This window comes from Enterobacter sp. N5-15 (genome assembly GCF_057221635.1).
In genome coordinates this window covers 171870-229540 of record NZ_CM170150.1, presented here as the reverse complement: position 1 = coordinate 229540, position 57671 = coordinate 171870, and the positions used below count along the sequence as shown (strand labels likewise).

General features: G+C 55.9%; 49 protein-coding genes and 1 tRNA gene (2 of these 50 cut by a window edge). 25 read left to right on the top strand and 25 right to left on the bottom strand.

The window, feature by feature from the left end:
• From dppB to AC2TE5_RS01005, 11 genes are all read right to left on the bottom strand, one after another.
• A protein-coding gene (gene dppB, locus AC2TE5_RS01055) for a dipeptide ABC transporter permease DppB (RefSeq protein ID WP_213330622.1) crosses the window boundary here: on the bottom strand, nt 1-719 show its 5' portion. 301 nt of this gene lie to the left of the window's left edge; only the first 719 of its 1020 coding nucleotides appear in the window; the start codon lies at nt 717-719; its stop codon lies beyond the left edge, outside the window.
• 161 nt (nt 720-880) lie between these two features.
• Entirely contained in the window at nt 881-2488 is a 1608-nt protein-coding gene (gene dppA, locus AC2TE5_RS01050; protein ID WP_213330620.1) for a dipeptide ABC transporter periplasmic-binding protein DppA, read from the bottom strand.
• A 620-nt stretch (nt 2489-3108) separates the two neighbouring features.
• Nucleotides 3109-3185: transfer RNA gene (locus AC2TE5_RS01045), tRNA-Pro, on the bottom strand.
• Between the two features lie 91 nt (nt 3186-3276).
• On the bottom strand, nt 3277-4971 hold the full coding sequence (eptB, locus tag AC2TE5_RS01040) for a kdo(2)-lipid A phosphoethanolamine 7''-transferase (RefSeq protein ID WP_213330618.1): 1695 nt from the start codon (nt 4969-4971) through the stop codon (nt 3277-3279).
• A gap of 254 nt (nt 4972-5225) precedes the next feature.
• Nucleotides 5226-5753: a long polar fimbrial protein LpfE gene (gene lpfE, locus AC2TE5_RS01035; protein ID WP_484612516.1), complete on the bottom strand. Its 528-nt coding sequence runs from the start codon at nt 5751-5753 to the stop codon at nt 5226-5228.
• A 4-nt stretch (nt 5754-5757) separates the two neighbouring features.
• Nucleotides 5758-6828 carry a long polar fimbrial protein LpfD gene (lpfD, locus tag AC2TE5_RS01030; RefSeq protein WP_484613381.1) on the bottom strand — a complete coding sequence of 357 codons (1071 nt, stop codon included), beginning with the start codon at nt 6826-6828 and terminating at the stop codon, nt 5758-5760.
• 17 nt (nt 6829-6845) lie between these two features.
• Nucleotides 6846-9374, bottom strand: coding sequence for an outer membrane usher protein LpfC (gene lpfC / locus AC2TE5_RS01025; RefSeq protein WP_484612515.1), 2529 nt, complete (start codon nt 9372-9374; stop codon nt 6846-6848).
• Nucleotides 9375-9396: 22 nt separating this feature from the next.
• Nucleotides 9397-10095, bottom strand: a complete 699-nt coding sequence (gene lpfB / locus AC2TE5_RS01020; protein ID WP_484612514.1) for a long polar fimbrial biogenesis chaperone LpfB — start codon at nt 10093-10095, stop codon at nt 9397-9399.
• A gap of 85 nt (nt 10096-10180) precedes the next feature.
• Nucleotides 10181-10705 (bottom strand): long polar fimbrial major subunit LpfA, encoded by a 525-nt coding sequence (lpfA, locus tag AC2TE5_RS01015; RefSeq protein ID WP_484612513.1) that lies wholly within the window; start codon nt 10703-10705, stop codon nt 10181-10183.
• 356 nt (nt 10706-11061) lie between these two features.
• Nucleotides 11062-12264 (bottom strand): L-lactate MFS transporter, encoded by a 1203-nt coding sequence (locus AC2TE5_RS01010; protein WP_484612512.1) that lies wholly within the window; start codon nt 12262-12264, stop codon nt 11062-11064.
• Between the two features lie 238 nt (nt 12265-12502).
• Nucleotides 12503-13201 carry an autotransporter domain-containing protein gene (locus AC2TE5_RS01005; RefSeq protein WP_213330605.1) on the bottom strand — a complete coding sequence of 233 codons (699 nt, stop codon included), beginning with the start codon at nt 13199-13201 and terminating at the stop codon, nt 12503-12505.
• Between the two features lie 152 nt (nt 13202-13353).
• On the opposite strand from AC2TE5_RS01005, the gene tag reads away from it, so the two are divergent.
• Entirely contained in the window at nt 13354-13935 is a 582-nt protein-coding gene (tag, locus tag AC2TE5_RS01000; protein WP_213330603.1) for a DNA-3-methyladenine glycosylase I, read from the top strand.
• Nucleotides 13913-14359 (top strand): N-acetyltransferase, encoded by a 447-nt coding sequence (locus AC2TE5_RS00995; RefSeq protein ID WP_484612511.1) that lies wholly within the window; start codon nt 13913-13915, stop codon nt 14357-14359. Before tag ends, AC2TE5_RS00995 begins: the two co-directional genes overlap by 23 nt.
• Here AC2TE5_RS00995 and AC2TE5_RS00990 read toward each other — a convergent pair.
• Nucleotides 14322-16601 carry a molybdopterin guanine dinucleotide-containing S/N-oxide reductase gene (locus tag AC2TE5_RS00990; RefSeq protein WP_484613380.1) on the bottom strand — a complete coding sequence of 760 codons (2280 nt, stop codon included), beginning with the start codon at nt 16599-16601 and terminating at the stop codon, nt 14322-14324. The two genes, AC2TE5_RS00995 and AC2TE5_RS00990, sit on opposite strands and share 38 nt — an antisense overlap.
• A gap of 212 nt (nt 16602-16813) precedes the next feature.
• Here AC2TE5_RS00990 and AC2TE5_RS00985 point away from each other — a divergent pair, with 212 nt between their 5' ends.
• From AC2TE5_RS00985 to ghrB, 6 genes are all read left to right on the top strand, one after another.
• Entirely contained in the window at nt 16814-17476 is a 663-nt protein-coding gene (locus AC2TE5_RS00985) for an OmpA family lipoprotein (protein ID WP_024909080.1), read from the top strand.
• 146 nt (nt 17477-17622) lie between these two features.
• A complete protein-coding gene (locus AC2TE5_RS00980) occupies nt 17623-18639 on the top strand; it encodes a LacI family DNA-binding transcriptional regulator (protein WP_194401703.1) in 1017 nt (338 codons plus the stop codon).
• Nucleotides 18640-18742: 103 nt separating this feature from the next.
• Nucleotides 18743-19492: a sugar phosphate isomerase/epimerase family protein gene (locus AC2TE5_RS00975; protein ID WP_038417725.1), complete on the top strand. Its 750-nt coding sequence runs from the start codon at nt 18743-18745 to the stop codon at nt 19490-19492.
• Nucleotides 19493-19495: 3 nt separating this feature from the next.
• Nucleotides 19496-20434 (top strand): sugar kinase, encoded by a 939-nt coding sequence (locus tag AC2TE5_RS00970; RefSeq protein WP_484612510.1) that lies wholly within the window; start codon nt 19496-19498, stop codon nt 20432-20434.
• 117 nt (nt 20435-20551) lie between these two features.
• Nucleotides 20552-21832: an MFS transporter gene (locus AC2TE5_RS00965; RefSeq protein WP_023334085.1), complete on the top strand. Its 1281-nt coding sequence runs from the start codon at nt 20552-20554 to the stop codon at nt 21830-21832.
• A 26-nt stretch (nt 21833-21858) separates the two neighbouring features.
• A complete protein-coding gene (ghrB, locus tag AC2TE5_RS00960; protein WP_484612509.1) occupies nt 21859-22833 on the top strand; it encodes a glyoxylate/hydroxypyruvate reductase GhrB in 975 nt (324 codons plus the stop codon).
• 58 nt (nt 22834-22891) lie between these two features.
• Here the strand turns inward: ghrB and cspE are convergent, their stop codons facing one another.
• The gene (gene cspE / locus AC2TE5_RS00955; protein WP_003860775.1) at nt 22892-23104 is read right to left on the bottom strand and encodes a transcription antiterminator/RNA stability regulator CspE; all 213 of its coding nucleotides are present in this window, start codon (nt 23102-23104) and stop codon (nt 22892-22894) included.
• 247 nt (nt 23105-23351) lie between these two features.
• Entirely contained in the window at nt 23352-24062 is a 711-nt protein-coding gene (locus AC2TE5_RS00950; protein WP_023334083.1) for a DUF3053 domain-containing protein, read from the bottom strand.
• 331 nt (nt 24063-24393) lie between these two features.
• Here AC2TE5_RS00950 and AC2TE5_RS00945 point away from each other — a divergent pair, with 331 nt between their 5' ends.
• A complete protein-coding gene (locus AC2TE5_RS00945; RefSeq protein ID WP_008502755.1) occupies nt 24394-24681 on the top strand; it encodes an HTH-type transcriptional regulator in 288 nt (95 codons plus the stop codon).
• A gap of 39 nt (nt 24682-24720) precedes the next feature.
• Here the strand turns inward: AC2TE5_RS00945 and AC2TE5_RS00940 are convergent, their stop codons facing one another.
• Entirely contained in the window at nt 24721-26340 is a 1620-nt protein-coding gene (locus tag AC2TE5_RS00940; protein ID WP_484612508.1) for an ABC-F family ATP-binding cassette domain-containing protein, read from the bottom strand.
• A gap of 718 nt (nt 26341-27058) precedes the next feature.
• Between AC2TE5_RS00940 and AC2TE5_RS00935 the strand changes: the two genes are divergently transcribed.
• Complete coding sequence (locus tag AC2TE5_RS00935) at nt 27059-27496, top strand: hypothetical protein (protein ID WP_484612507.1); 438 nt, start codon at nt 27059-27061, stop codon at nt 27494-27496.
• Between the two features lie 93 nt (nt 27497-27589).
• Here AC2TE5_RS00935 and glyS read toward each other — a convergent pair whose 3' ends face one another.
• From glyS to AC2TE5_RS00920, 3 genes are all read right to left on the bottom strand, one after another.
• Entirely contained in the window at nt 27590-29659 is a 2070-nt protein-coding gene (glyS, locus tag AC2TE5_RS00930; RefSeq protein WP_159515280.1) for a glycine--tRNA ligase subunit beta, read from the bottom strand.
• A gap of 9 nt (nt 29660-29668) precedes the next feature.
• Nucleotides 29669-30580, bottom strand: a complete 912-nt coding sequence (gene glyQ, locus AC2TE5_RS00925) for a glycine--tRNA ligase subunit alpha (RefSeq protein WP_003860141.1) — start codon at nt 30578-30580, stop codon at nt 29669-29671.
• Nucleotides 30581-30740: 160 nt separating this feature from the next.
• Nucleotides 30741-31046 (bottom strand): YsaB family lipoprotein, encoded by a 306-nt coding sequence (locus AC2TE5_RS00920; RefSeq protein ID WP_484612506.1) that lies wholly within the window; start codon nt 31044-31046, stop codon nt 30741-30743.
• 183 nt (nt 31047-31229) lie between these two features.
• Here AC2TE5_RS00920 and AC2TE5_RS00915 point away from each other — a divergent pair, with 183 nt between their 5' ends.
• A complete protein-coding gene (locus AC2TE5_RS00915) occupies nt 31230-32225 on the top strand; it encodes an acyltransferase (RefSeq protein WP_252033322.1) in 996 nt (331 codons plus the stop codon).
• Here AC2TE5_RS00915 and AC2TE5_RS00910 read toward each other — a convergent pair.
• The 4 genes from AC2TE5_RS00910 to xylA form a co-directional block, all read right to left on the bottom strand.
• On the bottom strand, nt 32218-33138 hold the full coding sequence (locus AC2TE5_RS00910; protein WP_484612505.1) for a GlxA family transcriptional regulator: 921 nt from the start codon (nt 33136-33138) through the stop codon (nt 32218-32220). The genes AC2TE5_RS00915 and AC2TE5_RS00910 overlap by 8 nt on opposite strands.
• Nucleotides 33138-33677, bottom strand: coding sequence for an isochorismatase family protein (locus AC2TE5_RS00905; protein WP_484612504.1), 540 nt, complete (start codon nt 33675-33677; stop codon nt 33138-33140). Before AC2TE5_RS00905 ends, AC2TE5_RS00910 begins: the two co-directional genes overlap by 1 nt.
• 103 nt (nt 33678-33780) lie before the next feature.
• A complete protein-coding gene (gene xylB, locus AC2TE5_RS00900) occupies nt 33781-35235 on the bottom strand; it encodes a xylulokinase (protein WP_484612503.1) in 1455 nt (484 codons plus the stop codon).
• A gap of 60 nt (nt 35236-35295) precedes the next feature.
• Entirely contained in the window at nt 35296-36618 is a 1323-nt protein-coding gene (xylA, locus tag AC2TE5_RS00895) for a xylose isomerase (RefSeq protein WP_484613379.1), read from the bottom strand.
• Nucleotides 36619-36989: 371 nt separating this feature from the next.
• Here xylA and xylF point away from each other — a divergent pair, with 371 nt between their 5' ends.
• The 4 genes from xylF to xylR all read left to right on the top strand — a co-directional run bounded on the left by xylF (nt 36990) and on the right by xylR (nt 41967).
• Nucleotides 36990-37982: a D-xylose ABC transporter substrate-binding protein gene (xylF, locus tag AC2TE5_RS00890; protein ID WP_484612502.1), complete on the top strand. Its 993-nt coding sequence runs from the start codon at nt 36990-36992 to the stop codon at nt 37980-37982.
• Between the two features lie 72 nt (nt 37983-38054).
• On the top strand, nt 38055-39596 hold the full coding sequence (locus AC2TE5_RS00885; protein ID WP_121425982.1) for a xylose ABC transporter ATP-binding protein: 1542 nt from the start codon (nt 38055-38057) through the stop codon (nt 39594-39596).
• Nucleotides 39574-40755 carry a xylose ABC transporter permease XylH gene (xylH, locus tag AC2TE5_RS00880; protein WP_213330579.1) on the top strand — a complete coding sequence of 394 codons (1182 nt, stop codon included), beginning with the start codon at nt 39574-39576 and terminating at the stop codon, nt 40753-40755. The genes AC2TE5_RS00885 and xylH overlap by 23 nt, the downstream gene beginning before the upstream one ends.
• Nucleotides 40756-40788: 33 nt before the next feature.
• Nucleotides 40789-41967, top strand: coding sequence for a D-xylose utilization transcriptional activator XylR (gene xylR / locus AC2TE5_RS00875; protein WP_484612501.1), 1179 nt, complete (start codon nt 40789-40791; stop codon nt 41965-41967).
• A 39-nt stretch (nt 41968-42006) separates the two neighbouring features.
• On the opposite strand, the gene AC2TE5_RS00870 is transcribed toward xylR, so the two are convergent.
• Nucleotides 42007-42831, bottom strand: a complete 825-nt coding sequence (locus tag AC2TE5_RS00870; RefSeq protein ID WP_032643761.1) for a protein bax — start codon at nt 42829-42831, stop codon at nt 42007-42009.
• Between the two features lie 314 nt (nt 42832-43145).
• Between AC2TE5_RS00870 and AC2TE5_RS00865 the strand changes: the two genes are divergently transcribed.
• From AC2TE5_RS00865 to AC2TE5_RS00850, 4 genes are all read left to right on the top strand, one after another.
• Complete coding sequence (locus tag AC2TE5_RS00865) at nt 43146-45176, top strand: alpha-amylase (RefSeq protein ID WP_484612500.1); 2031 nt, start codon at nt 43146-43148, stop codon at nt 45174-45176.
• Between the two features lie 240 nt (nt 45177-45416).
• A complete protein-coding gene (gene avtA / locus AC2TE5_RS00860; RefSeq protein WP_213330172.1) occupies nt 45417-46673 on the top strand; it encodes a valine--pyruvate transaminase in 1257 nt (418 codons plus the stop codon).
• A gap of 642 nt (nt 46674-47315) precedes the next feature.
• Nucleotides 47316-48191: a collagen-like triple helix repeat-containing protein gene (locus tag AC2TE5_RS00855; RefSeq protein ID WP_484612499.1), complete on the top strand. Its 876-nt coding sequence runs from the start codon at nt 47316-47318 to the stop codon at nt 48189-48191.
• A 90-nt stretch (nt 48192-48281) separates the two neighbouring features.
• Entirely contained in the window at nt 48282-50000 is a 1719-nt protein-coding gene (locus AC2TE5_RS00850; protein WP_484612498.1) for a ShlB/FhaC/HecB family hemolysin secretion/activation protein, read from the top strand.
• Here AC2TE5_RS00850 and AC2TE5_RS00845 read toward each other — a convergent pair.
• Both AC2TE5_RS00845 and yiaJ read right to left on the bottom strand, forming a co-directional pair.
• A complete protein-coding gene (locus tag AC2TE5_RS00845) occupies nt 49984-50439 on the bottom strand; it encodes a 4Fe-4S dicluster domain-containing protein (RefSeq protein ID WP_213330165.1) in 456 nt (151 codons plus the stop codon). The two genes, AC2TE5_RS00850 and AC2TE5_RS00845, sit on opposite strands and share 17 nt — an antisense overlap.
• A 3-nt stretch (nt 50440-50442) precedes the next feature.
• The gene (gene yiaJ / locus AC2TE5_RS00840; protein WP_021242452.1) at nt 50443-51261 is read right to left on the bottom strand and encodes an IclR family transcriptional regulator YiaJ; all 819 of its coding nucleotides are present in this window, start codon (nt 51259-51261) and stop codon (nt 50443-50445) included.
• Nucleotides 51262-51486: 225 nt separating this feature from the next.
• On the opposite strand from yiaJ, the gene yiaK reads away from it, so the two are divergent.
• The 6 genes from yiaK to ulaD all read left to right on the top strand — a co-directional run.
• A complete protein-coding gene (gene yiaK, locus AC2TE5_RS00835; protein ID WP_257259281.1) occupies nt 51487-52485 on the top strand; it encodes a 3-dehydro-L-gulonate 2-dehydrogenase in 999 nt (332 codons plus the stop codon).
• Between the two features lie 10 nt (nt 52486-52495).
• The gene (locus tag AC2TE5_RS00830; RefSeq protein WP_159515272.1) at nt 52496-52963 is read left to right on the top strand and encodes a YhcH/YjgK/YiaL family protein; all 468 of its coding nucleotides are present in this window, start codon (nt 52496-52498) and stop codon (nt 52961-52963) included.
• A gap of 218 nt (nt 52964-53181) precedes the next feature.
• Nucleotides 53182-54108, top strand: a complete 927-nt coding sequence (locus tag AC2TE5_RS00825) for a DUF4862 family protein (protein WP_484612497.1) — start codon at nt 53182-53184, stop codon at nt 54106-54108.
• 46 nt (nt 54109-54154) lie between these two features.
• Nucleotides 54155-55474: an MFS transporter gene (locus AC2TE5_RS00820; protein ID WP_159515270.1), complete on the top strand. Its 1320-nt coding sequence runs from the start codon at nt 54155-54157 to the stop codon at nt 55472-55474.
• 78 nt (nt 55475-55552) lie between these two features.
• On the top strand, nt 55553-57058 hold the full coding sequence (locus AC2TE5_RS00815) for an FGGY-family carbohydrate kinase (RefSeq protein WP_484612496.1): 1506 nt from the start codon (nt 55553-55555) through the stop codon (nt 57056-57058).
• Nucleotides 57055-57671, top strand: the 5' portion of a protein-coding gene (gene ulaD, locus AC2TE5_RS00810; protein ID WP_484612495.1) for a 3-keto-L-gulonate-6-phosphate decarboxylase UlaD. It continues 37 nt past the right edge of the window; the window shows 617 of its 654 coding nt (coding positions 1-617); its start codon is at nt 57055-57057; its stop codon lies off the right edge, out of view. The genes AC2TE5_RS00815 and ulaD overlap by 4 nt, the downstream gene beginning before the upstream one ends.

The window sequence follows — 57671 nt, the reverse complement described above, 5'->3', positions numbered from 1 at the left end:
GCGGTGCGGATATAATCTTCACCCAGCACTTCCAGCATCGATGAACGGGTCATACGCACGATCACCGCCAGAGGAATGGTGCCCAGCACCATGGCAGGCAGGATCATGTGCGCCACGGCATCAATGAAGTTACCCTCTTCGCCCCAGATAGCCGTATCAATCAGCATAAAGCCGGTGAGCGGGTTGCTATCATCCAGGAAGACCATATCGCTGACGCGCCCTGAGACCGGGGTTAGGTTCCATTGCACGGAGACCAGCATGATCAGCATCATGCCCCACCAGAAGATAGGCATGGAGTAGCCGGTCAGCGCCAGGCCAACGGCGGTATGGTCAAAAATAGAGCCACGCTTGACGGCAGCCAGTACCCCGACGGGAATACCCACCGCGGTGGCGAAAATCATGGCGCAGACGCCAAGCTCCAGTGTCGCTTTAAAACGCGGCACGAACTCGTCCCACACCGGAAGACGACTTTTCAGCGAAATCCCTAAATCACCGTGCAACACGCCCCAGATATAGTGGAGGTACTGCTGCCACATCGGCTTATCGAGACCGAGTTCCGCCAGCAGCTGTGCATGGCGCTCAGGGGAAATACCACGCTCGCCCGCCATAATCATTACCGGGTCGCCGGGGATCATATGGACGAAGGCAAAAGTGAGAAGGGTGATACCGATAAACGTGGGGATAACAAGTCCCAGACGTCGGAGGATGAACTGCAACATAACCCGGATTCTCTCTGATGACGCACGACCAGTGGCGTGACGTCTGTATTGCTCACAAATGTAAATTCCCTCTCCCTCTGGGAGAGGGTTAGGGTGAGGGGATGCATGCACGCCACTCACCCCTGCCCTCTCCCGGAGGGAGAGGGAGAACACCCTACTTATTATTCAACAGATACGTTTTCGAAGTGGTGTTTGCCCAGTGGATCAACCACGTAGCCCTTCACTTCTTTACGCACTGGCTCGTACACGGTGGAGTGAGCAACAATCAGCGCTGGAGCCTGATCGTGCATAACAACCTGAGCCTGCTTGTACAGTTCAATACGTTTGTTGTGATCGTCGGTCGCACGCGCCGGCTGGATCAGGTCTTCAAACGGCTTGTAGCACCAGCGAGAGTAGTTAGAACCGTCTTTCGCCGCCGCGCAGCTGAACAGGGTAGCGAAGAAGTTGTCCGGATCCCCGTTGTCACCGGTCCAGCCCATCATTACCGCCTGGTGCTCACCCGCTTTGGCGCGCTTCAGGTACTCGCCCCACTCGTAGGTCACAATCTTGGCCTGAACGCCAACCTTAGCCCAGTCAGCCTGAACCATTTCCGCCATACGGCGTGCGTTCGGGTTGTATGGACGCTGAACAGGCATCGCCCACAGCTCAACGGTGAAGCCTTTGTCCTGGCCCGCTTCTTTCAGCAGCGCTTTCGCTTTCTCAGGATCGTAGCTGTAGTCTTTAACGTCGTCGTTATAGCCCCACATGGTTGGTGGGATCAGGTTTTTGGCAGCAACGCCAGCGCCCTGGTAAACGGCCTTGATGATCGCTTCTTTGTTCACCGCATAGGTCAACGCCTGACGCACCTTCACGTCATCAAACGGTTTCTTCTCGGTGTTGAAGGAGAGATAGCCCACGTTCAGGCCAGCCTGCTCCAGCAGGTTGATGTTCTTGTCCTGCTTCATGCGGGCGATATCAGCCGGGTTCGGGTACGGCATCACCTGGCATTCGTTTTTCTGCAGTTTTGCATAACGCACTGACGCATCAGGCGTGATGGAGAAGACCAGACGGTCGATCTTCGGCTTGGTGCCCCAGAAGCCTTCGAAGGCTTTGTACAGGATGCGGGAGTCTTTCTGGTACTGCAGCAGCTGGAATGGACCGGTACCGATTGGGTTCAGGTCAACTTTTTCCGGCGTACCGGCTTTCAGCATGTTGTCCGCGTACTCTTTGGACAGAATTGAGGCGAAGTCCATGGCCAGGTCAGCCAGGAATGGCGCTTCCGGGCGAGTCAGCACGAACTGAACCGTTTTATCGTCCACTTTTTTCACTTCAGCAATCAGGTCAGGCAGACCCATCCCTTCGAAGTATTCATAGCTGCCGCCAGACACTTTGTGGTACGGGTTCTGAGCGTTTTTCTGACGGTCGAAGGAGAACACAACGTCGTCGGCGTTAAAGTCGCGCGTTGGTTTGAATTCTTTGCTGTCCTGCCACTTCACGCCCTGGCGCAGGTGGAAGGTATAGGTTTTGCCGTCTTCGCTGACGTCCCACTTCTCGGCCAGACCCGGAATCACTTCCGTGGTACCGGTTTTGAATTCAACCAGACGGTTATAGATCGGTACAGAGCTTGCGTCGTAAGTCGTACCAGAGGTAAAGAGCTGTGGGTTAAAGCCTTCCGGCGAGCCTTCAGAACAGTAAACCAGGGTTTTTGCCTGTACGCTTGCTGCCACGGTCATAGCCACCAGGCTCAGACCAAGCTTCAGCATCCCTGACTTCTTCAAGGAAATACTCATTATTCTGCTCCAATGTGATGTTTTGCTTTGTTGTGTTACGCCGCCAGACCTTTATTTATTTTTTACCCGGTCCGGTCGGTGATGCCCGAAGGCTTTAAAGGGATGGAGAATCCTTTCAGAAGAGCGTTTGAGTTGCAGCGCAGATCGTCCCTGAAATGCCCCTCATGCCCTACAATCTGTCAATAGAATGTGAAAACGTCAATACAGGTGACGGGGATTTACGCTGAGTGTGAGAAACCGCAAACAAAGATTAAAAAAACTATGTGTGCCAGTTTTCAGCAGGGAAATTTATGCTACTCGCCCTCTTGCAGCACAACTCTCTTCATATTTCGCAACAATCAGTGATTAACTTTTATTCAGAATGGGTAAATTTTCTTGCAGAACGGTGATTATCTGAGCACTAAATACCGCGAACGTTAAAACGCACAGCGAAAAATGCTGAGGTTATCCATAAGCAACGCGAAAAAAGATCAATCTATATATAAAAAAATACAATGGATTATGTCACAAAATCGTTAACAGGCAGGGAGAAGCAGGCCTAAGGGGCGTTTTGGATACTCTGACGGGATAAGGTCATAATGCAAAAAGGGCTAACCTTGCGGTTAGCCCTTTTCAGAATGTGGTCGGCGAGAGAGGATTCGAACCTCCGACCCACTGGTCCCAAACCAGTTGCGCTACCAAGCTGCGCTACTCGCCGAATGCGGAGCGCATCTTACTGCTGAGGTGCGCCCCCGTCAATCCCTTATTTTCAAAAAGCCATTCAACTGGCGATATTCTCGCCAGAGCAGCTACTGCGCGGCTTTTGCGGTGTTATCAGGGAGTTTACACCAGTTGTTGTTTTCGTTAATCCCACCATTCGGTGAGGTATAGCCGAGACAGCCCATAATGGTGTCGTACAGCTCAACGTGACGACGCGGCACCTTCATCTCCGCCTCTTTCTTCAGCTGAGCAAACATCTTCGCCTTCTCCGGATTTTCAAGGTACTTATCCGACATCCACATGATCATCGGCACGCGGAACTGCTCCGGCGGTGCCAGCTTGCGCGGCGTACCGTGCAGATGCTCTTTCTCGTTGATGGATTCACCGTGGTCTGCCGCATAAATCACAATCGCTTTCTTATCTCGCAGCTGGTCAATCACCCGGCTCAGGAAGGTATCCACATACAGCACCGAGTTATCGTAGGCGTTGATCAGCTCCTGCTTGCTGCAGTCTTTATTAATGCCCACGCACTCAGGCTGCCACTTCGCGAAATCACGCGTGTAGCGCTGGTAATAGCTGTAATGCGATCCTTTGGTATGCAGAATAACCAGATGCTTGCCCTGTGGATGGTTCTTGAGGGACTCCGACATCTCTTCCAGCAGCAGCATGTCGTCGACGTTTTTACCGCGGTTACGCGGCTCGGCACCAATCTGTTCGCGGTAGGCGATGTTATCCGCCAGCGTGTTGGTGTAGAACCACATCTCACTTTGCATGGCGAACAGGTCAGAGCTAAACCCAAGCTGCTTCAGCACGGCAAACACGTTCTGCTCTTTCAGCGTACGTTGCGGGTTATCGCTTGCACCGCCTTCACGCACAAACATGCAGCGCAGCGAGAGCTTGGTTGCGGTATCGCAGGAGTAGCCACGGTAGGCCACCAGGTTCTTTTCCTGCGCCAGCTTTGGCGTGGTGTCCCGGTCATAGCCGAGAATGCCCATATGATCCCAGCGCGTCGTTTCACCAATGACAAAGACGACGTACGTATCATCAATCCCGTCGGCTGGCGGCTGGTAGGTGAATTTTTTCAGTGGATTGATCAGAGACTTCACATCACTGGATTCATCCGCCTGTGCCCAGGCATACAGACCTAACGCTGACAGCCAGTTAGACGGCAAATAGGAGTTTGCCACCACGCCGCCATAGCTTGGCATATCCACGCCCGTCGCTTTCTCGACGCGTTTTTGCTGCGTTTCCATCAGGCGGATAGGCGCCCATACCAGCAGACCGGCCAGCAGGACAACGACGATATTGCGGATCCGCTGCCCGCGCGTTCGCAGCTGGCGTAACAGCGTATAGCGGCAGGTATTGCTCCAGATAAAGAACAGCGGGATCAGGCAGGTTAAAATCGTCCAGACGATAAAGCCTTTCCCTACCACCTCTTTCGAGAGATCGATATCCGTGGTCATTACCGAGGCAACGATACCGTACCCAATAACCACGTTCATAAATGTCATGTAATAGCTTGCGGCGGCGGAAATAATCACCACCAGCGAGGCCAAAATTTGCCAGGTCCGGCGGCCAAAGAGAGAGAGCAGACGTAACAGGAAGAAAGTGGCCAGAACAGAGCCAAACACTTCAATCGCGGCGAAAATCCCATTGCTTACGGTGAGGTGTTCAAAATAGCCTTCCACTCTTCTGAACAGCACCGCGCCATTCAGAAACAAACCGATATAGACAGCCAGCATCAGACACAAACGTTGCTGGGTAAGAGACCTAATATATTTCATGCAAACAACCCTGGGGGAAGGGGTATAAAGACCCGTCGAATCTCATGGAGAAAGCAGACAGAGTAAGTAGGTGCGGGAGAAACCGTTATCAGAAACGTCTACAACCGCGATAAGTAGACCACAGCGGTAAAAAAAAGTGGCAGCAGAGAGTGTGATCGATGAAGATTTTTACAAAAAATCAGATCAAGAAGAAAAAAGGCCACGGATGCGACTCCGTAAAAAGGAGAAAGGGCCAGCGAACTGGCCCTTTAGGCTTACTCGTATATGACGCTAAAATTCACCGTCGCATTCGCCGTACCTACGGTGGCATCAGATTTAACAGGAACATAGCTGGCGATATAGTTCAGCTTGTTTGTACCATCAAACCAGACGGTGTGCTCCACGGGCGTGCTGTCCGTACTGGAGGGGAACTGCTGCACCCCGCCAGAACTTTTGATTTTCAATGCCACGCCGGTCGCTCCACCGCTATCCAGGGCAAAGAGCGATGGGTTGGTGGCGTCTGCCGCACCGTCCATCGTGACGTAAGCCTTCGTGGCATACGCACAATCTTTTAAGCCAATGCTGAAGCTTTTCTGGTTCAGCTCTTTACCCACTCTCACCGGGCGTGTCAGCACCACGGTATCCATATTCACATCAATATTGTCGTTTTCCAGCTCACAGGTAGCCGCCTTTATGGTAATTGTGAAGTGGATATCGCCTCCCGAACCAATATTTACTGGAGCTGCCATGACTGAAGCTGTAAACAGCATAAAAGCGGGCATAAACGTATAAATGGTTTTCATCCGCTTACTCCACATCAATACGCATGGTGGCAATCCCTTCGAATTCCCCAGCCTTAGGCAATTTGCCCGTTGTGCTTATCGGGTAGGCCGAAATGGTCGTTGAGGCGGTACGGTGCGTTTCATCAACCAAATTAGACACTTTCAGTTCCTGATTCGCATTAATGTCATTTGGAACCAATACTTTACCATTGTCACCTTTAATCACCGCACCGATATCGGGGTTACCCATATCAATCGCGTTCGTATCATTGGCGTTTGGCAGCCCCTCTATATGCATAAAGATCTTCACACCGTCGGAGATATTGGTGCATTTAAACTGCAGTTCCTGGGTGAATGTTCTGGCGTTCTTAGGAATTTGCCCTTTACGATCTTTGAAATCGCTGGCTTTAAACTCACCAAACGGTATTTCCAGCGTACTGCCGCTGGAAAGCTCGCAGCCCTGAGGGACGATAATGTGGCCGCTGAAAAATACCGATGACAACGGGGTTGCGCCATAAACCCCCGCTTTTCGGGTCCCAAACACATCCACAATCTTTGTCTCTGGGATAACCAGCTCACCAACGAAGGGGTGATGTATGTATAGGGAGAGCTTTCCCTTACTTCCGGTTGCCCAATTTGGATCAGTCCCATCCACATCACAACCCCCTCTGGAGGGGTTTAGGTTAGTTTCGTTGGAAAAAGGAACGCTAAAGTAATCAAGCCTATTACCTTCAATCCAAACATCAGCAGAAATCTGGATATTATCGTTGATCACATAGTAATCACGAGCGCCCTCGCTGTGGCCAAAGGGCAGAGGCGAGCTGGCCATAAACAAGCCCTCCGCTAGAGCATTCCCGGCCGGGCATTCACAGGTAGCTTTATACTTTCCCCCCAGATCCCACGACCAAAAATCAGGGAAAACTACGCCTGAAGCATTCTCAGACGTATCGGTAATTGTTTTATCCAGCACGGCAGAAAAGCCGTGCGTACCCCCATTCGGGGTACATGGCCCCCAGTCCGCCGCCGCCAGCGCCTGCCCGGAAAACAGCACTGACCCGCCCAGCAGGCCAGCAAACATCATTAATTTTTTCAACATCATCGTATCCTTCCCTGTTACCGGCAGACGGCATTCGCCATCACTACGCCGGCATTATCCTGTTGTTGCGGGAGCGTAAACGCCACGCGGCATTGCTGTGCCTGGCCTTTACCCCAATTCACCTGCAGCGCGCCTTTCTCTGGCATTCCGCTGATATAGAGCTGTCCGTCTTCCCCGATGATGCTGCTGGACTCTTTTTTGCTGTCCAGAAGCGTGGCGGTAGCACCAAACGGTACCGCTTTGCCGTCGGCCTGCGTCAGGTTCATCAGCACGCGATAGCCCACGCGGGTATCAAAGCGGGCCCGAACAATCGCGCCGCGCGTCGGCACCACGTTGACGGAGGCGGTATCCAGGTCAACCTTGCTGTTGAGGCTGTCGCTTCGCAGCGAAACTTCCGTCTCGCGGTACGGAGTGAGGTAAGGCACGACCGCGTTGCCCATCCAGTCCACTTCCACACCGCCGTTGTTGATCACGTGCGCACCGCGCGCGCCCGGCGCGGAGATAATCGCCATGGATTCGCCCAGCGGCTGAGAAAGCGTAATGCCTTCACTGTGGGCAATCACGCCGCCGCGCAGACCGTAGTTCACCTGCTGACCGTCGCGGTTGTAGTTGTAACCCAGGCTACCGCTCCCCACGCCGCCCTGGTAATCCAGGTTCACGCTGCCGCTGTTACCCACGCCGTTGCTGCCGTAGCCTTCCTGCACGCTATAGTTCAGGTTGCGGTCTTCCAGCGCGGAACCGCTGACGCCCACTTGCTGGTTGGTGCGGCCATGCTGATCGGTCGTGAGGCGATAGTTACTCCACACGCGTCCCAATGGAATCGACAGGGAGAATGACAGCAGGCGATCGCTTTCATCCCACTCCGGGCTTTTCGTCCAGGTGTAGGCAATACTGTAGTTCACCCGCCCAATACGGCCGTTATAACCGGCGTTCAGCGAGCGCTGTTTACCTTGATCGTTCCAGTAGTCCTGCTGCGTGACGTTAAAATAGACCGAGCCAAAAGTGCCCAGCTGCTGCGTCACGTTACCCTGAATCTGGCTACGCTTGTGGTACTGGCTATACGAGCTGTCCGCATCGCTGCGTACATCAGTTGCTTCCTGGAAGGTGTAATAGCCGCTGGTCGAATACTTGTAACCCAGCAGGCGGAAATCGGTACCGCTGTTAAAGCTCTTGGAGTAGAGGAAGCGGTAAGACTGACCTTCTGAGCTTTCATCGTTGGCCAGGCTACTTTTCGCCTGCGTCACGTCGATGGAGACGGCACCGATGTAGCCGAAGTTTTTACCTAAACCGCCCGCCAGCGAGTAATAGTCGTCCGAGAAGATCGACCCACCGTAAACGGTAAAGCCGTACGGCAGACCGTACATGGCATCCAATTGCCAGAACTTTGGCTCGGCGCTGCTATAGTTCCCGGCACGGTATTCCCCTGCGGAGAGGCTGTACTTAAGGTGGCCTTCACGCTGGAGGATCGCCACCGCGGAGAACGGCTGTACGAACTTCTGCTCGCTGCCATCGGCCTCTTTAATGGTGACCGTCAGGTCACCGCTGTTTGAGGTGGGGTACAGGTCATTAATTTCAAACGCACCCGGCTGAACAAACGTACGGTAGATAACGTAGTTGTTCTGCTCAACGGTCACTTCGGCGTTACTTTTAGCAATACCGCGGATGACCGGCGCAAACCCGCGCTGGCTGTCTGGCAGCATCTCTTCGTCGGAGCTTAATTGCGCACCGCGCATCTGAATGCTGTCAAAAATATCACCGGACGTTGAGGTATCCCCCAGCGTCAGCTGTGATTTCAGCGGCACAATGGCGCGGCTTAAGGATGTGCCGATATTATCCCATTGGTTTTTGCCGTCGTTTCGCGTCCAGGTGCTGTAGTTACGTAAGCGCCACGCGCCCAGGTTCATACCGCTGCGCAGGTTCAGATAGTAGCTGTCGCTGTTGTAGCTGGTGTCACCGTCGTGCGCGTCATAGCTGGCGTTGCTCCCGGAGAAGTTATAGTCCAGCAGCAGGGCATTTACCCCTTCATCCCACTGGGATTCCGGTACCGTACCGCGAGCCGTCTGCTTCATCGCGGCCTGCGGGAAGCTCATGATCAGCGTCTGGTCTGCAAAATTGAAATGGCTGGCGGCCTGAGGAATAATATCGTCAAAGGCCACGCACGCTTCCGGTGGTGCCATTTTCAGCGCCGGGAAGCTTTCAATACGCACGCCCATGTCCTCAAGCTGTACGCGGCTTAAGCACGGCACCAGGCTTTCACCCATTTTTGCGCGCTGAGCCTCTGTCGCGGCCTTAAACTCCAGGGTGCGAGACTCCATTTTTTTATCGTTGACCACCACCGACACGCGGTATTTACCCGGCAGCTGTTCGGCTTTACTGGATTCATACATTGAAAGGTCAACGTGCTGGTCAATACCCGGCACATCTTCCAGAAAGCGCGGGTTAAATGTTCCCGCATACGCGGGGAGCGTGCCCGCAACCATCAGCGCAAGCGCGGACAGTGGGAAACGCGGGGTCTTATTGACCAGAGGAAGATGCGTCCATGGCATAGTAATAAACCTTCAAAACGTATTAATTAACGCGCTGTGTCAGCATGTCGCCAGCCGTACCGAAGTCATTAATAATGTTGTATTTGACTTCGCTTACCTTGCCGGTGCCGGCTGGCAGTTCAATATTCAACGAACCTTTTGCTGGAACCATTCCCGCTTTTTCAATATCACGGCCGTTGGCATAAAATTTATTAAAAGTGAGGTTAAAGGCAGATGGGTTTTCCACTTTGATCTGGTTTGCCCCTGCGCTGGTAAACTTCAGTTTGCTCCAGCCGTCCATGCTGTTGCCTTTCAGGCCCGCCGGGCGATAAAACAGTTTTAAGCGGGTACGCACGGCAATTTGCAGCACGTTTTTACCTTCTGCATTTTCACTTTTGGCAGGAATGGCTTTCACGTTAACCCAGTACACGGACTCACGATCCTGCGGTAACGCATTGGACGTATTCACAATACGTAAGACGTTATTTTTCGTCGGGCTTAATTTAAATAAAGGTGGGGTGATGATAAACGGCGTCTTTTTATTACCGTTGACATCATCAATCCATGACTGAATAAGGAATTCATCCGTGGTGCTTTTGTTATTGACCGTCAGAGAAGCTTCCTTTCTGCTGCCGTCATAAATAACACGCGTGCTGCTTAATGCCACGCCGCCTGCAAAACTGTTTTGTGAAATCAGCGCCAGCGCCAGTGCTGCGCAAGATATCAAACGTGAGCGGTTCATGCTTCTCTCCCTGAGACTCCGCTGGAAAAAATGGCAACGGGGTTTCCGTTGCCATTGTGATTGTCTTCTACTGACGAAAAGTCGATTATTCGTAGGACAGGTTGAAGTCGACTTCTGCGTTACCGTAACCGGTGGTTACAGCGGCTTTGGTCGCAACGTAGTTAGCGGTGTAGTACAGCACGGTCTGGCCAGCAGCCAGCGTAGTGGTGGATTTACCGGTGTTCATATCAACCAGTTTGTTAGCGTTGTCGTAGATACCAATGCCCACGCCACTTGCTGCACCCGCTTCAGTGCTAACAGAAACCAGTTTCGCGTCGTCTGCATCTGCAACGCCAGCAAAGCTCACGTTAACTTTGGTTTTAGAGGTGATGTCGCAGTCTTCCAGTTTGATCTGGAAAGGAGTGGAAACAGACTTGTCGCCAACCGCTTTGAAGACAGATTTCTTAACCTGACCCAAACGAACTTCCTGGTTCTGAGTGTCAGTAGAAATTACGCATGGCGCGTCAACGATTTCACCGGTGAATTTAACGGTGCCGTCACCAGATTCAGCCGCGAAAGCAGAAGTGGAAACTACAGCGAGAGCAGACAGTGCAAAAATAACCTTTTTCATTAAAAACTCCATTTATGACGGTAGATGACAGAACGCATCCTTAGGAATAACCTGCATTCTGTGAGGAAATGGAGTATATAGACGGGAATTTGGATTTTAAAATTAGAATAAGTAAAGCTGATTTTTAGCAAAAATTAAAACTAAGTAAATTCATAAAGATATAAGAGAGTCCGTATAAACCGCTCTTTTATTAGGAATAAACCAATATAATTTATATATTGGTTTCTGGAATCCATTAATCAGTCAAATGAATCACCTTCTTTATTTAACGTTTCTCGGGTGACAATTAATTATGTATTTGTGCTAAATCAAAAAAAAAGCGCCCGGTGGGCGCTTTTTGTCTGGCATATCATACGTTATGCATGCGCTTCTTTGAATACTTCGCGCTGCGGCTGGCGAATAGTAGTCGACAGCGCCAGGGAAATAATCAGCAAGGCGAAGATGACGCAGAAGGTCACGTAGAACCCGCCGAACAGGGAAGCAATCAGCGAGCCGCAGATACTGCCGATCCCGAAGCCCAGATAGATCACGCCATAATTTTTCGCCAGATTGTTCAGGCCAAAGAACTCGCTCACCAGCGACGGGAAGACGGTAATGGTGCCGCCGAAGTTAAAGGCCACGCAGGCAATCGCCGCAAAGAAGGTGGCTTCATTCAGCGGCGCGAACAGCAGCGCCGCCATGCCGACCAGCGAAACCACCTGCCCAATCGTAATCACGCGGATGCGGGCAATTTTGTCAGACAGAATACCGAGCACCAGGCGACCGGAGAGGTTAGCAATGGAGATCACAGTCACCGCATTGGCCGCCGTGGCCACATCCAGCTTCACCATCCCCTGCGCGATGTCCTTCGCCACGCCGATCACATACAGACCGCTCATGCAGGCCGTCAGGAACATCACCGCCAGCATCCAGTACTGCGGTTTACGCATGGACTGCGCGAGGGTGAAGTCGTTCTCCACCACGCCGTTAACGGATTTGACCTCCTGCTGCGGCGCATCGGTCATCAGCGTGGCGCCGAACAGAATCATCACCAGCACGATTGCGCCCCAGATCATAAAGGTTTTTTCGAGGCCTACGGACGCCAGCAGGTGGGAGTCGATAAATTTGAACCCGAGGCTGCCCAGGCCATAGGAGCCGATGGCGAACGCGGAGATTAAGCCTTTACGCTCCGGGAACCACTTCACGCAGTTCGACAGGGTCAGCAGGTAACCTGCACCGTCCGCCAGCCCCACCAGCACGCCAGCGCTCAGCCACAGCATCATCAGGTTGCTGGAATGCGCCGTCAGGAAAAAGCCCAGACCCAGCAGAATGCCGGACGCCATGGTCACACGCTTCACGCCAAAACGCTCCTGCAGCTTGCCCGCGACGGAAGACGAAATCGCCAGCCCCAGGCTCAGCAGACCAAAGGAGAACGCAACCTGGCTGACCGGTGCGCCGAGTTTGTCGGAAAGCGCACTGTTAAACAGGCTCCAGGTATAGACCGACCCCAGCGCAAACTGGGTGACGATGGTGCCAAAGAGCGTGAGCCAGCGCGTGCGGTTATGAGTTGATGTGTTCATGGCAGTTGTCCTGCAAGAGAAATTAAGGAAGTTCGCTAAGGACAACGATAAACAAAACCTTAATACGCATGGGGGAAAACGGCATGAAATGCAGGCGAAACGGAATGAAATGCCTGGAATGAGGAATGAATGGCCTGGCCCGGGAATAAAGCGACGGAGTGTTAGTATCTGCTATCGCTGTAAAGCCCATGGTTATTGTATTCGAGATGTTATCGTAACGTTTAAAAAAGTAACAACCCTAGAAATTCGCGCTGACGCCGAGGGTGTATAAAAACTCCTCACCGGTGGTGGTGTGCTCCCCCTGAGCCAGCGACGCATAGGCCGCTACGTGCGTATTGAATGGAATATCCGTTCCCACGGTGACGTCCATCCAGCTACCGTTTTGGGCAGGGGCTGGCGTTTGCGGCATGCCAAACTGCGATTTCCACTGGTTTTCACCAAACTGTTGGTTATAGCTGATCTGCGCCCAGGGACGGAGATCGCCGTACTGGGTATTCACGCGCCACCCAAGCGTGCTAACGCTCGCATGCCACAGCGGGTCGGTGAGTGCCTGCGTCGACGCGCTATCACCAAACTCGTTGATCATCATGGGAGCCGTGCCGTCGTACCGCCACGCCACTACCGGGCCGGTAGTGATATGCGCTGAAACCGGAAAATTCCAGCCCACGCTCATCGCCCCCTCCGTCGTGCTGCCAGACGGTATATTCAGGGCAAGACCTGGCGCGTTTTGCGAAGACTGAATACGCTCAGCCAGAATATCCTCATAACGCGGTTGGTGATCCGCGTCCCATGTATAGCGTTCCGCCGTATTATTTTGGGCGTCTGAAACGATATATTCCTGTTGCCAGGCAGACGCTGTATTACAAAAAAACAGGCAGGCTGAAATCCCCACCAGGCCAGAAGCAGCATGGCGACCACTGATTTTTTTTATCATCATCAACGCGACCCCAGAGAGAGCCGAATTCGGCGATATTTGTCGTTATTCAGGAAGAGCTTATAGCCCTGTATTAACTATTGTCTTTATAGTAAACACGTCAAGCCAGTCAGAAAGAAAATTTGCGAAATCAGTATCAATAAGGGAGATGACGGATGGAACGTTGCGGTTGGGTAAGCCAGGATCAGCTTTATATCGACTATCACGATCGGGAATGGGGCGTGCCGGAAACGGATGGCAAAAAACTCTTTGAGATGATCTGCCTGGAAGGCCAGCAGGCGGGATTGTCGTGGATTACGGTACTGAAGAAACGCGAAAATTACCGCAACGCCTTCCACCAGTTCGATCCTGTCGCCGTCGCCGCCATGACCGACGAGGACGTGGAACGCCTGGTGCAGGATGCCGGCATCATCCGCCATCGCGGTAAAATCCAGGCCATCATCGGCAACGCGCGCGCTTACCTGGCGATGGAACAAAACGGCGAATCGTTCTCAGATTTTGTCTGGACTTTTGTGGACAACGATCCGCAGGTCACCCAGGCCGCCACGCTCGCGGAAATTCCGGCCTCTACCCCGGCCTCGGATGCGCTCTCGAAGGCCCTGAAAAAACGCGGCTTTAAGTTTGTCGGCTCCACCATCTGCTACGCCTTTATGCAGGCCTGTGGCCTGGTCAATGACCACGTTACCGGCTGCTTCTGTCATCCGGGAGGCCATCATGATCCGCAAATGGCAAAGTGAGAATACCGCGGCGCTTCTGAGCCTGTGGCTTGAAAGCACCACGGAAGCGCATCCGTTTATCGAGCCGGGTTACTGGAAAGAGAACGAGGCCATGGTGCGGGACGTTTACCTGCCGTCGGCGGAAACCTGGGTCTGGGAACAGGACGGTGAACCTTGCGGATTTATCAGCGTGATGCAGTCTCAGTTTGTCGGCGCGCTGTTTGTCGCACCGTCATGCATCGGGAAAGGCATCGGGCGCGCGCTGCTGAACCATGTTCAACAGCGCTTCCCGCACTTAACGCTGGAGGTGTACCAGAAAAATGTCCGGGCGGTGAATTTCTACCATGCTCAGGGCTTTCGCATTGAAGACAGCGCCTGGCAGGATGACACTCAGCACCCGACGTGGATCATGAGCTGGCAGGCGGATCAAACGCCGTTAAGGTAAGCGCGGGTCCCTGATATTTCTCGACCCAGGCCAGGGCCGTATTCCCTGCGCAACCGTTCCCCAGCTTCGAGCTGGGGAGATCTTTGGTCAGCACGTTAACCGCCCCGTTTTTACAGATACCGCCTTGGGCGGGCTCAAGGTCGGGCCATGCGCCCTGATGAATGCAGATCACGCCCGGTTTAATCCCGTCGCTCACCACCGCCCCTGCCAGCACCTGCCCGCGCGAGTTCCAGACGCGCACCACGTCGCCGTCCGCGATCCCGCGGGCTTTCGCATCGAGGGGATTCAGGGTGATCGGCTCTCGCCCGGCGACCGCATACTGCTCGCGCAGGGACGTATAGTTAAGCTGGCTGTGCAGACGGTGCGCGGGATGCGCTGACAATATCTGCAGCTGTTCCGGCTGGGCGTTGCCGTGCCACTCGTCCGGCTCAAGCCACATAGGGTGTGGCGGGCAGTCGGCATAGCCAAAGCTGGCGATGCGCTCGCTGTGGATCACGATCTTTCCGCTCTCGGTTTTCAGCGGGTGGTTCTCCGGGTCGCGGCGGAAATCGGCAAAACGGACAAACTTCGCGTTCTGTTCGCTCTCCGGCATCTCGACGATCTGGTTCGCCTCCCAGAACTCAGCAAAGGGCGGAAGCGTCACGCCCTGCGCCGCGCCGCGCTGCCCGGCAATCTGGTAGAAGGTCTCCAGCCATTGCAGATCGCTTTTCCCTTCGGTAAACCGCTCGCGACCGCCCGCTTCCCACAGCTCGCTCAGTTCAGCAAACACGTCAAAATCATCACGCGCCTCATCGCGCGGGGCGACAACGCGCTTCATCGGGACCATATGCTGGTTGCTGTAGTCGCCGGTCATGGTGAGATCGTTACGCTCAAACGAGGTGGTCGCTGGCAGCACAATATCTGCATGCTTAGCCGAGCCGGTCCAGAAGCACTCTGAGATCACCACCAGCTCCGGCTTTTGCCAGGCGCGGATCAGGCGATTGGTATCCTGATGGTGCGTGAAGTTCGACCCGCCCGCCCACCAGACAAATTTAATATCCGGGAAGTGGCGGTCCAGACCGTTGTGCTGATAAAAACCGCCGGGGTTTTCCAGGGCTTCAACTATCCGCGCCACCGGGATTTTATCCACGGCATCCACGCCGCCCTGCACCGAGCCTTGCAGAGACGCCAGCACCGCCGCTTTACGCGTGGGGTTACCGCCGTTCGCAAAGTGATAGGAGAGACCAAAACCCCCGCCCGGCGTGCCGATCTGCCCAAGCATTGCGGCAAGCGTCACCAGCATCCAGTGTTTTTGCTCGCCAAACTGCTGACGCTGCATTCCCCAGCCGGACATTAACATTGTGGTGTTTTTATGGAATAACGCCGCCAGTTCGCGGATTTTCTGCGCTGGAACGCCGCAAATATCTGCCGCCCACTCTGCCGTTTTCGCTACCCCATCGGAGTGGCCCGTCAGGTAGTCGGCGAATTTATCGAAGCCGGTGGTACAGCGCGTCAGGAATTCGACGTCGTGCCAGCCGTTTTCGACCAGCGTATGGGCGATACCCAGCATCATCGCCACGTCGGTGCCCATATGCGGGGCAATCCACTCGGCGCTGTCGCCGAAGAAATCCATGGTTTCAGAACGCATTGGGTCAATGCAGATGATGCGCTTGCCGCTTTTGCGCAGCGCGTCGAAATACCCAATGCCCTGCTCGTCGCTGGCATTCCAGGCAATCTTCAGCGTATTTAGAGGGTTAGCGCTCCAGAGCACCACCACGTCGGTATGCGCCAGCACCAGCGGCCAGCTGGTCTGCTGCTGGTACACTTCGTTCCCGCCCACGACGTACGGCATGATCGCCTGCGCCGCGCCGGTGGAGTAATCCCCCAGATGACCGGTATAGCCTCCCGCCAGGCTCATATAGCGCTGCAGCAGCGTCGAAGCCTTATGCAGCACGCCGTTAGAACGCCAGCCGTAGGATCCGGCGAAAATGGACGACGGACCGTAGCTGTCGCGAATGCGCCTGTGCTGGGCGTGGATCAGTGCCAGCGCGTCATCCCAGCTCACGCGAACAAACTCATCCTGACCGCGAATACCCTGAGGCTTGTCCGGCGAGGCCAGAAAACCTTTACGCACCATCGGCCAGCGCACGCGCGTTTTGCTATGCACCTGATCGCGAACGACGGTCTGTAACGAGTTGGGATGTTGTGTTGGCAGTGCCCCGCGGGACGACAGAACATTTTCGCCATCGGTTTCGACCAGCATCGGCCCCCAGTGGGCGGCGGTCAGAATGGTTTTCGTTGAGGTGCTCAAGCGTGCGCTCCTGGTTGCGTGCAGGTTTTACGGCCTTCTTGCTGAGGCAGTTTATGGTTTGTCACAAATTTCAGAGTTATACCCGGAATTTTCTCCGTATCTGGACGTCATAATCAACTGCCACGCTCGCCGTGGCAAAGAATAAAAAGGATTAAGGAAAGAAGATGAAAAAACGCGTACTCGTTATTGCCGCTCTGGTGAGCGGTGCACTGGCTGTTTCTGGCTGCACAACCAACCCTTACACCGGTGAGCGCGAAGCGGGTAAATCCGGCATTGGCGCGGGTATCGGCTCGCTGGTCGGCGCAGGCGTTGGGGCGCTCTCCTCCTCTAAGAAAGATCGCGGCAAAGGCGCGCTGATTGGCGCAGCGGCGGGCGCGGCACTGGGCGGCGGCGTGGGCTATTACATGGACGTGCAGGAAGCGAAGCTGCGCGACAAAATGAAGGGAACCGGCGTGAGCGTAACGCGCAGCGGCGATAACATCATTCTGAACATGCCGAACAACGTGACCTTCGACAGCAGCAGCGCGACGCTGAAACCCGCGGGCGCGAACACCCTGACCGGCGTGGCGATGGTGCTGAAAGAGTACAACAAGACCGCCGTGAACGTCATGGGCTACACCGACAGCACCGGCAGCCAGGATCTGAACATGCGTCTGTCCCAGCAGCGCGCCGACGCCGTGGCCAGCTCGCTGATTACCCAGGGCGTTGAAGCGAACCGCATCCGCACCAGCGGCATGGGCCCAGCCAACCCTATCGCCAGCAACAGCACGGCGGAAGGCAAAGCGCAGAACCGCCGCGTTGAGATTACGTTAAGTCCAATTCAGTAATCGCATTTCCCCCTCTCCCCGTGGGAGAGGGTTGGGGTGAGGACACCAGACCGCAACCTCCGGTAAGCGCAGCGACACCGGGCAAATTACTTGATTCGCCAGATTTTCCCGCTAAGGTATTCTCACTAAATTCAGGGAAATCAGCGATGAGCAAACCAGCCCGGGCCACCATCAGCGACGTGGCGAAAGCCGCCAAAACCGGTAAAACCAGCATTTCGCGCTATCTCAACGGCGAGAAACACCTGTTGTCCGACGCATTGCTGGCGCGTATTGAACAAGCCATTGCCGATCTCGACTACCGTCCAAGCCTCATGGCGCGCGGGCTTAAACGCGGTCGCACCCGCCTTATCGGGCTTATCATCGCCGATATCACCAACCCCTATTCCGTTAACGTGCTTAGCGGTATTGAAGCCGCCTGTCGCGAGAAGGGTTTCACGCCGCTGGTCTGTAATACCAACAACGAAGTCGACCAGGAGCTGCACTACCTCGATCTGCTGCGCAGCTACCAGGTCGAAGGAATTGTGGTTAACGCGGTGGGCATGCGGGAAGAGGGTTTAAACCGCCTGCAGCAGTCCTCCCTGCCCATGGTCCTCATCGACCGTAAAATTCCGGAATTTGCCTGCGATGTGGTCGGGCTGGATAACACCCAGGCCGCCACGACCGCCACCGAGCACCTGATCGAACAGGGCTTCGAGGCCATTCTGTTTCTGAGTGAACCGTTAGGGATGGTCAATACCCGTCGCGAGCGCTTGGGCGCATTTCGCGCCACGCTGGAGCGATATCCCGGCGTGATCGCCGAAAATGCCGAAACGCCGCTTCACGAAGCCGACCAGCTCGACAACACCCTGCGTCAGTTCCACACGCGCCATCGCGGGATGCGCAAAGCCGTTATCTCCGCCAACGGAGCGCTGACGCTTCAGGTCGCCCGCTCGCTCAAGCGCATTGGCCTGCACTGGGGCAGCGATATCGGTCTGCTGGGGTTTGATGAACTGGAGTGGGCAGAGCTGGCGGGCGTCGGCATTACGACCCTCAAACAGCCCACCTGGCAGATTGGCTATGCTGCTGTTGAACAAGTGGTTCGACGCATTGAAGGCACCAGCGATGCCGTTCGCGAGCAGGTCTTCTCCGGCGAGCTGATCGTTCGCGGCTCCACCGCGCGTTAATTTTCCCTTGTGATACCGATCATAAATTCGACATCCTGACCTTTTCTTTGGAACCGGTTCCATCTAGCGTAATAGTATTGATATGTTGCGATGGAGTCCGAAGATGGGCAGGAAAATTATGGTGGTCACCGCCGCGTACGGTGCAGAACAGGTGCGACAGGCAGGCGGTCAACGGGCGATGCTTCCCGTTATTGCAGGCGCAGGGGCAGATGGCGTAGAGATCCGCCGGGAACTGTTCAGCAGTGAAGAGCTTCTGGCGCTGCCTGCGCTGGGAGAATCCATTGAGCTGCTCGGCCTGCTGGCGTGCTACTCCGCCCCCGCCGCCCTGTTTATGCCCGACGGCACCCTCAACCCGGACCTGACCCGCTATCTCTCTGAGGCCAGCACCCTGAACGCCCTGTGGCTGAAGGTTTCCCTGGGCCATTTCCGCGACGCGCAGCCTCTCGACGCCCTGCGTAGCCTGCTGAACGCAAGCGGCATGGCGCTGGTCGTGGAGAACGATCAGACCGACTGCGGTCAGCTCGCGCCCATGCAGCGCTTCCAGGCCGCCTGCCGGGAAATGGCGCTCCCCGTCACGCTGACCTTCGACATGGGCAACTGGCTGTGGGTTGGCGATTCGCCTGAAGAGGCCGCACGTCATCTGGCCCCTGCGGTGAGCTATATCCACGTTAAAGCCGCCGTGCCGCATAAAGATAACTTCCGCGCCGTGGCACCGGACCACGCCGATGCGCGCTGGCTGGATCTGCTCGGCCAGCTGCCTGCCGATGCCCCGCGCGGTATCGAATTCCCGCTGGAAGGGACGGATTTAACCGCCGTTACCCGCCATTACGTCAACCTGCTGCGCGAGGAGTAAATCATGCACAAGACGCTGGATGTCATCACGATCGGCGAAGCCATGGCGATGTTTGTCGCCACTGAAACGGGCGAACTGAGCGCGGTAGAGCACTTTATCAAACGCGTGGCAGGCGCAGAGCTGAACGTCGCGACCGGACTGGCGCGTCTCGGCCTGAACGTCGGCTGGGTCAGCCGCGTGGGGGACGACAGCTTTGGCCATTTCGTCCTCGACTCGCTGAAAAAAGAGGGTATTGATGCCGCAGGCGTCACCCTTGATGGACGCTTCCCTACCGGCTTTCAGCTTAAATCTAAGGTCGAAAATGGAACCGATCCCATCGTGGAGTATTTCCGTAAGGGATCGGCCGCAAGCCACCTCTCTGTAGCGGATTTCCACGCCGACTATTTCGCCTCCGCGCGCCACCTGCACCTGAGCGGCGTGGCGGCGGCACTGTCTGCCAGCTCGTATGAGCTGCTGGAACATGCGGCAGCCACTCTCAAAGCCCAGGGAAAAACGATCTCTTTCGATCCGAACCTGCGCCCGGTGCTGTGGAAAAGCGAAGCGGAAATGGTCGAGAAGCTCAACCGTCTGGCATTCAGAGCGGACTGGGTTCTGCCGGGCCTGAAAGAAGGGATGATCCTGACGGGTGAAAATACCCCGGAAGGCATTGCCGATTTCTACCTGAATAAAGGGGTAAAAGCGGTAGTGCTGAAGACCGGTGCCGATGGCGCATGGTTTAAGACGGCCAACGGCGAACAGGGCGCGGTCGCGGCGGTGAAGGTTGAGAACGTTGTCGACACCGTCGGCGCGGGCGACGGTTTTGCCGTGGGCGTGATTAGCGCCCTGCTGGAAGGCAAAACGCTGCCGCAGGCCGTCGCGCGGGGCAACAAGATTGGCTCGCTGGCCATTCAGGTGCAGGGCGACAGCGAAGGATTACCAACGCGAGCAGAGCTCGGCGTTTAAATTCCCTCTCCCCGTGGGAGAGGGTCAGGGTGAGGGCAGCAAGCCGCACCAAATAATTAAGCCACCGTGTACCCTACAGACAACGGCGGTAACAACCTCAACAACAGAGGCAAGCCTATGAACAGTTCGACCAATGCAGTAAAACGCTGGTGGTACATCATGCCAATCGTGTTTATCACGTACAGCCTGGCGTACCTTGACCGTGCCAACTTCAGCTTCGCGTCCGCGGCGGGGATCACAGAGGACCTTGGCATCACCAAAGGTATCTCCTCCCTGCTGGGTGCCCTTTTCTTCCTCGGCTACTTCTTCTTCCAGATCCCCGGCGCGATTTATGCGGAACGCCGCAGCGTGCGTAAGCTGATCTTCGTGTGCCTGATCCTGTGGGGCGCCTGCGCGTCACTGACCGGCGTGGTGAACAATATTCCTGCCCTGGCCGCCATTCGCTTTATCCTCGGCGTCGTTGAGGCGGCGGTCATGCCGGCGATGCTGATCTACATCAGCAACTGGTTTACCAAATCTGAACGCTCCCGCGCGAATACTTTCCTGATCCTCGGTAACCCGGTGACGGTGCTGTGGATGTCGGTGGTGTCTGGCTACCTGATCCAGTCCTTCGGCTGGCGCGAAATGTTTATCATCGAAGGGGTCCCGGCAGTGATCTGGGCATTCTGCTGGTGGGTGCTGGTGAAGGATAAACCTGCCCAGGCGAAATGGCTTTCCGAAGATGAAAAAGCGGCGCTGCAGGCACAGCTGGATAAAGAACAGCAAGGCCTGAAGGCGGTTCGCAACTACGGTGAAGCCTTCCGCTCGCGCAACGTGATCCTGCTCTGCGCGCAGTACTTTACCTGGAGCATCGGCGTGTACGGCTTTGTGCTGTGGCTGCCGTCGATTATCCGCAGCGGCGGCGAAAACCTCGGCATGGTAGAAGTGGGCTGGCTCTCTTCCGTACCGTATCTGGCCGCGACCATCGCCATGATCGTTGCATCATGGGCATCGGATAAGCTGCAAAACCGTAAGCTGTTTGTCTGGCCGCTGCTGCTGATCGCTGCCTTTGCGTTCATTGGCTCCTGGGCCGTCGGCGCGAATCACTTCTGGGCCTCTTACGCCCTGCTGGTCATTGCCGGTGCAGCCATGTACGCCCCGTACGGTCCGTTCTTTGCCATCATCCCGGAAATGCTGCCGCGTAACGTGGCGGGTGGCGCGATGGCGCTGATTAACAGTATGGGTGCGCTGGGTTCGTTCTGCGGCTCCTGGTTCGTCGGCTACCTGAACGGTGCCACCGGCAGTCCGTCCGCATCGTACATCTTTATGGGGGTGGCGCTTTTCGCCTCCGTGTGGCTTACTCTGATTGTTAAGCCTGCTAATAATCAACAACACCCTGTCGGCGCTCGCCACGCCTGAATCCTTAAAAATCAACGGAGATTAGCATGAAGCCGTCCGTCATTTTGTATAAAGCACTGCCGGAAGATCTGCAGAAACGTCTTGAAGAACACTTCACCGTCACGCAGGTGAAAAATCTGAGCCCGGAAACCGTGGCACAGCACGCCGATGCGTTCGCCAGCGCCGAAGGCCTGCTGGGTTCAAGCGAGAAAGTGGATGTCGCCCTGCTGGAGAAAATGCCGAAGCTTCGTGCCACCTCTACCGTTTCCGTGGGTTACGACAACTTCGATGTGGATGCCCTAAATGCCCGCAAGATCCTGCTGATGCATACGCCACATGCCCTGACGGAAACCGTGGCCGACACGCTGATGGCGCTGGTACTCACCACGGCCCGTCGCGTGGTGGAAGTCGCCGGGCGCGTGAAAGCGGGCGAGTGGACAAAAAGCATTGGTCCGGACTGGTTCGGCGTGGACGTTCACGGCAAAACGCTGGGCATTGTTGGCATGGGGCGTATCGGGCTGGCGCTGGCGCAGCGCGCGCATTTTGGTTTTAACATGCCGATTCTGTATAACGCGCGTCGCCATCACGGTGAAGCCGAAGAACGCTTCAACGCCCGCTACTGCGAGCTGGATACCCTGCTGCAGGAAGCTGATTTTGTCTGCCTGGTTCTGCCGCTGACGGACGAAACGCGTCATCTGATTGGCAAAGAGGCGTTTAAGAAAATGAAGCAGTCAGCCATTTTCATCAACGCGGGTCGCGGCCCGGTAGTGGATGAGAAGGCGCTGATTGAGGCCCTGCAGAACGGTGAGATCCATGCAGCAGGTCTGGACGTCTTTGAGCAGGAGCCGCTGCCGGTGGATTCCCCGCTGCTTTCGCTGCCTAACGTGGTTGCCCTGCCGCACATCGGCTCAGCCACCCATGAGACGCGCTACAGCATGGCGGCCACTGCGGTCGATAATCTCATCGCCGCCCTTAGCGGAAAGGTGGAGATAAACTGCGTGAACCCGCAGGTGCAACGATAGAAACGAAAAAACCCGCCAGAAGGCGGGTTTTTGAATTTTGTGCTACTGGGTTGGAAGCTTACAGGCTTACAACGTTACCAGCTGCTGGGCCTTTAGCGCCGCTTTCGATGGTGAAGGAAACTTTCTGACCTTCATCCAGAGATTTGTAGCCATCGTTCTGGATAGCAGAGAAGTGTACGAACACGTCTTTTGAGCCATCGTCAGGAGTGATGAAGCCGAAACCTTTATCAGCGTTGAACCATTTTACCAGACCAGTCATTTTAGCAGACATAGAAATTACCTTATTAACAAATATATTGAGCCTTCCGGCTTGATGGATTGCGTTACAGATTTTTAAGCGATGAAGGAAGGGTCACAACGAAGGGTATCTATGGATAACAATCTGGACTGCTTTACTAAACTGCTTTAGGTCTGTGTAACAAACCGACGGGGATAGTTATACCGATGTGGTAGAAGAATGACAAGCGTTATTTTCGATAAGCATAAAAAAACCCCGCCAGGAGCGGGGTTTTTTCGGTTTATTCTGTGGCCGTGACGGCGGCACTCCAGGCCTGGCTAAAGGCCTGATGCTGGGAGGCCAGCGGCCCAATCAGCGTATTGTACTGGCTTGCCTGCTGCGAGGTCGGGAACTGAATGCCGTTGGCAACAAAGCTCACCTGAGCCTCCTGCTGGGCGATAAAGTCACCCACCTGAACCAGCTGCTGCGTGAAGATTTGCGCGGCCGGAATCAGCGGTTGCAGCGCTTCAGAAGGCTTGGTCACCACTTTCTCATACACTTTATCGAAGACCGGTTTGAGATCGTCGCCCTGCTTCAGCGCAGAACGAGACGCGTCAGCCTGCATTTTCGCATTCTGCAATTGCTGGCTCAGCACGCCAAGCGCACCGTTGGACTGGCGAAGCGGTTCGCGCTGCGTCATATAATCCTGCGGAACGCGGATGGCGTTCACGCTATCCACCACGGGACGAATTCCGGAATCCATCGCCTGGCTCACCTGCTGTGAATAACCATAAAGAATGGCGTAATCGGACACGAAGGGGCCAAACTGTTTTTTCTGATCCGCAGTCAGCGTCGGCAACCGCTCGCCGCTGCGCATCACTGTATTCTGTAGAAAATCGATAAACGCTTTGCGCTGATCGCCTTCTTTATCAAAACACCCACTCAGGCTAACAACCATCAACAACGCCGCAATAGGCGCAAACCAGCGAGAGCAGGACTTTCCTGTCGCCATTTTATTACTCCTTTCACCCAAAAAAGCGCACACCGGCACACGCGTGCCCGACGCTGACAAGGATAGTCCAGGTCAGCCTTGCAAGATACTCTTTTCATGCAAAACGGCTATTGCCGATTTATTTCTTACCATTTACAAAAAAATACCTGACGAAGCCGACATATGACTAATCAGGGAATTAGCATAACTGTCCATATTGCTGAATCGGATAAAGCGATCGTTACCGCACGATTAATCACACCCGTGACGATCCTGGGTTCGTATTAGGGACTATTCTTAACTGGCTCTCTGATGTTCTTGATCACGATGTGAGATTTAAGAGGAGTCCTCAATGGAATATAAAGATCCTGAGTTTGAGCTGCTGAGCAGCCTGGAACAGATCATTTTTAAAGATGTACCGCAGACGATTACCCTGCAACAAAAATCCAATCCCTTTACAGAATATGAGCAATTGCGCAAAGGGACAGGATTGAAAACCGAAGAATTCGCCAGAGCGATGGGTGTCAGCGTGGCTATGGTGCAGGAGTGGGAGTCAAAACGTGAGAAACCCACCCCAACCGAGCTAAGGCTGATGCGCCTGATTCAGGCCAACCCTGCACTCAGCAAACAGATAGCGTAGTGAAGATTGAATGCCCCCGCCTTTGCGGGGGCTTGTGTTTTAAAGGCTCTCACAACGCCAGCCCGCCTCTTCCCATACCCATTCATGCGTTAACGTTAAGCCTCTTAAAAAAGCCTCATCGTGTGATACCACCAGCAGAGCCCCGGGGAAATCGGCCAGCGCCGCTTCAATGGCTTGAACCGAGGCCAGATCCAGATGGTTAGTCGGTTCATCCAGCAGCAGAAGCTGCGTGGCCTCCGCGCGCCATAGCACGCAGGCCAGGGCGGCCTTAAGACGCTCGCCGCCGCTGAGCTCCGCCAGCGGGAGCGTAACTTTGTCGGCACCCAGTTGAAGCTGCGCCAGACGGGTTCGCAATACCCCCTCTTCCAGAGGCGTATGACCCAGGTTGAGATGCGTCATGACCGACTGCGAAAGATCGAGTTGGGACAGATGCTGGTCGAGATAAGCGCAGCTGACTGAAACCTTACAGGTACCCGAACGGGGGGCAATCTCGCCGAGGAGGGTTTTTAACAGCGTCGATTTGCCGCAGCCGTTTGGTCCCTTTAACGCCACGCGCATCGGTCCGTCCATCCGCCAGTTGAGCGGAGGAACAGGCACATGCGGCAACACCAGATCCTCCAGCACCAGCACCTGCTTCCCCTCCGGGATCTGACTCCCCGGCAGGGTGAACATTACCGGGTTATCTTCCTCAACGCGTTCACGCGCCTTATTTACCGCGGCGTTGAGGGCTTCATTTTGCTCGCTGTGCTGTTTTTTCCAGGAGCCGATCCGCTCCTTTGCCGCGCCTTTATATTTGACCCGCTCGAACGACGCGATATTCAGGGTATCGACGGTGCGCAACGTCTTTGCCGAACGCCGCTGGCTGTCATCATGCTCTTTTTGCATGCGTACCCGAGTGCGTTTGCGCTCGGTTGCCGCATGTTCCAGCGCCGCGCGGGCCGCCTGCTGTTCGGCATCGCGCTGGGTTTGATAATCCGCATAATTCCCGCCGTAGCTGCGCAGACCCGAGGCGCTCAGTTCAAGGATACGCGGCACCTGCTCCAGAAGTTCGCGGTCATGGGAGGCCACCAGTACGCCGCCCTGAAAACGACTGAGCTGGTCGTAGAACCACGCCCGGCCTTGTCGATCCAGATGGTTAGTGGGCTCGTCCAGCAGCATGAAATTCGCCTCAGCCGTAAACGCCCCGCACAGCAGGGCGCGGATGCGCTCGCCGCCGCTGAGTTCACCCGCGGGTTTATCCGGGTCAAACGGTGGGAGCTTCGTATTGATAAACGCCTCGCGCAGGCGCTCGGCAACATCCCAGTGGCCGTCGAGCAGCTCCAGATCGTCAGGCTGGTAATCGCCGCTGTCGATGCGCTTACGCGCCGTAAAAATCGCGTCATACCCGAGCAGTTCAGCAAGCGTCGTCTCCGGAGAAATGACGTGCTGCTGCGCCACATAGACATGCGAGCCAAAGCGTTCGATATGACCGGTAGCCGGTTCGTCCAGCCCCGCCAGCAGACGCAGCAGACGCGTTTTCCCGCTGCCGTTGCGGCCAACCAGCGCGCACAGGGCGGGTTCCAGCGTGAGATTCAGCGGACCAAAAAGGGTATCGCCCGTCGGAAACTGACAGGTGACCTGATGCAAAATAAAAGAAGGGGACTGCGCAAAATGAGCCATAAGCACTCCTGAATGAAATCAAAACATCCCCTGCCGACGCGGTAGCGTTTAGCAAGGATCGAAATTCATCAGTCGTGTTTGTTCATTTTTGGGGGGCGCTCCAGCGCTAGTAAATTAACGCGATAAGGATAGCGGTAATGTGTTGACCATTTCAAGGTTAAATTTTGGGCGATTTATACTCCCTCTCCCTTTGGGCTGAGGGATCCCCACCAAATATTGTCTGCACAGACGGCCCCCTCTCCCTTGAGGGAGAGGGCTGGGGTGAGGGGGAACATACGGCTGTGGGGGTTGTTCCTTGCTACTCTGTAACGACATGGCCTGTGAACGTGCCAGGGCGGCTCAATCACCACCGCCATGGCGTCGCTGTAAAACCTCTACCCGCAGTATGCTTCTCATTGCGGTAATTTTGCGAGCCTCTTTCCAGAAATGGTAATATCCTCAGCGACATAGCTCAAAACTGTTGCCGCCTGTTTTGATGAGCAGTAAGTTCTCTTCGCACCTGCAAAATCAGGTGCCGGGATTGGAACCCTGAATCACTTCACTGGCGACACAGGCTCTGTGTCGTACGGCCTGTTGCATCTCAATGGCGGGCCGGACAGGGGCGCTGCAAAGCGCGCTGGTGTCAGTGAGGCCAGTCGTTCCAACCTTGTTCGGTTCCGCCACCAGCGAGCCTGGAACCTCCCGTGGCGGAAGATATACCACTCACTGAGGTTATTTTATGTCATTGATTAACTCTTTAATCACTCTGCCCTTCAACCACGCCACCGAATTCACCGAACTGGCGGATAACTGCGAACGTTTTACCGACGCACTGGTAGATTGCGAAGAACCCGCCCCAAAAATGGCGCTTTACGGCAGACTTTATGCCTGTCTGAATCTTCTGCAACCCACGCTTCTGGAGCCTGTTCCGGACGCTTTAAAAGCCAGCCTGACCGTGAAGGAACTCCCGTCACGCGTTCCGGCTTTCGAACCCGAGTGCGATCAGCTGGGGCGCTACTGTCAGGAGATTACGCAGTTGCTGATGAACGGCACACTGCCGCGACAATCTGAAATCGTGATGGAAGATTTGCTGTGCGAGCTGGTCAGCTACTTTGCCGATACGCTGAAGGCACCGCGCTGGCTGCAGACAGACGAAGGCACAATCGCGATCGGCTAAACCTGCCGGATGGCGCTGCGCTTATCCGGCCTACAAAAGCCCCATAAAAAAACCCGCCGAAGCGGGTTTTTAGCATGTGTAACAGCGGGCACATTACTGCAGCAGCGAAATATCCGCTACGCGCAGGAACAGCTCGCGCAGTTTCTCGAGCATGGAGAGACGGTTAACGCGCAGCTCTTTATCTTCTACGTTCACCATCACTTTCTCGAAGAAGGCGTCGATAACGTCACGCAGCTCGGCCAGCTCCACCAGCGCTTCCTGGTAGCGACCTTCCGCGAAGTACGGCTCGAGCTTGTCGCGCAGCACCACAACCTGCATCGCCAGCGCGATCTCTTCCGGCTCTTTCAGGGTCGCGGCGTTCACGCGCTCGTTCAGCGTCTCGTCGGATTTCGCCAGGATGTTGGATACACGCTTGTTGGCCGCGGCCAGGGCAGATGCCGCTTCCAGGGTACGGAAGTGGGAAACCGCCTTCATACGCGCATCGAAATCAGCCGGACGGGTTGGACGACGCGCCAGAACCGCCTGAATGGTGTCAACGGTGTAACCTTCGTCCTGATACCACGCGCGGAAACGACCGAGCATAAAGTCGATCACATCATCCACAACGTTCGCGTTGGTCAGCTTGTCGCCGTACAGACGCACCGCTTCTTCGGTCAGGGTCTGCAGATCGAGGTTCAGGTTCTTCTCAACGATGATACGCAGCACGCCCAGCGCGGCACGACGCAGCGCAAACGGGTCTTTGTCGCCTTTCGGATGCTGACCGATACCGAAGATACCCGCCAGGGTGTCCATCTTATCGGCAATCGCCACGGCGCACGCAACCGGGTTGGACGGCAGGTCGTCACCCGCAAAGCGCGGCTGATACTGCTCGTTCAGGGCCACGGCCACGTCTTCCGCTTCGCCATCGTGACGCGCGTAGTGCATGCCCATAACGCCCTGGGTGTCGGTAAATTCGAACACCATGTTGGTCATCAGGTCGCACTTGGACAGCAGGCCAGCACGAGTCGCGTGGTTGACGTCAGCACCGATTTCACGAGCAATCCAGCCGGACAGCTCTGCAATGCGGTCGGTCTTGTCGCGCAGCGTACCCAGCTGCTGCTGGAACAGCACGGTCTGCAGGCGCGGCAGGTTATCTTCCAGACGCTTTTTACGGTCGGTATTGAAGAAGAACTCGGCATCCGCCAGACGTGGGCGCACCACTTTCTCGTTACCGGAGATAATCTGGATCGGATCTTTTGATTCGATGTTCGCCACGAAGATGAAGTTTGGCAGCAGCTTGCCGTCGTTGGCGTAAACCGGGAAGTACTTCTGGTCACCCTTCATGGTGTACACCAGCGCTTCAGCAGGAACGGCCAGGAATTTCTCTTCAAACTTCGCGGTCAGCACAACCGGCCATTCAACCAGAGAGGTCACTTCTTCCAGCAGGCTTTCGCTCAGGTCGGCGTTACCGCCAATCTGGCGCGCCGCTTCTTCGGCGTCCGCTTTGATTTTGGCTTTACGCTGTTCGTAGTCGGCAATAACTTTACCGCGCTCCAGCAGGATCTGCGGATACTGGTCAGCATTGTCGATGGTGAACTCAGGCTCGCCCATGAAGCGGTGGCCGCGGATCACGCGATCGGACGCCACGCCCAGAATGGTCGCCGGGATAACGGTATCGCCCAGCAGCAGGGTCACGGTGTGAACCGGACGCACGAAGTGCACGTCGGACGCGCCCCAGCGCATCAGCTTAGGAATCGGCAGCTTCGCCAGCGAGGTCGCAATCATGTCCGGCAGCAGCGCTTCCGCGCTTTCGCCTTTCACGTGCGCACGATACAGCAGCCACTCGCCTTTATCCGTGGTCAGACGCTCGGCCTGATCGACGGTGATGCCGCAGCCGCGCGCCCAGCCTTCAGCCGCTTTGCTCGGCTTGCCTTCCGCGTCAAACGCCTGGGCAATCGCCGGGCCACGTTTTTCGACTTCGCGATCCGGCTGAGACGCCGCCAGATTTGCCACTTTCAGCGCCAGACGGCGCGGGGCGGCAAACCACTCAATTTTACCGTGTGCCAGGCCAGCGTTATCCAGCTCGGCGGTCACGTTCGCAGCGAAAGATTCAGCCAGGCTGCGCAGGGCTTTTGGTGGCAGCTCTTCGGTGCCGATTTCCACCAGGAAAGTTTTCTCAGACATGGCCGCCTCTTATTTGTTTCGGTTGCACATCGGGAAGCCAAGGGCTTCACGGGACGCGTAGTAAGCTTCTGCAACGGCTTTGGTCAGGGTACGAATACGCAGAATGTAGCGCTGACGTTCAGTCACGGAGATGGCTTTGCGGGCGTCCAGCAGGTTGAAGCTGTGGGCGGCCTTCAGAATACGCTCGTAAGCAGGCAGCGGCAGCGGAGTCTCCAGCGCCAGCAGCTGCTGCGCTTCTTTCTCGTACTGCTCGAAGCAGGTGAACAGGAAGTCCACGTCCGCGTATTCGAAGTTATAGGTGGATTGCTCCACTTCGTTCTGATGGAACACGTCGCCGTAGGTGGTTTTACCCAGCGGGCCGTCGCTCCAGACCAGGTCGTAAACGCTGTCTACGCCCTGAATGTACATCGCCAGACGTTCCAGACCGTAGGTGATTTCACCGGTGATCGGCTTACATTCCAGACCACCCACCTGCTGGAAGTAGGTGAACTGGGTCACTTCCATGCCGTTCAGCCACACTTCCCAACCCAGACCCCAGGCACCCAGCGTTGGGTTTTCCCAGTTATCTTCCACGAAACGGATGTCGTGGATGGTTGGATCCATACCCAGCTCTTTCAGCGACCCGAGGTACAGTTCCTGAATGTTGTCTGGTGATGGCTTAATCACCACCTGGAACTGATAGTAATGCTGCAGACGGTTCGGGTTTTCACCGTAACGACCATCGGTCGGACGACGGGAAGGCTGCACATACGCGGTCGCCATTGGCTCAGGCCCCAACGCGCGCAGGCTGGTCATCGGGTGTGAAGTGCCGGCGCCGACTTCCATGTCCAAAGGTTGAACAATGGTACAGCCCTGACGAGCCCAGTAATCCTGTAAGGTCAGGATCAGGCCCTGGAAGGTCTTGGTATCAAACTTTTGCATAGTATTTCGTGCTGGATACGTGTGGTTTTAAATGGAAGGGACCAGTATACCCGCTGGCTGCAAGATATACAGTACGAAACGGGGTTGTTTAGGGAAAATTGGGAAATAAGCCTTGCGGCCAGAGCGCTGACGGCGTCTGGCTGCTGATTATGCGAGCAGGCTAGCGCATAGAGAGGTGTAAAAACTGACCGTCCGCATCAAACGAGCAGACAAAGCCCTCTTTGCGCGACGTATGGCCCCGCAGCTCATAGCTTCCCTGAAAACGCTCAAACCCGGTGACATCAATTTTCTGCACGTCGGAGTTATAGCGGCGAGCGGCCCGATCTTTACAGAGCGCTTCCATATTCAGTGAACGTTCCGGGCTCATTTTACCCTGCTGCGCTTTTTGCACAGGTGCTTCTTGCGGCGCACTGCATCCCGCCAGGCTCGCCAGCAGAAAGAGTGACGCCGCACGCTTCATCATCATTTTTATTACCGCCCTGGTCAGTGGCTGTTATTTTTAGTATCAAAGCTTTTATAGATTACGGTCCGGCATTCTGCGAATCTCGCGGCCTCCCTACAAGCCTGCTGAATAAAACTCAGAATTTTCCAAACGAAGACTTTTGGACAACGGCAGTCACACTCAATTTACAGGGAATACGAGGAACTGATGCAGTCAAAAATTAACTGGATTGATAACCTGCGAGGAATAGCGTGTCTGATGGTGGTCATGATCCACACGACGACCTGGTACGTCACAAATGCCCACAGCATCAGCCCCGTTAACTGGGATATCGCCAATATTCTCAACTCTGCGTCACGCGTCAGCGTGCCGCTGTTCTTTATGATTTCCGGCTTTCTCTTTTTTGGCGAGCGCAGCGCGCAGCCGAGACACTTCATTCGCATCGCGGCCTGTCTGGGGTTCTACAGCGCCGTTGCCCTACTCTATATCACCCTGTTCACCTCGATTAACGCCGGGCTTTCGCTGAAATACGTGCTGCAAAAACCGGTGTTCTATCACCTGTGGTTCTTCTTCGCCATTATCGTTATCTATCTGGTCTCCCCGCTCATCCAGGTAAAAAACGTCAGCGGTAAAATGCTGCTGGCCCTGATGGTGGTGGCTGGCATTATCGCCAACCCGAATACGCTCTCGCAGAAAATCGACGGATTTGAGTGGCTGCCGGTCAATCTCTATATCAACGGCGATACTTTTTACTACGTGCTTTACGGCATGCTGGGGCGCGCTATCGGGATGATGGACACGCAAAAACGCGGTCTGAACTGGCTCTGCGGGGCGCTGTTTATCGCTGGCGTGGCGGTGATTTCACGCGGGACGCTGCACGAGCTGCAGTGGCGCGGCAATTTTGCCGATACCTGGTATCTGTATTGCGGGCCGATGGTCTTTATCTGTGCCGTTTCGCTGCTCACGCTCGCCAAAAACACCCTGAACGCGCGTCCCCTGCCCGTGCTGAGTCTTATCTCGCGGCACTCTCTCGGGATTTACGGTTTTCACGCGCTGGTGATCCACGCTCTGCGCACGAGAGGCGTTGAGCTAAAAAGCTGGCCGGTGCTGGATATCGTCTGGATTTTTGCCGCCACGCTGGCGATCAGCCTGCTGCTGTCGATGCTGCTGCAAAAAATAGATGCTCGCCGCTTCGTCAGCTAATGCTTCGCTGCCGGGCGCGATGATACTGGCGCGGGGAGGAAAACCCTGCCGCCAGTGCAGCCTGCTCCACGCCGCGCCCCTGCAATAGCCACTGCTCCGCCACCGCCAGACGCAGCTGTTCCAGATAATCGCGAACGCTAATCCCTAAATGTGACTGGAAAAGCCGGGTGAGGTGACGCGGGCTGACGTGCGCCAGGGCGGCAATGTCAGGCAAGTTCCACGTTTTTTGCGGCTCGGCGGTAAGCGCATCCTGCGCCCGATGAATCGCCGGATGAAGATGATTGCGGTAGCGTAGCCACGGAGATAGCTGGGGATCGTCACCCGAACGGCGGAACCAGACCACCATCTCACGCGCCACGGTCAGCGCCTTTTCGGGGCCGCACAGGCGGTTAATCATGTGCAGCGCCAGATCGATGCCCGACGTGATCCCCGCGCTGGTCCAGATATTCTCATCCTGCACAAAGATGCGGTTTTCTTTAATCGTCGCCGTGGGGGCAGCGGTGCGTAAACGGCTAATAACATCATGATGGGTTGTGCACTGTCGGTTGTTCAGCAGGCCCGATTTCGCCGCCAGTAAAGCCCCTGAACAGACGCACATCACGGCGATCTCCTGGCGCTGGATCTGCGGCTGCAGGCGCATCAGCCAGTGCTGGATCTGCTGCGCCTGTGGCGTTGAGAACTGAAAGCGGGAGTCGCTCACCCCCGGCAGCACCAGCAGGCTGCCGGGAGGCAGGCTTTCCGGCAGCGGCTGGATGCCGCTCATCGTCAGGCCTATCGACGTCGGAACTTCCGGCTGCGGGCCAATGTAATGCAGGCGAAACGCGTCGCCAGCCAGCACAAAGGTCTCCGCCGGGCCGGTCATGTCTAATGACAGCACCCCGGGCAACATCACGAACCAGACGTCGATGCTCATTACAGGGACTCCAGCGTCTCCGCTACCGTTTTAATCTCGGCAAAACGCCCGGACAGTACCGTCTCGGTACGATGGCGAATTTCCGCTGCGCTAAGGGTAATGCCCTTGTACGTCATGGGAAACGTCAGCGTTGCCTCACTGACAAAGGTCACAGCATAACCCAGATCGGATGCCACCCGGGCGGTGGTTTCACAGCATTGTTCAGTGCGAATGCCGCAGATAATCACACTGTTGATATCACGCTCGCGCAGCCAGCGGTCAAGCCCGGTATCCGTAAACGCATTATGGACGTGTTTCTGGAAAACCACATCCGGCTGATGACGCAAAAAGGCCATCGGTTTGACATAGCCGCTTTCCAGGGTGAAAGGTCCGTCTTCATCCACATGAAAAATATCAACGACCGGAATATTGCGCGCCTGGCAGCCTTCAATCAGCCCCAGCATCGCCTGCTGAAAGGCAGGGTTCTCGCTTTCCTGCCAGTAATTGCGGTGGTGAAATGACTGCTGAGTATCGATGTTGATTAATGCAGTGCGTGACATGATGGATCTCCTCGCCAGTGGGTGTGACACCATACTGGCAAGGAAAGGAAGGCACGCACAGACCAAAAAAGGACATCCTCATGCCTCTCCCGGACAAGCATATTTACGACATCAGCGGCAGCAGCTGCTGGTAGATTTTGCGGAACACGTCGCGCCTTTCCGCGTACCGCGCATGGCGCCCCGCGTCAGGTACATGCGCCTGTTCAAGCGTAAGCTGCGGCAACAGTTGCGAAAGCGGCTGTTCCGGATGAATGGCTATCTGCGCCAGACGCGCGGCGCCGAGCGCGGGCCCGACATCCCCGCCGGTGCGGAAATCCAGCTGCAACCCGCTGATATCCGACAGCATCTGTCGCCAGTAAGGGCTTCGCGCACCGCCGCCAATCAGGGTAACGCTCGTCGGTTTCAGGCCGCAGTCGTGCACCACGTCCATACCGTCAGCCAGGGCATAGCCCACACCTTCCAGAACCGCACGCGCCAGTTCTGCCGGGCCATGCTGATGGGTTAAGCCAAAGAACACCCCTTTTGCTTCAGGGTTGTTATGCGGCGTACGCTCGCCGGAAAGATACGGTAAAAACCAGACGGTACCCGCAGCGTCATCCGCCTGCTGTGCCGCAGCAATGAGCGCCGGGACGTCGGCCATGCCGGTGAGTTTTGCCGCCCAGTCCAGGCAGGACGCCGCGCTAAGCATCACCGACATCAAATGCCATTTCCCGGGAAGGGCATGACAGAAGCTGTGCACCGCGCTTTCTGGATTACTGCGATACCCGTCGCTGACGGCAAAATAGACGCCAGACGTTCCCAGCGACAGCATCGCCTGGCCCGCCTCAACCATGCCAACACCGACAGCGCCCGCCGCGTTATCGCCGCCCCCGGCCACCACCGGTACGGCAGGCATATTCCAGCGCTCAGCAACGGCTGGCAGCAGTGCGCCCGTCACCTCACAGCCTTCGTACAGCGCGGGCATATGTTCCCGGGTCAGATGGCAGGCATCCAGCATCGCCTCGCTCCAGTCGCGCTTCGCCACGTCGAGCCACATCGTGCCCGCGGCATCGGACATGTCGCTGGCGAAATCGCCCGTCATGCGAAAACGCAGATAGTCTTTCGGCAGCAGGACTTTCGCCACCTGACGGAAAATCTCCGGCTCGTGGCGCTTCACCCACAGTAATTTTGGCGCAGTAAAGCCCGGCATCATCAGGTTGCCGGTAATCTCGCGGGAGGCGGGTACGCGCGACTCGAGAAGCGCACACTCTTCCGCGCAGCGGCCATCGTTCCAGAGGATCGCAGGACGCAGCACGCGATGCTGGCTATCGAGCAGCGTAGCGCCGTGCATTTGCCCGGCAATCCCCAGCGCTTTCACGTCGCGCAGGCTGTGCTGCTCACCTAAGGCTTTAATTGCGCGATCCGTCGCCTGCCACCACTGCTCCGGATCCTGTTCCGACCACAGCGGATGCGGACGTGAAACCTGCAGCGTTTCAGTCTGCGTGGCTAACACGTCGCCCTGCTCGCTCAACAGGATGGCTTTCACACCCGATGTGCCAAGATCGATCCCGATATACATTATGGTGACTCCTTTGACAGAAATGCCCGGTGGCGCTGCGCTTACCGGGCCTGGATGCTGTTATTTATCGAACAGGTAGTGATTGACCAGGTTTTCCAGCAGTTCCTGGTGCCCGCTCTGATGCTGCGGTGCCAGCTGATGTTGTTCAGCGTACTTCGCGATTTCCGCAAGCGATAACTGCCCTTTCAAAATTTGCTGGCCCAGCTCACTGTTCCAGCCGCTGTAACGCTTCGCTACGCGTTTATCCAGCTCGCCGTCTTCAATCATTCGAGCCGCCACTTTCAGCGCCAGCGCCATGGTGTCCATCGCGCCAATGTGGCCGTAGAACAGATCGTATTTGTCGGTGCTCTGACGACGCACCTTGGCGTCAAAGTTCAGGCCGCCGGTGGTGAAACCGCCCGCTTTGATGATTTCATACATCACCAGCGCATTCTCTTCCACGCTGTTCGGGAACTGGTCGGTGTCCCAGCCCAGCTGTGCATCGCCGCGGTTCGCATCGACAGAGCCGAAGATACCCAGCGCAATCGCAGACGCGATCTCGTGATGGAAAGAGTGGCCCGCCAGCGTGGCGTGGTTGGCCTCAATGTTCACTTTAATCTCTTTTTCCAGGCCGAACTGCTTCAGGAAGCCATACACCGTCGCCACGTCGTAGTCGTACTGGTGCTTGGTCGGTTCCTGCGGTTTCGGTTCGATCAGCAGCGTGCCGCGGAAGCCGATTTTGTGCTTATGGTCGACAACCATCTGCATAAAGCGGCCAATTTGTTCGCGCTCCTGGCGCAGGTCGGTGTTGAGCAGGGTTTCATAGCCTTCACGGCCCCCCCACAGAACATAGTTTTCACCGCCCAGCTGGTGCGTGGCGTTCATTGCCGTCACCACCTGCGTGGCCGCCCAGCTAAACACGTCCGGATCCGGGTTGGTTGCCGCGCCCGCGCCGTAGCGAGGGTTGGTAAAGCAGTTTGCCGTGCCCCAGAGCAGCTTCACGCCGCTTTGCTGCTGTTTCGCCGCCAGCACATCCACCATCTGCGCGAAGTTGTTCAGATACTCTTTCAGCGACGCGCCTTCCGGCGACACGTCCACGTCATGGAAGCAGTAGTACGGCACGTTCAGCTTGTGGAAGAACTCAAACGCCACATCGGCTTTGCGTTTCGCCAGCTCGATGGCCTCACCCGGCTGCTGCCACGGGCGGTCAAAGGAACCCACGCCGAACATATCGGCGCCGTTCCAGCAGAAGGTATGCCAGTAACAAGCGGCAAAGCGCAGATGATCTTCCATGCGCTTACCCAGCACCAGCTCATCCGGGTTGTAGTGACGAAATGCTAAAGGATTGGTCGTTTTCGGGCCTTCGTAACGAACGCGATCGAGTTGGTCGAAATAAGCTTGCATATTGAGCTCCATAATCAGGGTATGCGGCGAGTCGTTGATACAGGAGTAATAGTGAATAGACATTTTGGGTTGCTCAATTACGTTATTTCACACTGCTATTGAGAGAATGCACAACTGTGCGCTGGCTCGCAAAATAATGTGCAGACAAACTATTTTTCGGCGCGTATTCCAGAATCAAATGTAATTAAGACGTTACGTATTTTAAAATCCGATCGCGGTCATAAATTCAGAAATAAACCAAATATCATAATGAGAAGATAAAAATCTGTAATTGCCAGCCCGCCTTTCCGCGTTAAAAATTTGCTGCGTCTCAGCAGTGAATGTTTCTTTTATCTCAGCAACACATACCCCTACAAAAAGGCCTAATAATTATGAAGATAAAGAACCTGACTCTAACGCTCTGCACTACGCTCCTCTTTGCAAGCTTTGCAGGACATGCCAAAGAGGTCAAAATTGGCATGGCGATTGACGACCTGCGTCTGGAGCGCTGGCAAAAAGATCGCGATATTTTTGTTAAAAAAGCAGAATCCCTCGGCGCCAGCGTGTTTGTTCAGTCGGCTAACGGCAACGAAGAAACACAAATGTCGCAGATCGAGAATATGATCAACCGAGGTGTCGATGTCCTGGTCATTATCCCCTATAACGGCCAGGTATTAAGTAACGTGGTGAAAGAAGCCAAACAGGAAGGCATAAAAGTCCTGGCCTATGACCGTATGATTAATAATGCGGACATTGATTATTATATTTCGTTCGACAATGAAAAAGTCGGGGAATTACAGGCGCAAAGCCTGATCGACAAAGTGCCTCAGGGCAATTATTTTCTGATGGGCGGCTCTCCGGTGGATAACAACGCCAAACTGTTCCGCGAAGGGCAAATGAAAGTCCTTAAGCCGTACATCGACAACGGGAAAATTAAAGTGGTCGGCGATCAGTGGGCCGACGGCTGGCTGCCAGAAAACGCGCTGAAGATTATGGAAAACGCGCTGACGGCCAACAACAACAAAATTGACGCGGTTGTGGCCTCCAACGATGCCACCGCAGGCGGCGCTATCCAGGCCCTGAGCGCCCAGGGGCTGGCCGGTAAAGTCGCCATTTCAGGACAGGATGCCGATCTGGCTGGCGTAAAACGCATTATCGCAGGCACTCAAACCATGACGGTCTACAAACCGATTACCCAGCTGGCCAATACGGCGGCGGAAATCGCCGTAGAGCTGGGCAATGGCAAACAACCTAAAGCAGACGCGACCCTGAATAACGGGCTGAAAGAGGTTCCGGCTCGCCTGCTCACACCGATTGAAGTCAACAAGGAGAACATTGACGCCACCGTGGTTAAAGACGGTTTCCACAAGAAGAGCGAACTGTAATCCGGCGCGGCCCCTGCTCTGCGGGGGCGCATCACGTTGTACTGTTCTTCCCTCGGGTTATGTGGAGCGGTTATGCCTTATTTACTTGAAATGAAAAGCATCACCAAACGCTTCGGCACGGTGAAAGCCGTCGACAACGTCAGCCTCCGGTTGAACCCCGGCGAAGTGGTTTCGCTGTGCGGTGAGAACGGTTCGGGCAAGTCGACGCTGATGAAAGTGCTGTGCGGGATCTACCCGCACGGCAGCTACGAAGGTGAAATCGTCTTTGCCGGTGAAGTTATCCAGGCGACACACATCCGCGATACCGAACGCAAAGGCATCGCCATCATCCACCAGGAGCTGGCGCTGGTGAAGCATCTCACCGTGCTGGAGAACATCTTCCTCGGGGCCGAAATTTCCCGCCACGGCGTGCTGGATTACGACACCATGACGCTCCGCTGCGAAAAGCTGCTGGCACAGGTGAGCCTCAACATTTCACCGGATACTCGCGTGGGGGATCTGGGCCTCGGGCAACAGCAGCTGGTCGAAATAGCGAAAGCGCTAAATAAACAGGTCAGGCTGCTGATCCTCGATGAGCCGACGGCCTCGCTCACCGAACAGGAAACCGCGGTTCTGCTCAATATCATCCGCGATCTGCAAAACCACGGCATCGCCTGTATCTACATCTCGCACAAGCTGAACGAGGTCAAAGCTATTTCGGACACCATCTGCGTGATCCGCGACGGGCAACACATCGGCACGCGTGAAGCCGCGGGGATGAGCGAAGATGACATCATCACCATGATGGTGGGCCGCGAGCTAACGGCACTTTACCCGAATGAACCCCACGCAACGGGCGATGAAGTGCTGCGCGTGGAAAACCTGACCGCGTGGCACCCCGTTAACCGCCACATCAAGCGCGTCAATAACGTCTCGTTTTCCCTTCGCCGTGGCGAAATTCTTGGGATTGCGGGCCTCGTCGGTGCCGGGCGCACCGAAGCCGTACAGTGTCTGTTTGGCGTGTGGCCAGGGCGCTGGGAGGGCACGATTTATATCGACGGCCAGCCGGTGAAAATCGATAACTGCCAGCAGGCGATTGCCCGCGGCATTGCCATGGTGCCGGAAGATCGCAAAAAAGACGGCATCGTGCCGGTCATGGCGGTGGGTAAAAACATTACGCTTGCGGCGCTCGATCGGTTCTCCGGCGCGCTGAGCAGCCTGGACGATGCCGCCGAGCAGCAGTGCATCCTCCAGTCGCTTGCCCGGCTGAAGGTCAAAACCTCTTCACCGGAGCTGGCGATTGGCCGCCTTAGCGGGGGAAACCAGCAGAAGGCGATTCTGGCGCGCTGCCTGCTTCTCAATCCACGCATATTAATCCTTGATGAGCCCACGCGCGGGATTGATATCGGTGCCAAATATGAAATCTACAAACTGATTAATCAGCTTGTACAGCAAGGGATTGCCGTCATTGTCATTTCGTCTGAGTTACCCGAAGTGCTCGGCCTGAGCGACCGCGTGCTGGTCATGCACGAGGGAAAACTGAAAGCCAACCTGATTAACCAGAACCTGACGCAGGAGCAGGTGATGGAAGCCGCTTTAAGGAGCGAACGTCATGTCGAAAAGCAATCCGTCTGATATCAAAGTCGCTGTTCCGACGCCCGGTGCGTTTGCGGGGCTAAAAGCGCTTAACCTGCAGGTTTTCGTGATGATCGCGGCGATTATCGTCATCATGCTGTTTTTTACCTGGATGACCGATGGCTCGTACTTAAGCGCGCGTAACGTCTCCAACCTGCTCCGCCAGACCGCCATCACCGGCATTCTGGCCGTGGGCATGGTGTTCGTGATTATCTCCGCGGAAATCGACCTGTCGGTCGGTTCGATGATGGGGCTCCTCGGGGGCGTGGCGGCGATTTTTGACGTCTGGCTCGGCTGGCCGCTGCCGCTGACCGTGGCGGTCACGCTGGTGCTGGGTCTGGTTCTGGGAGCCTGGAACGGCTGGTGGGTTGCCTACCGTAAGGTGCCATCGTTCATTGTCACCCTGGCGGGGATGCTGGCCTTCCGCGGGATCTTAATCGGCATCACCAACGGCACCACCGTCTCCCCCACCAGTGCAGCCATGTCGCAGATTGGCCAGAGTTACCTCTCAGATAGCGTGGGCTTTACGATCGGTGTGATTGGGTTGCTGGCCTTTGTCGCATGGCAGTGGCGTGGACGCATGCGTCGTCAGGCGCTGGGGCTGGCTTCTCCGGCGTCAACCTCGGTGGTGGGGCGTCAGGCGCTCACGGCGGTCATTGTGCTGGGCGCCATCTGGCTTCTGAATGACTATCGCGGTGTTCCGACACCCGTCCTGCTGCTGGCGCTTTTACTGCTGGGCGGTATGTTTATGGCCACGCGCACCGCGTTCGGCCGCCGTATTTATGCCATTGGCGGCAACCTTGAAGCTGCCCGCCTCTCGGGTATCAATGTCGAGCGTACAAAGCTGGCGGTCTTCGCCATTAACGGCCTGATGGTCGCTATCGCCGGGCTGATCCTCAGCTCGCGTCTCGGAGCAGGCTCTCCCTCCGCCGGGAACATCGCCGAGCTGGATGCTATCGCCGCCTGCGTCATTGGCGGCACCAGCCTCGCAGGGGGTATCGGTAGCGTGGCGGGCGCGGTCATGGGGGCATTTATCATGGCGTCGTTGGATAACGGGATGAGTATGATGGACGTCCCGACGTTTTGGCAGTATATCGTCAAGGGGGCCATTCTTTTACTGGCAGTCTGGATGGACTCGGCCACCAAGCGACGGGCCTGATAACCGTATTGTGACTTAATTGGGAAGTGAGCCATGTTTGAAAAGCGTCACCGCATTACGTTGTTATTCAATGCCAATAAAGCCTACGACCGTCAGGTGGTGGAAGGCGTTGGTGAATATTTGCAGGCGTCGCAATCCGAATGGGATATTTTTATTGAAGAAGATTTTCGCACCCGTCTGGAGAACATCAAAGACTGGCTGGGCGATGGCGTCATCGCGGACTATGACGATCCCGTCATCGAACAGCTGCTGACCGACGTCGACGTCCCGATTGTGGGCGTCGGCGGCTCCTACCATTCGCCCGACCACTATCCGCCGGTCCACTACATTGCCACCGATAACCATGCCCTGGTCGAGGCTGCCTTTCTTCATTTAAAAGAGAAAGGTGTCCATCGCTTCGCGTTTTATGGGTTACCGTCCACCAGCGGCAAGCGCTGGGCCGTTGAGCGCGAACACGCGTTTTGCCAGCTGGTCGCAAAGGAAAAGTATCGCGGCGTGGTGTACCAGGGGCTGGAAACTGCGCCGGAAAACTGGCAGCACGCGCAAAACCGCCTGGCGGACTGGCTGCAAACGCTGCCGCCGCATACCGGTATTATTGCCGTGACGGACGCCCGCGCGCGGCACGTGCTGCAGGTCTGCGAACACTTACACACTCCGGTGCCCGAAAAGCTGTGCGTGATTGGCATTGATAATGAAGAACTGACCCGCTATCTGTCTCGCGTGGCGCTCTCCTCCGTTGCACAGGGCACGCGTCAGATGGGTTATCAGGCGGCGAAGCTGCTGCATCGTCTGCTGGATAAAGAATCTCTGCCCCTTCAGCGCTTGCTCGTGCCTCCTGTCCGCGTCGTAGAACGCCGCTCAACCGATTATCGCTCCTTAAGCGACCCGGCCGTCATTCAGGCCATGCACTATATTCGCAACCACGCCTGCAAAGGGATTAAGGTCGATCAGGTGCTGGATTCGGTGGGCATTTCGCGCTCGAATCTGGAGAAGCGTTTTAAAGAAGAGGTGGGCGAAACCATTCATGCCGTCATCCATGCTGAAAAGCTGGAGAAAGCACGCAGCCTGCTCATTTCCACGTCGCTGTCGATCAACGAAATCTCACAGATGTGCGGTTACCCGTCTCTGCAATATTTCTATTCGGTGTTCCGCAAAGAGTATGACACCACGCCGAAGGAGTATCGGGATCGCCACAGCGAGGTGCTGATATAGAAAAGAAAACGCCTTCCAGTGGAAGGCGTTTTTTTGAGATTACATATGAGCGGCGATTAAGCGCTGGTTATCCTGGTACATGGCGAACAGATAGTTGTTATAGCTCTGTCCCTTTGTCGAATAACCTTTCAGCTTGTGGATCATCGTACTGGCCGTCACTTCCTGGTCCGCTTTACGCAGCTGAGCGCGTGATTTACGGAACGATGAGTAGGCCGGGTGCGTGTTCAGATTTACCACGTAGGCGCTGACGGAATCTTTCACAGATTCAAACTGCGAATAGCCTTTCACTTTGCCAGGAGCATTGTTACAACGGCCTTTCACGCATTTCATGCCGAAAAGGTTGTTGTTGCTGCGCGCCAGCTTAGACGTCCCCCAGCCGCTTTCGGCAGCAGCCATAGTCGCAACCATGCTGCCCGGGATGATATCCACACGCTCAAGGAGAGCATTCCACGGCACACGACGCGTGTTACCGTTCCAGCTCAGCTTGTAGCGCTTCGTGATATCTTTCAGACGCGTGCGCTCTGACGGCGACCAGCGGCTATCGTACTGTTTGGAAATCAGCCAGTTACGATCCGCAGTAATCGCGGCATTTTGACTCGTGATGTAAGGCATTACCGTCCGGAGAAACGCTTTTTTCCTTGGTGTTCCGGAAGGGTATTTTCGCAAATCAGGAAGTGAACTACTCTTTGCACTATTGCGAGAATACTCTTGTTTACTGCTAACCTTACTACTTGTCGTCTTTATTACGTGGGCTTTCTTACTCGTTGTATCCGTGTGCGTCTTCGCAAGCACCTCACCCGAAAATGCCGTGGTGAGTAACATGAGTATCGCAGCCCCATATCGTCGAATGGGAGTCGATATCATTAGGTCTCCTGGTCGGATGTAATCATCCCAACACCTTATTTTTTTCACAAATTTGAGAGCGGAATCTCAAATCATATCAAAAATAGACTTCAAGAGCACGTATAGAAATAGTCCAATTCCGAAACTATGTCACCTGAAACTTGCTCATAAAAAAATCATTCCGCAGAAACTGTGTGCGCTATCGCAGATAACTGCCTAATTTTGCGCGAGATCACTCATCCTCACGCATCCTCCTGGCAGAAAGCGGCAGGGGATGAGTTTTTGCCTCCCGCCTGATGGCACACTGGTCAAAAATGCCGCGACAGGAAAAAGGAATGAAACGCACCGCATTAGCCTTTCTGATGTTACCCGCACTGGCGCATGCCGACTGGTCATCGCCGGGGTTTAGCGCCTTTAGCGCCGAAGGCACCGGGGTCTTCACCAGCCAGGCAAAGCTTGCGAAGGGTACGCGTCCTCTGACGCTGAGTTTTGACAAGACGTGCTGGCAGCCTGCGGACGCGATAAAACTCAATGAGATGCTGTCGCTCACGCCCTGTGAGGGCGCACCGCCGCAGTGGCGCCTTTTCCGCGACGGTGACTACCAGATGCGGATTGATACCCGCTCCGGCACGCCCACCCTGCTGCTGACGATTCAGAGTGCCGCAGAACAGCCGGTTGCAAACGTCATCCGCCAGTGTCCGAAGTGGGACGGCAAACCGCTGACGCTGGACGTCAGCCATACCTTCCCGGAAGGCTCCGTGGTGCGCGACTACTACAGTAAACAGACGGCGACGGTACAGAATGGAAAAATAACCCTGCAGCCAGCCGCCAACAGTAACGGCCTGCTGCTGCTTGAGCGCGCCGAAACCGACAAGCCTGCGCCGTTTAGCTGGCAAAACGCCACCGTCTATTTTGTGCTAACCGACCGTTACGTGAATGGTGACCCGGGCAACGACAACAGCTACGGTCGCCATAAAGACGGCATGCAGGAGATTGGCACCTTCCACGGCGGTGACCTCAAGGGACTCGCCGGCAAGCTCGACTACCTGCAGCAACTGGGCGTCAACGCGCTCTGGATAAGCTCCCCGCTTGAGCAGATCCACGGCTGGGTAGGCGGTGGCACAAAAGGAGATTTCCCTCACTACGCCTATCACGGCTACTACACCCAGGACTGGACAAAGCTCGACGCCAATATGGGCAGTGAGGATGACCTGCGCCAGCTTGTCGACGAAGCGCACAAGCGCGGGATCCGCGTTCTGTTCGATATCGTCATGAACCACGTTGGTTACGCCACGCTGGCAGACATGCAGGAGTATCAGTTTGGTGCCCTTTACCTGCCGGGTGATGAGCTGAAAAAGACGCTGGGAGAACGCTGGACGGACTGGAAGCCGGGCGCGGGCCAAAGCTGGCACAGCTTTAACGACTACATCAACTTTAGCGACAAAGCCGCATGGGAAAAATGGTGGGGTAAAAAGTGGATCCGCACCGATATCGGCGATTACGACAACCCTGGCTTCGATGATTTGACCATGTCGCTGGCATTTCTGCCGGATCTGAAAACGGAATCCACGACGCCTTCTGGATTGCCAAACTTTTACCAACACAAGCCCGATACCCACGCGAAGGCCATCAAGGGATATCCCCCGCGCGATTATCTGACCCACTGGCTCAGCCAGTGGGTCCGTGACTACGGCATCGACGGTTTCCGGGTGGATACGGCTAAACACGTTGAGCTTGCGGCCTGGCAACAGCTGAAAGACCAGGCAAGCCAGGCGCTGGCCGCCTGGAAAGGGGCGAACCCGGACAAAAAGCTCGACAACGCACCGTTCTGGATGACCGGGGAATCCTGGGGCCACGGGGTGATGCAAAGCGATTATTACCGCCACGGTTTTGATGCGATGATCAACTTTGATTATCAGGAACAGGCGGCAAAAGCGGTGGATTGCCTGGCCGACATGGATCTCACCTGGCAGCAGATGGCGGAGAAGCTGCAAAGCTTCAACGTGCTGAGCTATCTCTCATCACACGATACGCGTCTGTTCCGCGAAGGGGGCCAGCGCGCGGCGGAGCTGCTTCTGCTGGCGCCGGGCAGCGTACAAATCTATTACGGGGATGAATCCGAGCGTCCGTTTGGGCCAACAGGCTCCGACCCGCTGCAGGGCACCCGTTCGGATATGAACTGGCAGGATGTCACGGGCAAGCAGGCCCTAACCGTCGCCCACTGGCAAACGCTGGGCCAGTTCCGCGCCCGCCATCCGGCGATCGGTGAAGGCAAGCAAACCACGCTGTCGCTGAAAGAGGGGTACGGCTTCGTGCGCGAGCACAAGGGCGATAAGGTGATGGTGGTATGGGCAGGTAATCAGTAATTCTCCCCCTCACCCTAACCTTCTCCCCGCAGGGGAGAGGGAACCGGACAGCGCCGTCTTTTCCCCCTCGCCCCTTTGGGGAGAGGGCCGGGGTGAGGGGCACTCACCAGAACTATTCACTACACAAATCCAATTCCGCCATACAAAACAACAAATCCGACCACATCACCCGATTTGCACCAGCACGGTGCTAGCGTTATGGTTACCCACTTTCAAAATAAGCTCGACAGATCACCTGCTATGACGTTTTCACTTTTCGGCGACAAATTTACCCGCCATTCAGGCATTACTCGCCTGATGGAGGACCTCAACGACGGGCTGCGCACACCGGGCGCAATCATGCTCGGCGGCGGAAACCCGGCTCAAATCCCGGAGATGACGACCTATTTCCAGACGCTGCTCGCTCAGATGCTGGAAAGCGGCAAAGCAACCGATGCGCTTTGCAATTACGATGGCCCGCAGGGTAAAACCGAGCTGCTGGCACTCCTCGCCGAAATGCTGCGTGACGAGCTGGGTTGGGATATCGAACCACAGAATATTGCACTGACAAACGGCAGCCAGAGCGCGTTTTTCTACTTGTTTAACCTGTTCGCAGGGCGTCGCGCCGACGGCACCACCAAAAAAGTGCTGTTCCCGCTGGCACCGGAGTATATCGGCTACGCTGATTCCGGCCTGGAAGAAGATCTGTTCGTCTCCGCGCGCCCGAATATTGAGCTGCTGCCGGAAGGCCAGTTCAAATATCACGTCGATTTTGAACACCTGCATATTGGTGAAGAGACGGGCATGATCTGCGTATCGCGTCCGACTAACCCAACGGGCAACGTGATCACCGACGACGAACTGATGAAGCTGGATGCGCTCGCGAACCAGCACGGCATTCCGCTGGTGATCGATAACGCCTACGGCGTACCGTTCCCGGGCATTATCTTCAGCGAAGCACGTCCGCTGTGGAACCCAAACATTGTCCTGTGCATGAGCCTCTCTAAGCTGGGTCTGCCGGGCAGCCGCTGCGGCATCATCATCGCTAACGAGAAAATCATCACCGCTATTACCAATATGAACGGCATTATCAGCCTCTCACCCGGCGGCATCGGCCCGGCGATGATGTGCGAAATGATTAAGCGCAACGACCTGCTGCGTCTGTCCAATGACGTGATCAAACCGTTCTACTACCAGCGCGTTCAGGAGACGATCGCGACAATTCGCCGCTATTTGCCGGAAGAACGCTGCCTGATCCACAAGCCTGAAGGGGCGATTTTCCTGTGGCTGTGGTTTAAGGATTTGCCTATCACCACCGAGCTGCTTTACCAGCGCCTGAAAAAGCGCGGCGTGCTGATGGTACCAGGCGATTATTTCTTCCCGGGGCTCGATAAGCCGTGGCCGCATACGCACCAGTGCATGCGCATGAACTATGTGCCCGACCCGGAAAAAATCGAAGCGGGAGTTAAGATCCTCGCCGAAGAAATCGAAAAAGCCTGGCGCGAAGGCAATTGTTAAATAATAAGGCTCTTCAAATGAAGAGCCTTATTTTTTCCGTGATCTCTATCTTATATAAAGGATATATCCTTCAGTATTTACTCCCTATTATTTAAAGGGATAATTTAGGATAATTCCTGTTGTTTTAATGGCGCTATAGTAATTAGAAAATAATTAAGTGCACGTTAAATAATAATTCAATTAACTCCTTGTTATATAAAACTTAAAACCAACGGCACTGGCAGAAAAATATCCTCGAAGCGAGTCTATGTGCATTTTTAAAATACTGCATATACTCACTAATACGCCGCTCGGCGTTCTATTGCGTGGAGTATTTTTATGCTACCTAATAATGCTAGTCGCATCAGCGTAATTGCTGCTGCGGTACTGCTCGCGTTCTCTCTTTCTGCCTGCAGTGGAAGCGGTGGCGGATCTCACTCAACAGCCAAAAATAACCCTGCAACCGGAAGTAATACCGGCTCGGGTGATGGAAGTGGCACAACGGCTAACAATGGTGGTTCAGGTAGTAACGGATCTGGCTCAGGTTCAGGGACTGGCTCGGGCTCCGGAACAGGTTCAGGCTCAGGAACGGGGACCGGAGGTAACGGCAGCGGAGGAACCGGAACAGGCAACACGGGCAGTGGCGGCACAACCACTGCAGGTGTGAATACTGTGCTGGGCGATGCCGGTAAAACAGTAACCAGCGTTGGCTCTACGGTGGATGGCCTTGGAAGCCAGCTTCCAACGAATAATCCCGTAACGTCAACCGTTTCAACCACCGTCAGCGGTGTTGGCAGCGCCGTTTCTACCGTAGGGACAGGCGTCACAACCGGCGTTGGCGATCCAAACAACCCGAACGGTGTGGGGACAACGGTTAAAGGCGTAACCACGTCGGTTACCTCCCTGGGCAATACCGTTTCAACGGTAGGCACGGGCCTGGCGAGTTCTACTTCAGGAACACCGGTCAGCGGCGTAACCGGCCTGACGGGCAGCGTGGTAAACAGTACCGGGCAACTGGTCAGTAACACCGGCACAGGTTTAACCAACACGGTAAGTAGCCCTGCGATAACGCAGGTAACAACCGATACCACAACCGTTGCCAACAAGACGCTGGGCGGAGTTCAGGGCGTCACGCAAAGCGTGGGCACCACGACGGGTCTCGGCACACCGGTCAACGGTCTGCTGACCCAGGTGGGTAACACCGTGAGCGGCGTGGGGACCAACGTCAGCAACAGTAATAGCGGGCTTAACGGTGTCGGTCAGGTCGTCCAGAACGTCGGCCAGACGGTGACGGATAGCGGCACGCTGGTGAAACCCGCCTCTTCGACAACCGGAGGAGGATCGGGCTCTCTCACGGCCAATGCAAATGTGGCGGCCACGAACAACAGCCTGGGTGCAACGGTCAATACGACCCTTAATACCCTGACTGCTGGCGTTACGGCCAACGCAGCAACAACATCAGGTCAAAACACGTCGACAACTAACCCGGTCAACGGTCTCAATACGTTAACCTCCGGTCTGCTGACGCCAAAACAGTAAAACGGTTATTGCCTTTCTGCGCCCCTGCTTCAGGGGCGCGTTGTACAGCGACACTCCCCCTAACCGGGAATGATGAACAGGGATAGCGCGATGAAAAACCATTTCCTTTTTTCGCTGACGGGGCTGGTTGTGCTGAGCATGGCCCGCGCCGATACACTGCCCTCTATTATTAACCCTGATAACCCGGCGCAAGTTTCTCGTAACGTTGCCCCAGAACAGCCTGAGACCGTCCCACAGCCGAAAGTCAAAATAGAAAAACCGCAGTCAACGCTGACGCCTGAAACGCCCATTACCATTCATCACATTCAGTTTATTGGCGGCACGCGTTATCCTTTGCAGGAATTACTTAAACCCTTCAGGCCTTATGCCGGAAAAACCGTGCCGCTAAAAACGCTCACGGGGCTGGTAAATGATATTACGGCGCGCTATAAGGCCGACGGTTTTCCGCTCTCCTATGCCTGGCTGCCGGATGATAATTTCCAGCAGGGAAATATTAAAATTGTTCTGGTTGAAGGGTATGTCGCTCACAGTGACATCACCAGTAATAACCCTCACATCGCCGAGCGTCTTAAACGATTGTCAGAAAAAATCATGGCGGAAAAACCGCTGTCTCAGGATACGTTCGATCGCTATAGCCAGCTGATGACCCGTACCCCTAACGTTCCGGTCACGGCCAACGCGAAGCTGCCAACCAATATCTATGGCGCGGCGACGATGCAGATAACCGGTAATCAGGAGCGGAGCTGGAATATCGCCTCCACGATCGACACCCGTAAAGGGCAAGATTTAATGATGCTGAACGGAACGCTCAGCAACCTGACAAGCTATGGCGATCAGCTGGGCGTGGCGACGCTTGTGCCGTTAGATAGCAACACGCGAAAAAACTATGTGGGTCTGAACTGGCAGCAGTTTTTAAACGATGAAGGGCTGACGATGCAGCTCAAAGGCAGCTATTACCGTGAAGATCCGCGAGATTTTTCCCCCCTGCTCTCTTTGCCCAATAATATTCAGGTCGATTCGAAGCAAAAAACAACGCAGTACAACGGCGGCGTGACGTTTGGCTATCCATTGCTGCTAACGCAAAAATCCCAAATTAATCTGACCGGCGGTTTTGATTATACCGACCGCCAGGATGATTATGCCCTGCAGGCCAGAGTGCAGGGCAAAACCTATAGCCTGGACTCCGTCAACCAACACGCGCGTTATCCTGCGCTGGAAGTGGGTATCAACGGTGCGCATCAATTCACAGCCGCCAGCATCAGCGGCCGGCTCAACGTCCGTCAGGGTATTGATGCGATGGGGGCCGATATCGTCTCAGCCCCTAAGCCCGATATGAATTTTACGCTCACAAAAAGCTATCTGGACGCTGCCTGGCTGTTTGCCGAAAAGTGGCGGCTATCAACATCCTGGGAGGGAGACTGGTCAAATAACACGTTGCCAGAGCCCGAACGCGTTAGCTTCGGTGCCCAGCGCTTTGGCCGTGGGTACCAGGACAGTGAAGCAAGCGGTGATTACGGCTATGGCGGGCAGGTAGAACTGCGCTATATCAAGATGCGGAAAGAGAGCGCCTGGCTTGCCACCATCCAACCCTATATCCTGGCCGATACCGCGCAAACCTGGTTTAACACGTCCGGTTTACCTCATCAGCGGCTCGGGTCAGTGGCTACCGGGGTGATGATAGGCGATACGCGCCACTATAGCGTCACGGTGGAGGCGGCAAGACCCGTCGGGGATGTTCCGACAGACAGTCGCAACAGGGACTGGCGCTACAGTCTGACGTTCACGTGGAATTTCAATAAAATGCAGTAAGCTTTTCAGCCCGATTACTGACAGGGTCAACACAGCGCAGCGCGTGGGTTGGACAGGCCTCCACGCAGGCCGGTCCGCCTTCGCGATGCACACATAAATCACATTTCAGCGCCTGCGGCTTATTTCCCTCCAGACGAACCTGCATCGCCCCAAACGGACACGCCACCACACAGCTTTTGCACCCAATGCAGCGCGTCTGCTCAACGAGCCAGGCTCCCGCCGTGCGGCTGATGGCATGGGTTGGACAGACGTTAGCACAGGGCGCGTCCTCGCACTGATGGCAACCCACGGCCGTAGTGTAGGCGCCCCCCTTAACCACCCGAAGGCGGGGCGTAAAGGCATGAGCGGAGACAGCGCTCTGATGCGACACCGCGCAGGCCACTTCGCAGGTGCGACACCCAATGCATTTTTCCGCATCCGCCATGATAAATCGGTTCATCTGTTACGCCTCGCGCACGTTAAAACCCAGCTCTTTTGAGATAGCCTCTGCCGTTTCGCGCAGCGGCTTGAGCAAGTTCTTCTCACCCACCTGCTTCATTCGCGACGTTGATAGCGAGATAGAGATCGCATACGGGACGCGGCCGTGGATATCAAATACCGGCACGGCAATGCAGGAAACGCCCAGCTCGTTCTCTTCTTTGTCCATCGCCATGCTGCGATCGCGAATTTCCGCCAGCTCATCATACATCGCACTCAGCTCAGTGATGGTGTTGCGCGTCAAAGGTTGGATCTGTTCCTGATGGCTTTCCCAGTAGCTCGCCACGTAATCCTGATGACCAAACGCCATGTAGATCTTGCCCATTGCGGAGCAGTAGAGCGGCATATGCTGTCCGATATAGGCGCGCGTGCGCAGCATACCGGTTGTCGGTTCGAGCTTGTAAATCAGGATCGCGTGGTCGTCTTCCCGGCTGGAGAAGTTCACCGTCTCGCCGGTCGCAATGTTCAGCGCTTCGAGGTGCGGAGCGGCCACGTGAATGATATTCAGCGACGACAGCGCCTTTTGCCCGACGGCGATAAATTTGGTGGTCAGGCGATAGCTGCCCGCCGCGGGTGCCGGGGTCACGTACCCGCACGACTGTAGCCCCTGCAGCAAGCGGTGCACGGTGCTCTTATTCAGCCCCGCCAGTTCCGATAAATGCGCAAGCGGACACCCGTTCGGATAGTTGCTGAGGATCTCAATCAGCATCAGGCCGCGAAACAAGCTCTGGCTGCCTGCTGGCCTCTCTTTTTCTTGCGTCATTTCGCTCTCTTTCATGCTCATCAAATGGCTCCTTTTTATCGCGCCCTGATGGTAGCGCAAAGTGTGGTTCAGTTCACGATCTCAACAGAAAAAACACAACCGTTTGATTTTAATCGATTTTGAAAAACATGAATGTCGTTGATCTGACAAAATTTGATCGCTATATTTGAAATCAGATTTCGCATAGTGAAATTTAGCGATAAAAAAGCACTCGCACTTGCCCCTTAAAAGAACAGGAGAACAGGGATGAAAGTGACCTTTGAAGAGTTGAAAGCGGCGTTCAATCGGGTCCTGCTCGATCGCGGCGTGAAAGCTGAAACCGCAGACGCCTGCGCCGAGATGTTCGCCCGCACCACGGAGTCCGGCGTCTATTCGCACGGCGTTAACCGCTTCCCGCGCTTTATTCAGCAGCTTGATGCAGGCGATATCATTCCCGACGCTCAGCCAAAACGGGTGATGACATTAGGGGCTATCGAACAGTGGGACGCCCAGCGCGCCATCGGCAACCTCACGGCGAAAAAGATGATGGATCGCGCCACCGAGCTGGCGTCCGACCACGGTATTGGTCTGGTGGCACTGCGTAACGCGAACCACTGGATGCGCGGCGGCAGCTACGGCTGGCAGGCGGCGGAGAAAGGCTATATCGGCATTTGCTGGACCAACTCTATCGCCGTGATGCCCGCATGGGGATCAAAAGAATGCTGCATCGGCACCAACCCGCTGATCGTGGCTATTCCCTCTAACCCGATCACCATGGTCGATATGTCGATGTCGATGTTCTCCTACGGCATGCTGGAAGTGAATCGCCTGGCCGGGCGCGAGCTGCCGGTCGATGGCGGCTTCGATGACGAGGGCAATCTCACCCGAGAGCCGGGCGTGATTGAGAAAAACCGCCGTATTCTGCCGATGGGCTACTGGAAAGGGTCCGGCTTATCCATCGTGCTCGACATGATCGCCACCCTGCTCTCCAACGGATCCTCCGTCGCGGAAGTGACCCAGGACAACAGCGACGAGTATGGCGTGTCGCAGATCTTTATCGCCATCGAGGTTGATCGCCTGGTCGACGGCCCAACCCGCGATGCCAAGCTGCAGCGCATCATGGACTTCGTCACCACCGCCGAACGCGCTGATGAAAACGTCGCCGTCCGTCTTCCGGGGCATGAATTCACGCGCCTGCTGGAAGAGAACCGCCGCGACGGCATCACCATCGATGACAGCGTGTGGGCGAAAATCCAGTCTCTGTAAGGAGTGGACCATGATATTCGGACATATTTCACAGCCAAATCCGTGCCGCCTGCCGCGGGCGATAGAAAAAGCACTTCATTTTCTGCGCACTACGGATTTCACCACCCTGGCGCCAGGCGTGGTGGAAATTGAAGGCCGCACTATTTTTGCCCAGGTTCTCGACCTGACGACAAAGGAACCGCACGAGAACCGCCCGGAAGTGCACCGCCGCTATCTGGATATTCAGTTTTTGGCATGGGGTGAAGAGAAAATTGGTATCGCTATTGATACCGGCAATAACGAAATAAGCGAATCATTACTGGAACAGCGGGATATTATTTTTTATCACGACAGTGAAAATGAATCGTTTATCGAAATGACCCCCGGCAGCTATGCCCTATTTTTCCCGCAGGATGTGCATCGTCCTGCCTGTATTAAAAACAAGGGATCCGCAATTCGTAAAATTGTGGTGAAAGTGGCAATCAGCGAATTGGATTAATTTTCTGATATACCCTAAATAATTCGAGTTGCAGGACAAAACGGCTTGCCGTTTTGAACAGCGCTTGCGCTGGCCCCGAAGGGGCGAGGCCACAGGCCGAGTCACGCGGCAAGAGAGTGAATCTCCAGGAGCTTACATAAGTAAGTGACTGGGGTGAACGAGCGCAGCCAACGCACATGCAACTTGAAGTATGACGGGCATAAATACAGGAACGCGAAATGACCAACACCGGTTTTATTATTGGTGCGTACCCCTGCGCACCCTCGTTTCACCAGAAAGGGGAACAAGAAGAACAAACCTTCTGGCGGGAACTTTCCGACACGCCGAACATTCGCGGGCTGGAACAGCCGTGCCTTGAAAATCTCCATCCGTTTGGCGACGAATGGCTGTTCCGCCATACGCCGGGTGACTGGCAAATCGTCGTCACGGCAGTGATGGAAACCATGCGTCGTCGCGGCAGCAACGGCGCGTTTGGCCTGGCCTCAGCCGACGAAGCGCAGCGTAAAGCCTGCGTAGACTTTTACCGGCATCTGCACCAGAAAGTCAACGCCGTGAACGCCCGTTATCCGGGGAAAGTGATCGCCCTGGAGATGCAGGCCGCCCCGCAGGCGGGCAATGCTTCCGTCGAACAGGCCACCGAAGCGTTTTCCCGCTCGATTCGGGAAATCGCGGGCTGGGACTGGGGCTGCGATCTGGTGCTGGAACACTGCGATGCCATGAACGGCCCGGCACCACGCAAGGGCTTCCTGCCCTTAGAGCAGGTGCTGGAGGTGGTGAAAGAGACGGATATCAGCGTTTGCATCAACTGGGCGCGTTCGGCCATCGAAGGCCGCAGCACGACCCTTCCGCTTGACCATGTTCAGGCCGCGCTCAAAGCCGGAAAGCTGGGGGCACTGATGTTTTCGGGCACGACTACCAGCGGTGAATACGGAGAATGGCAGGATCTGCACGCGCCGTTTTCTTCATTCTGCGCCGACAGTTTGATGTCCACTGAACATGCAAAATCACTCTTGACTGCGGCGAGCGCCGCAACGTTGAAATTCTCCGGTATTAAATTACTGGAAATAAATGCTAATGCTGACGTCAGCCATCGCATCGCCATTTTGCGCGACGGTATTAGCGAAATAAATAAAGCAACGCAATAACAATAAAAATATCCCTATTCCGGTTACATTGACTGAGACAGTAAATATGAACACTTACTCGAATACTCTACAAGCGGACATTCCGCGCCAGCGCTGGCTAAGAATCATTCCTCCCATTCTTATCGCCTGCATTATTTCATATATGGACCGCGTGAATATCGCGTTTGCGATGCCGGGTGGTATGGATGAAGAATTAGGTATTACCGCAACGATGGCAGGCCTGGCGGGCGGGATCTTCTTTATCGGCTATCTGTTCCTGCAGGTTCCCGGCGGCAAGATTGCCGTGCACGGCAGCGGCAAGAAATTTATCGGCTGGTCGCTGGTTGCCTGGGCGGTGATCTCGGTGCTCACGGGTCTGGTGACGAATCAGTATCAGCTTCTGGTGCTGCGCTTCTTACTCGGCGTGGCGGAAGGCGGGATGCTGCCCGTTGTGCTCACCATGATCAGCAACTGGTTCCCGGACGCCGAGCGCGGTCGCGCCAATGCCATTGTGATCATGTTCGTGCCCATCGCCGGGATTATCACCGCACCGCTGTCAGGCTGGATTATTACCGCACTCGACTGGCGCTGGCTGTTCATCATTGAAGGTCTGATGTCCGTCGTTGTGCTGGTGCTGTGGGCGTTCACCGTGTACGACCGACCGCAGGAAGCCCGCTGGATTTCAGAGGCGGAGAAAAACTATCTGGTGCAAACGCTGGCGGCGGAGCAGCAGGCCATCGCCGGAAAAGAGGTAAAAAATGCCTCGCTCAGCGCCGTGCTGTCCGACAAAACCATGTGGCAGCTGATCGCCCTGAACTTCTTCTACCAGACCGGGATTTACGGTTACACGCTCTGGCTGCCGACCATCCTGAAAGAGCTGACGCACACCAGCATTGGTCAGGTGGGCATGCTCGCCATCCTGCCTTACATCGGCGCCATTGCGGGCATGTTCCTGTTCTCTACGCTTTCTGACCGTACCGGCAAGCGCAAGCTGTTTGTCTCCCTGCCGCTGATTGGCTTTGCGCTCTGCATGTTCCTCTCCGTGGCGCTGAAAGAGAGTACCTGGCTGGCGTATTCCGCGCTGGTGGGCTGCGGGTTCTTCCTGCAATCCGCCGCGGGCGTGTTCTGGACCATTCCGGCGCGACTGTTCAGCGCAGAGATGGCGGGCGGCGCGCGCGGCGTGATCAACGCCCTGGGCAACCTTGGCGGGTTCTGCGGCCCGTATGCGGTTGGCGTGCTGATCACCCTGTACAGCAAAGATGCGGGCGTTTACTGCCTGGCGGTGTCTCTGGCGCTGGCGTCACTGCTGGCCCTGCTGTTACCGGCGAAATGCGATGCCGGCGCAGAGCCTAATCCCACGGTGACTCCACACAAGCGTGCGGCCTGATGCCCTCACCCCAGCCCTCTCCCACGGGGAGAGGGAGAAAACCGAACCGGGTCCACCCGGCGAATAAGTGAGATGAAGATGAGTGAAAAAGAGCCCTTCTGGCTGGGTATCGATTGTGGCGGTACTTATCTGAAAGCCGGTTTATACAACAGCCAGGGCAAGGAAGTCTGTATCGAACGTCGCTCGGTTGCCACGCGTAGCCCGCGCGCTGGCTACGCGGAGCGGGATATGCCCTCACTGTGGCAGCACTGCCACGCAACCGTCGCCGCGTTGCTTAAGAATTCAGGCGTTAACGGTAAACAGATCAAAGGTATCGGCATTTCTGCACAGGGTAAGGGACTGTTTCTGCTCGATAAACAGGACCAACCGCTGGGCAACGCCATACTCTCCTCTGACCGCCGGGCGCTGGACATTGTGCAGCGCTGGCAGCAGGACGGCATTCCCGAAAAGCTTTATCCGCATACGCGCCAGACGCTGTGGACCGGGCACCCGGCCTCGCTCCTGTGCTGGGTGAAAGAGAACGAGCCGCAGCGGTACCAGCAGATTGGCAGCGTAATGATGGCGCACGACTATCTGCGCTGGTGTCTGACCGGCGTGAAGGGCTGCGAGGAGAGCAATATCTCCGAGTCCAATCTCTACAACATGAATACCGGGAAATACGACCCACAGCTTACGCGCTGGCTCGGTATCAGCGAAATTGACGGCGCCCTGCCGCCGATTGTCGGTTCAGCAGAAATTTGCGGGGAAATCACCGCTCAGGCAGCCGCACTTACCGGTCTCGCGGCGGGCACGCCCGTCGTTGGTGGACTGTTTGATGTGGTTTCCACCGCAGTCTGCGCCGGGCTGCAAGACCAGCACACGCTAAATGCCGTGATGGGCACCTGGGCCGTCACCAGCGGGATCGCCAGTGCGCTTCGCGACAATGAGCCGTTCCCGTACGTCTATGGCCGCTACGTGCACCCCCAGCAGTACATCGTTCACGAAGCCAGCCCCACCTCGTCCGGCAACCTTGAGTGGCTCACCGCGCAGTGGGGCGACATCTCATTCGATGAGATCAACCACGCTGTTTCCAGCCTGCCGAAAGCGGAAGGCGATCTGTTCTTCCTGCCGTTCCTCTACGGCAGCAACGCCGGGCTGGAGATGACCAGTGGTTTTTACGGCATGCAGGCGCTACACACCCGCGCGCACCTGCTGCAGGCGGTTTACGAAGGCGTGGTGTTCAGCCACATGACTCACCTCAACCGCATGCTTGAGCGCTTTACCCAGGTACAGGCGCTGCGCGTGACGGGTGGCCCGACCCATTCGGACGTGTGGATGCAAATGCTCGCTGACGTCAGCGGCCTGGCGATTGAACTGCCGCAGGTGGAAGAGACCGGCTGTTCCGGCGCGGCGCTGGCGGCGATGGTGGGTACCGGTGTGTTCACCGACTTCCACTCAGCGCAGCGCGCGCTCAAACATGACATCCGGGTGATTGAGCCGGACATGCGCGCCCATGCGGCCTACCAGCGCAAATATCACCGTTACCAGCTACTGATTTCAGCACTACAGGGCTATCACGCCCGTGTTAAGGAGTACGACCTATGAGCCGACCATTACTGCAGCTGGCGCTCGACCACACTTCACTGCAGGCCGCGCAGCGCGACGTCGCGACGCTTTCAGATCACGTCGATATCGTCGAAGCGGGCACCATTTTGTGCCTGACTGAAGGGCTGAACGCCGTACGCGCCCTGCGCGCGCAGTGCCCGGATAAGATCGTCGTTGCGGACTGGAAAGTGGCCGACGCCGGAGAAACACTGGCAGAACAGGCGTTTGGCGCGGGCGCGAACTGGATGACCATCATCTGCGCCGCACCGCTGGCAACCGTTGAGCGAGGCCACGAGGTGGCGCTGCGCTGCGGCGGTGAAATCCAGATGGAGCTCTTTGGCAACTGGACGCTGGACGACGCGCGCGCATGGCATCGCGTCGGCGTGAAGCAGGCAATCTATCACCGCGGGCGCGACGCACAGGCGAGCGGTCAGCAGTGGGGCGAAGCGGATCTCGCGAAAATGAAGGCGCTCTCCGACATCGGTTTACAGCTTTCGATTACCGGCGGCATCACCCCCGCCGATCTGCCGCTGTTTAAGCAGATCAACGTTAAAGCCTTTATTGCCGGGCGCGCGCTGGCAGGCGCCGTCAATACGCCGCAGGTGGCGCAGGC

Bases quoted from the DNA above. Each gene is read 5' to 3' on its own strand.
- xylA (WP_484613379.1), bottom strand. From the start codon at position 36,618: ATGCAAGCTTATTTCGACCAACTCGATCGCGTTCGTTACGAAGGCCCG.
- AC2TE5_RS00970 (WP_484612510.1), top strand. From the start codon at position 19,496: ATGCACAAGACGCTGGATGTCATCACGATCGGCGAAGCCATGGCGATG.
- AC2TE5_RS00915 (WP_252033322.1), top strand. From the start codon at position 31,230: ATGCAGTCAAAAATTAACTGGATTGATAACCTGCGAGGAATAGCGTGT.
- AC2TE5_RS00950 (WP_023334083.1), bottom strand. From the start codon at position 24,062: ATGGCGACAGGAAAGTCCTGCTCTCGCTGGTTTGCGCCTATTGCGGCG.
- AC2TE5_RS00830 (WP_159515272.1), top strand. From the start codon at position 52,496: ATGATATTCGGACATATTTCACAGCCAAATCCGTGCCGCCTGCCGCGG.
- xylH (WP_213330579.1), top strand. From the start codon at position 39,574: ATGTCGAAAAGCAATCCGTCTGATATCAAAGTCGCTGTTCCGACGCCC.
- glyS (WP_159515280.1), bottom strand. From the start codon at position 29,659: ATGTCTGAGAAAACTTTCCTGGTGGAAATCGGCACCGAAGAGCTGCCA.
- AC2TE5_RS00965 (WP_023334085.1), top strand. From the start codon at position 20,552: ATGAACAGTTCGACCAATGCAGTAAAACGCTGGTGGTACATCATGCCA.
- yiaK (WP_257259281.1), top strand. From the start codon at position 51,487: ATGAAAGTGACCTTTGAAGAGTTGAAAGCGGCGTTCAATCGGGTCCTG.
- AC2TE5_RS00870 (WP_032643761.1), bottom strand. From the start codon at position 42,831: ATGATATCGACTCCCATTCGACGATATGGGGCTGCGATACTCATGTTA.
- AC2TE5_RS00825 (WP_484612497.1), top strand. From the start codon at position 53,182: ATGACCAACACCGGTTTTATTATTGGTGCGTACCCCTGCGCACCCTCG.
- AC2TE5_RS00985 (WP_024909080.1), top strand. From the start codon at position 16,814: ATGAAAAAACGCGTACTCGTTATTGCCGCTCTGGTGAGCGGTGCACTG.
- AC2TE5_RS00990 (WP_484613380.1), bottom strand. From the start codon at position 16,601: ATGCTGGTCGAAACCGATGGCGAAAATGTTCTGTCGTCCCGCGGGGCA.
- AC2TE5_RS00905 (WP_484612504.1), bottom strand. From the start codon at position 33,677: ATGTCACGCACTGCATTAATCAACATCGATACTCAGCAGTCATTTCAC.
- xylB (WP_484612503.1), bottom strand. From the start codon at position 35,235: ATGTATATCGGGATCGATCTTGGCACATCGGGTGTGAAAGCCATCCTG.
- lpfE (WP_484612516.1), bottom strand. From the start codon at position 5,753: ATGAAAACCATTTATACGTTTATGCCCGCTTTTATGCTGTTTACAGCT.
- AC2TE5_RS00940 (WP_484612508.1), bottom strand. From the start codon at position 26,340: ATGGCTCATTTTGCGCAGTCCCCTTCTTTTATTTTGCATCAGGTCACC.
- lpfD (WP_484613381.1), bottom strand. From the start codon at position 6,828: ATGTTGAAAAAATTAATGATGTTTGCTGGCCTGCTGGGCGGGTCAGTG.
- AC2TE5_RS00980 (WP_194401703.1), top strand. From the start codon at position 17,623: ATGAGCAAACCAGCCCGGGCCACCATCAGCGACGTGGCGAAAGCCGCC.
- tag (WP_213330603.1), top strand. From the start codon at position 13,354: ATGGAACGTTGCGGTTGGGTAAGCCAGGATCAGCTTTATATCGACTAT.
- AC2TE5_RS00920 (WP_484612506.1), bottom strand. From the start codon at position 31,046: ATGATGATGAAGCGTGCGGCGTCACTCTTTCTGCTGGCGAGCCTGGCG.
- AC2TE5_RS00865 (WP_484612500.1), top strand. From the start codon at position 43,146: ATGAAACGCACCGCATTAGCCTTTCTGATGTTACCCGCACTGGCGCAT.
- AC2TE5_RS00910 (WP_484612505.1), bottom strand. From the start codon at position 33,138: ATGAGCATCGACGTCTGGTTCGTGATGTTGCCCGGGGTGCTGTCATTA.
- AC2TE5_RS01010 (WP_484612512.1), bottom strand. From the start codon at position 12,264: ATGAACACATCAACTCATAACCGCACGCGCTGGCTCACGCTCTTTGGC.
- eptB (WP_213330618.1), bottom strand. From the start codon at position 4,971: ATGAAATATATTAGGTCTCTTACCCAGCAACGTTTGTGTCTGATGCTG.
- AC2TE5_RS00975 (WP_038417725.1), top strand. From the start codon at position 18,743: ATGGGCAGGAAAATTATGGTGGTCACCGCCGCGTACGGTGCAGAACAG.
- AC2TE5_RS00850 (WP_484612498.1), top strand. From the start codon at position 48,282: ATGAAAAACCATTTCCTTTTTTCGCTGACGGGGCTGGTTGTGCTGAGC.
- yiaJ (WP_021242452.1), bottom strand. From the start codon at position 51,261: ATGAGCATGAAAGAGAGCGAAATGACGCAAGAAAAAGAGAGGCCAGCA.
- AC2TE5_RS00820 (WP_159515270.1), top strand. From the start codon at position 54,155: ATGAACACTTACTCGAATACTCTACAAGCGGACATTCCGCGCCAGCGC.
- glyQ (WP_003860141.1), bottom strand. From the start codon at position 30,580: ATGCAAAAGTTTGATACCAAGACCTTCCAGGGCCTGATCCTGACCTTA.
- avtA (WP_213330172.1), top strand. From the start codon at position 45,417: ATGACGTTTTCACTTTTCGGCGACAAATTTACCCGCCATTCAGGCATT.
- lpfA (WP_484612513.1), bottom strand. From the start codon at position 10,705: ATGAAAAAGGTTATTTTTGCACTGTCTGCTCTCGCTGTAGTTTCCACT.
- AC2TE5_RS00815 (WP_484612496.1), top strand. From the start codon at position 55,553: ATGAGTGAAAAAGAGCCCTTCTGGCTGGGTATCGATTGTGGCGGTACT.
- AC2TE5_RS00935 (WP_484612507.1), top strand. From the start codon at position 27,059: ATGTCATTGATTAACTCTTTAATCACTCTGCCCTTCAACCACGCCACC.
- lpfC (WP_484612515.1), bottom strand. From the start codon at position 9,374: ATGCCATGGACGCATCTTCCTCTGGTCAATAAGACCCCGCGTTTCCCA.
- AC2TE5_RS00885 (WP_121425982.1), top strand. From the start codon at position 38,055: ATGCCTTATTTACTTGAAATGAAAAGCATCACCAAACGCTTCGGCACG.
- xylF (WP_484612502.1), top strand. From the start codon at position 36,990: ATGAAGATAAAGAACCTGACTCTAACGCTCTGCACTACGCTCCTCTTT.
- cspE (WP_003860775.1), bottom strand. From the start codon at position 23,104: ATGTCTGCTAAAATGACTGGTCTGGTAAAATGGTTCAACGCTGATAAA.
- lpfB (WP_484612514.1), bottom strand. From the start codon at position 10,095: ATGAACCGCTCACGTTTGATATCTTGCGCAGCACTGGCGCTGGCGCTG.
- xylR (WP_484612501.1), top strand. From the start codon at position 40,789: ATGTTTGAAAAGCGTCACCGCATTACGTTGTTATTCAATGCCAATAAA.
- AC2TE5_RS01005 (WP_213330605.1), bottom strand. From the start codon at position 13,201: ATGATGATAAAAAAAATCAGTGGTCGCCATGCTGCTTCTGGCCTGGTG.
- dppA (WP_213330620.1), bottom strand. From the start codon at position 2,488: ATGAGTATTTCCTTGAAGAAGTCAGGGATGCTGAAGCTTGGTCTGAGC.
- AC2TE5_RS00845 (WP_213330165.1), bottom strand. From the start codon at position 50,439: ATGAACCGATTTATCATGGCGGATGCGGAAAAATGCATTGGGTGTCGC.
- ghrB (WP_484612509.1), top strand. From the start codon at position 21,859: ATGAAGCCGTCCGTCATTTTGTATAAAGCACTGCCGGAAGATCTGCAG.
- AC2TE5_RS00995 (WP_484612511.1), top strand. From the start codon at position 13,913: ATGATCCGCAAATGGCAAAGTGAGAATACCGCGGCGCTTCTGAGCCTG.
- AC2TE5_RS00945 (WP_008502755.1), top strand. From the start codon at position 24,394: ATGGAATATAAAGATCCTGAGTTTGAGCTGCTGAGCAGCCTGGAACAG.